35 protein-coding genes are annotated in these 46,334 nt (G+C 70.9%); 10 read left to right on the top strand and 25 right to left on the bottom strand.

What is annotated here, in order from left to right:
* Positions 1–169 precede the first annotated feature (169 nt).
* The 6 genes from KIK09_RS56405 to dnaE all read right to left on the bottom strand — a co-directional run bounded on the left by KIK09_RS56405 (position 170) and on the right by dnaE (position 9,950).
* Positions 170–1,105 (bottom strand): TolB-like translocation protein, encoded by a 936-nt coding sequence (locus KIK09_RS56405; RefSeq protein WP_214327818.1) that lies wholly within the window; start codon positions 1,103–1,105, stop codon positions 170–172.
* On the bottom strand, positions 1,102–2,274 hold the full coding sequence (locus KIK09_RS56400) for an MFS transporter (protein WP_214327817.1): 1,173 nt from the start codon (positions 2,272–2,274) through the stop codon (positions 1,102–1,104). Before KIK09_RS56400 ends, KIK09_RS56405 begins: the two co-directional genes overlap by 4 nt.
* Positions 2,275–3,630: an alkaline phosphatase PhoX gene (locus KIK09_RS56395; RefSeq protein ID WP_214327816.1), complete on the bottom strand. Its 1,356-nt coding sequence runs from the start codon at positions 3,628–3,630 to the stop codon at positions 2,275–2,277.
* 9 nt (positions 3,631–3,639) lie between these two features.
* Positions 3,640–4,968 (bottom strand): discoidin domain-containing protein, encoded by a 1,329-nt coding sequence (locus KIK09_RS56390; RefSeq protein WP_214327815.1) that lies wholly within the window; start codon positions 4,966–4,968, stop codon positions 3,640–3,642.
* A 541-nt stretch (positions 4,969–5,509) separates the two neighbouring features.
* The gene (locus KIK09_RS56385; protein ID WP_214327814.1) at positions 5,510–6,319 is read right to left on the bottom strand and encodes an alpha/beta fold hydrolase; all 810 of its coding nucleotides are present in this window, start codon (positions 6,317–6,319) and stop codon (positions 5,510–5,512) included.
* A gap of 103 nt (positions 6,320–6,422) precedes the next feature.
* A complete protein-coding gene (dnaE, locus tag KIK09_RS56380) occupies positions 6,423–9,950 on the bottom strand; it encodes a DNA polymerase III subunit alpha (protein ID WP_214327813.1) in 3,528 nt (1,175 codons plus the stop codon).
* Positions 9,951–10,115: 165 nt separating this feature from the next.
* Between dnaE and KIK09_RS56375 the strand changes: the two genes are divergently transcribed.
* The 3 genes from KIK09_RS56375 to KIK09_RS56365 all read left to right on the top strand — a co-directional run bounded on the left by KIK09_RS56375 (position 10,116) and on the right by KIK09_RS56365 (position 15,015).
* Positions 10,116–12,707 carry an ATP-binding protein gene (locus tag KIK09_RS56375; RefSeq protein ID WP_214327812.1) on the top strand — a complete coding sequence of 864 codons (2,592 nt, stop codon included), beginning with the start codon at positions 10,116–10,118 and terminating at the stop codon, positions 12,705–12,707.
* Positions 12,704–13,840 carry a hypothetical protein gene (locus KIK09_RS56370; protein ID WP_214327811.1) on the top strand — a complete coding sequence of 379 codons (1,137 nt, stop codon included), beginning with the start codon at positions 12,704–12,706 and terminating at the stop codon, positions 13,838–13,840. Before KIK09_RS56375 ends, KIK09_RS56370 begins: the two co-directional genes overlap by 4 nt.
* Positions 13,841–13,950: 110 nt before the next feature.
* Positions 13,951–15,015, top strand: coding sequence for an SGNH/GDSL hydrolase family protein (locus KIK09_RS56365; RefSeq protein WP_308164879.1), 1,065 nt, complete (start codon positions 13,951–13,953; stop codon positions 15,013–15,015).
* Here KIK09_RS56365 and KIK09_RS60475 read toward each other — a convergent pair.
* Positions 15,012–15,875 (bottom strand): chorismate mutase, encoded by an 864-nt coding sequence (locus KIK09_RS60475; protein WP_214327810.1) that lies wholly within the window; start codon positions 15,873–15,875, stop codon positions 15,012–15,014. The genes KIK09_RS56365 and KIK09_RS60475 overlap by 4 nt on opposite strands.
* 284 nt (positions 15,876–16,159) lie before the next feature.
* On the opposite strand from KIK09_RS60475, the gene KIK09_RS56355 reads away from it, so the two are divergent.
* Genes KIK09_RS56355 through KIK09_RS56335 form a run of 5 tightly spaced genes read left to right on the top strand, consistent with a single transcriptional unit; the run spans position 16,160 to position 21,330 of the window.
* Positions 16,160–18,007 carry a serine/threonine-protein kinase gene (locus KIK09_RS56355; protein WP_214327809.1) on the top strand — a complete coding sequence of 616 codons (1,848 nt, stop codon included), beginning with the start codon at positions 16,160–16,162 and terminating at the stop codon, positions 18,005–18,007.
* A gap of 11 nt (positions 18,008–18,018) precedes the next feature.
* Complete coding sequence (locus KIK09_RS56350) at positions 18,019–19,509, top strand: serine/threonine-protein kinase (RefSeq protein ID WP_214327808.1); 1,491 nt, start codon at positions 18,019–18,021, stop codon at positions 19,507–19,509.
* Complete coding sequence (locus tag KIK09_RS56345; protein WP_214327807.1) at positions 19,506–20,348, top strand: AraC family transcriptional regulator; 843 nt, start codon at positions 19,506–19,508, stop codon at positions 20,346–20,348. Before KIK09_RS56350 ends, KIK09_RS56345 begins: the two co-directional genes overlap by 4 nt.
* An 11-nt stretch (positions 20,349–20,359) precedes the next feature.
* A complete protein-coding gene (locus KIK09_RS56340; protein ID WP_214327806.1) occupies positions 20,360–21,022 on the top strand; it encodes an AzlC family ABC transporter permease in 663 nt (220 codons plus the stop codon).
* Positions 21,019–21,330 carry an AzlD domain-containing protein gene (locus tag KIK09_RS56335; protein WP_214327805.1) on the top strand — a complete coding sequence of 104 codons (312 nt, stop codon included), beginning with the start codon at positions 21,019–21,021 and terminating at the stop codon, positions 21,328–21,330. The genes KIK09_RS56340 and KIK09_RS56335 overlap by 4 nt, the downstream gene beginning before the upstream one ends.
* A 35-nt stretch (positions 21,331–21,365) precedes the next feature.
* Here KIK09_RS56335 and KIK09_RS56330 read toward each other — a convergent pair whose 3' ends face one another.
* The 3 genes from KIK09_RS56330 to KIK09_RS56320 are packed head-to-tail and all read right to left on the bottom strand — an operon-like array spanning position 21,366 to position 23,229.
* Positions 21,366–22,295 (bottom strand): RluA family pseudouridine synthase, encoded by a 930-nt coding sequence (locus tag KIK09_RS56330; RefSeq protein ID WP_214327804.1) that lies wholly within the window; start codon positions 22,293–22,295, stop codon positions 21,366–21,368.
* Entirely contained in the window at positions 22,292–22,864 is a 573-nt protein-coding gene (gene lspA, locus KIK09_RS56325) for a signal peptidase II (RefSeq protein WP_308164878.1), read from the bottom strand. Before lspA ends, KIK09_RS56330 begins: the two co-directional genes overlap by 4 nt.
* Positions 22,828–23,229, bottom strand: a complete 402-nt coding sequence (locus KIK09_RS56320) for a TraR/DksA family transcriptional regulator (RefSeq protein ID WP_214327820.1) — start codon at positions 23,227–23,229, stop codon at positions 22,828–22,830. Before KIK09_RS56320 ends, lspA begins: the two co-directional genes overlap by 37 nt.
* Positions 23,230–23,654: 425 nt before the next feature.
* Here KIK09_RS56320 and ileS point away from each other — a divergent pair, with 425 nt between their 5' ends.
* Together ileS and KIK09_RS56310 are read left to right on the top strand one after the other, a co-directional pair.
* The gene (gene ileS / locus KIK09_RS56315) at positions 23,655–26,798 is read left to right on the top strand and encodes an isoleucine--tRNA ligase (protein ID WP_214327803.1); all 3,144 of its coding nucleotides are present in this window, start codon (positions 23,655–23,657) and stop codon (positions 26,796–26,798) included.
* An 83-nt stretch (positions 26,799–26,881) separates the two neighbouring features.
* On the top strand, positions 26,882–27,775 hold the full coding sequence (locus tag KIK09_RS56310) for a LysR family transcriptional regulator (protein WP_214327802.1): 894 nt from the start codon (positions 26,882–26,884) through the stop codon (positions 27,773–27,775).
* 9 nt (positions 27,776–27,784) lie between these two features.
* Here the strand turns inward: KIK09_RS56310 and KIK09_RS56305 are convergent, their stop codons facing one another.
* From KIK09_RS56305 to KIK09_RS56235, 15 genes are all read right to left on the bottom strand, one after another.
* Entirely contained in the window at positions 27,785–29,530 is a 1,746-nt protein-coding gene (locus tag KIK09_RS56305; protein ID WP_214327801.1) for a hypothetical protein, read from the bottom strand.
* Between the two features lie 40 nt (positions 29,531–29,570).
* Positions 29,571–30,434 (bottom strand): DivIVA domain-containing protein, encoded by an 864-nt coding sequence (locus tag KIK09_RS56300; protein ID WP_214327800.1) that lies wholly within the window; start codon positions 30,432–30,434, stop codon positions 29,571–29,573.
* 109 nt (positions 30,435–30,543) lie between these two features.
* Complete coding sequence (locus KIK09_RS56295) at positions 30,544–30,831, bottom strand: YggT family protein (RefSeq protein ID WP_214327799.1); 288 nt, start codon at positions 30,829–30,831, stop codon at positions 30,544–30,546.
* 80 nt (positions 30,832–30,911) lie between these two features.
* On the bottom strand, positions 30,912–31,415 hold the full coding sequence (locus KIK09_RS56290) for a cell division protein SepF (RefSeq protein ID WP_214327798.1): 504 nt from the start codon (positions 31,413–31,415) through the stop codon (positions 30,912–30,914).
* A 120-nt stretch (positions 31,416–31,535) separates the two neighbouring features.
* On the bottom strand, positions 31,536–32,237 hold the full coding sequence (locus KIK09_RS56285) for a YggS family pyridoxal phosphate-dependent enzyme (RefSeq protein ID WP_214327797.1): 702 nt from the start codon (positions 32,235–32,237) through the stop codon (positions 31,536–31,538).
* 329 nt (positions 32,238–32,566) lie between these two features.
* Positions 32,567–34,045: a cell division protein FtsZ gene (gene ftsZ / locus KIK09_RS56280; RefSeq protein WP_214327796.1), complete on the bottom strand. Its 1,479-nt coding sequence runs from the start codon at positions 34,043–34,045 to the stop codon at positions 32,567–32,569.
* 373 nt (positions 34,046–34,418) lie between these two features.
* Entirely contained in the window at positions 34,419–35,084 is a 666-nt protein-coding gene (locus KIK09_RS56275) for a cell division protein FtsQ/DivIB (protein ID WP_214327795.1), read from the bottom strand.
* Positions 35,085–35,282: 198 nt separating this feature from the next.
* Positions 35,283–36,683: a UDP-N-acetylmuramate--L-alanine ligase gene (gene murC / locus KIK09_RS56270; RefSeq protein WP_214327794.1), complete on the bottom strand. Its 1,401-nt coding sequence runs from the start codon at positions 36,681–36,683 to the stop codon at positions 35,283–35,285.
* Positions 36,680–37,756 (bottom strand): undecaprenyldiphospho-muramoylpentapeptide beta-N-acetylglucosaminyltransferase, encoded by a 1,077-nt coding sequence (gene murG, locus KIK09_RS56265; RefSeq protein ID WP_214327793.1) that lies wholly within the window; start codon positions 37,754–37,756, stop codon positions 36,680–36,682. The genes murC and murG overlap by 4 nt, the downstream gene beginning before the upstream one ends.
* 12 nt (positions 37,757–37,768) lie before the next feature.
* Positions 37,769–39,049: a putative lipid II flippase FtsW gene (ftsW, locus tag KIK09_RS56260; RefSeq protein ID WP_214327792.1), complete on the bottom strand. Its 1,281-nt coding sequence runs from the start codon at positions 39,047–39,049 to the stop codon at positions 37,769–37,771.
* Entirely contained in the window at positions 39,046–40,404 is a 1,359-nt protein-coding gene (gene murD, locus KIK09_RS56255) for a UDP-N-acetylmuramoyl-L-alanine--D-glutamate ligase (protein ID WP_308164877.1), read from the bottom strand. Before murD ends, ftsW begins: the two co-directional genes overlap by 4 nt.
* Positions 40,401–41,459 carry a phospho-N-acetylmuramoyl-pentapeptide-transferase gene (gene mraY / locus KIK09_RS56250; protein WP_214327790.1) on the bottom strand — a complete coding sequence of 353 codons (1,059 nt, stop codon included), beginning with the start codon at positions 41,457–41,459 and terminating at the stop codon, positions 40,401–40,403. The genes murD and mraY overlap by 4 nt, the downstream gene beginning before the upstream one ends.
* A complete protein-coding gene (locus tag KIK09_RS56245; protein ID WP_214327789.1) occupies positions 41,456–42,898 on the bottom strand; it encodes a UDP-N-acetylmuramoyl-tripeptide--D-alanyl-D-alanine ligase in 1,443 nt (480 codons plus the stop codon). Before KIK09_RS56245 ends, mraY begins: the two co-directional genes overlap by 4 nt.
* A complete protein-coding gene (locus KIK09_RS56240) occupies positions 42,895–44,412 on the bottom strand; it encodes a UDP-N-acetylmuramoyl-L-alanyl-D-glutamate--2,6-diaminopimelate ligase (protein WP_214327788.1) in 1,518 nt (505 codons plus the stop codon). Before KIK09_RS56240 ends, KIK09_RS56245 begins: the two co-directional genes overlap by 4 nt.
* A gap of 94 nt (positions 44,413–44,506) precedes the next feature.
* Positions 44,507–46,237, bottom strand: a complete 1,731-nt coding sequence (locus tag KIK09_RS56235; RefSeq protein ID WP_504740309.1) for a peptidoglycan D,D-transpeptidase FtsI family protein — start codon at positions 46,235–46,237, stop codon at positions 44,507–44,509.
* Positions 46,238–46,334: the final 97 nt, after the last annotated feature.

The raw sequence follows: 46,334 nt of genomic DNA, 5'->3' as shown, positions 1-46,334 counted from the left end.
GTGACGGCCAGTCCGGCGGCTGCCGCGAGAACGGATCTGCGTCTCACGCCAGGTCCTTTCGTACGGGGGGATGGCGGCTTGACACTAGATCCGGACTCGCTGAAAGAACATCCGTATCGATATCGGTATACGTACGGAAATATGTCTCTACATACGGCAGGCGCCCGCGTTAACGGACGGCCGCGGGCGAGGAGGCGTTCCCCGCCACGAGCTGGGGTTTCCCGGTCCCGTCTGCCGGGACCTTCCAGATCCCGCCGTCCTTGGCGTACATGACGGTGTTCGCGTCGAGCCAGGCGGCCTGGTCGTCGACACTGGCGGTCTCGGCCAGCGGGGTCTCCTTCATCGAGCGGAGGTCGAGCGCGTGCAGGCGCCACGGGCCTGGCTCGACCCGTTTCTTGAACACCAGGCGGGTGCCGTCGGGCGACAGCGACGGGCATTCCGCGTTCTGCCGCAGCGTCCTGGCCTTCCACGCGGCGAAGTCGCCCTGGACGAGGTAGGTCCTGCCCTTGGTCGAGACCGTGGCGTAGAAGGTGTTGTCGTCGGCGGCGAACGTGACGCCCCAGTAGTTGACGTCGGGCGAGTGGTAGCGCTTGCCGTCCAGGTAGAGCGGGATGTCCTCGATGTTGGTGACCGCGTAGCCGGTCCGGGTGTCGAGGATCCCGGTCCAGGTGGAGAAGCCGCCGCTGCTGTAGGAGTCGCCGGTGACGAAGACCGTCCACGACGCCATCCGGCCGCTGGCCGACACCCTGGCCCGGCTGGGGATCCCGGCCAGCTTGACCCTGCGGGTCTCGCGCAGCCTCCGGTCCAGGACGACCGCGTCGGTCTTGGGCAGCGTGCCGGGCCGGGTGACCAGGCACAGCGTCGTCCCCGCCGCCGTGTAGAAGCGGTCGCACGACGTCCCGCTCACCGCGGGCGCGGCGCCCGGGTCCGTCAGAGGCACCGCCGCGATCCGCCCGCCGCTGCGGAACAGCAGCCGCCCCGGCACCCCGGCGTCGAACCCTGGCACCGCGGCGACCGTCTTCCTGGAGGCCGCCCACGTGGCGTAGCCCACCGCCCCGCCGGCCAGCACGACCACGGCCACGATCAGCACGATCAGTCGCTTCATCGGCGCAGCACCCGCCAGGCCACCACGATCGACAGCGCGAGCCCTGCCGCCATCACCGCCAGGCCAGGCCCCGCCTCCAGCGCGGTCCACAGGGCGCCGAACAGGATGGACGACACCATGCGGGCGGTGGCCTGGCCGGTCTGCAGCAGCGCCAGCCCGCTTGCCCGCACCCCCTCGGGCAGCAGCGGCCCGGCCAGCGCCATCAGCACCCCGTCGGTCGCCGCGTAGAACACGCCGTGCAGCGCCAGCACGGGGACCAGCCAGCCGGGTCCCATCAGCAGCAGGTAGGCGGCCAGCAGGGCGACGTGGCCGCCGGTGAACACCGCGGCCCTGCCGTACCGGTCGGCGAGCTTGCCGAAGGGGACGGCGAGCAGCAGGTAGGCGCCCGCGGTGCCGAGCGGCAACAGCGGGAACAGCTCGGGCGCGAGCGCGAGCCGCTTCTGCAGCAGCAGGTAGACGAACGAGTCGCTGACCGTGACCAGGCCGAGCGTCACCGCGACCAGGCAGATGCGGCGGAAGGCGGCCTCGCGCAGCAGCGCCGCCCGCAGCGAGACGCCCGCGGTCACGGGACCCCGGTGGTCGCGCACGTACAGCACCAGCAGCAGCACGCCGAGCACCGCCACGCAGAAGCTGGTCACGAACACCGCGTCGTAGGCGCCGGCGGTGACCGACAGCACCCCGAAGGCGGCCAGCGGGCCGAGGAACGCGCCGACCGTGTCCATCGCCCTGTGCACGCCGAACGCCCCGCCGAGCCGGTCGGCGGGGGCGCTCAGCGTGATCAGCGCGTCCCTGGGCGCGGTGCGCAGCCCCTTGCCCGTCCTGTCGGCCGCGATCACGGCGCCGAGCAGCGGCACCGAGGTGGTCGCCAGCAGGCCGAGCTTGCACACCGCCGACAGCCCGTAGCCGAGCCCGGCCACCAGCTTGCGCCGCCTGAACCGGTCGGCGGCGTGCCCTCCGGCCAGCCGTACCAGCGCCGTCACGCCGAAGTACAGGCCGTCGAGCACGCCGAACTGCAGCAGGCTCAGCCCCAGCGTGCCGACCAGGTACAGCGGCAGCACCGCGGTGATCATCTCCGACGACACGTCGGTGACCAGGCTGACCGCCCCGAGCGCGAGCACGTTGGCCGGGACGGAGCGGACCAGCCGCGATTCCCGGATGGAGATGTACATCTATCTCCAGCCGGTGATGTCGAGCAGCACGCCGTAGCCGGTGCTGCTCCACTGGACGACGACGTAGAAGTGCCTGCCCGAGGCGTCGAACTCGCCGCCGGTCGGGCTGCCGTCGTTCAGCGTGGCGATGCGGACGCAGCCGTCGGACTGCAGGTCGTCGTCGGGACCGTCGGGCCTGCACGACCACAGGTCGTTGCCGTGGAAGCCCTGCAGGTCGCTGTCGGTGTCGCCATCCTCGTGGACGATCCAGTTACCGCGGCCCGGCTGGTAGGCGATGTTGTCGGGCATGTTGAGCGCCGGGCTGCCCAGGATGAACGGCTGCACCTGCGGGACGCCGGCCGTGGGCTGGTCGACGGTGCCGTCGGCGAGGCAGATCGTGTCGCCCCACGACTGCGCCTCGTCCTCGTTGCCCGTCTCGTCCGAGCAGATCCTGACCTTGCCCTCGGCCAGCGCCTTGCGGTCCAGGTCCATGTCCTCCGGTCGGTAGTAGCCGGTCAGGTGCTGGGTCGCGGTGGCCTTGGTGAGGTCGGGATCCGACCTGTCCTCGACAGGGATCCAGGAGCCCTGGCCCCATTGGGTGCCCTGGCCGTAGTCCCTGCCGCCCTCGTGCTTGCCGATCCGCAGGCCGTACAGCTTGCCGTGGGTCAGCGGCGAGTCCCTGAGGGCGGAGATCTCGCCGTTGGGCGGCTGGGCCGGGACGAACTTGAAGAACGCGCCGCCCGGGTTGCCCTTCTCCGGGCGGCTCTCGTCGGTGTAGTAGACGACGCCGCTGGGCAGCACGACCATGCCCTCCCACGACAGCCGTCCGAGCAGCGGCCTGGTGGTCAGGTTGGCGGCGCCGGTGCCCTGGGAGAAGCGGCCGGTCTTCCTGTCGAGCTTGACACCCGTGGTGTGCAGGGGATCGATCAGCTCGTAGAGCCTGCCTCCCTGCTTGCCGCCGCCGTTCTCCTCGCCGAAGACGATCGTGCCCCAGGGGGTGCGGCGGACCGGGTCGCAGGACTCGGTGCCGGTGACGATCGTCTCGGCCTTGCCGGTCCGCAGGTCAACGCGCAGCAGGCCCGGGTGGTCCTTCTCCCACTCGTTGCAGCTGATGCGCCACTGCGGGTTCTCGTCCGACGGCCAGAACGCGCCCTGGTCCAGGTAGAGCGGCAGCCGGTCGTTGACCACCCTGACCTTGAGGCTGTCGGCGACCTTGATCAGGCGCTCGGGGTGCTTGAGCGCCTCCTCCTTGGCGATGGGCGTCTGCGATGACTTATCCAGATATCCCGAGATGCCGTAGGGGTTGTCGGCATTCGCGGCTTGCACGCCACAGCCGGCGCTCATGGCCAGCAGCACGGCGATGAAGATCTTGCGCATGTCGTGCTCTCAGTGGCAGGTGTAGGTGGGGCTGGTGTCCTTGACCTGGCCGTCGACGCCGATCAACTGCCAGCCGTACGTGCTGTCGGTGAAGGTCAGCTTCAGCACCCCGAAGGTGTCGGTCAGGCGCTTCTGGCTGTTCGGCTGCACGTTCTCGATCTTGTACGGCGAGGCGCCGCCCATCCCGCCCACGACCTCGACCAGGCCGTTGGGGTCCGCCTGAGCACCGGCGCTCTGCGGAGCGAAGCGCTCGTAGATGTGGTCGTGCCCGGTGAGCACCAGGTCGGCGTGCGCGTCCTGGAGCGCCTGCCAGGCGGGCTTGCTGGCCGGGTTGTTGCCGTGCTCACCCGAGCTGAACAGCGGGTGGTGCCAGTAGGCGGCGATGCAGCCCTTGGTGGTGGCCGCCAGGTCCGCCTTGAGCCAGGTGAGCTGGGCCGACTGGTCGAAGCTGTTGGAGTCGAGCGCGATGAAGTGCCAGTTGCCCTGGTCGTAGCTGTAGTAGCTCTTGCCCTGCGGGAAGGCGATGCTGCCGAAGTAGGACTTGTAACCGGCCTCGGATCCGGCCGGGTCATAGGTCTCGTGGTTGCCGGGGGCCGGGTGGGTCTTGGCCTTGAAGGCGCCCCAGCTCTTGGCGTAGTAATTCTGGAAGTCCGACAGGCGGGCGTCGTCGTACTGGTTGTCGCCCATCGTGATGACGAACTGCGGGTTCATGTTCTGGACCAGGGTGGCGGTCTTCGGGTGCATGCATCCGCTGTCACTGCTGGTGCACTGCTCGGCGATGTCGCCCGCCGCGGCCACGGTGAAGCTGCCGCCCGGGGTGGGCGTGGGCGTGGTCGGCGGGTCCGTGGGGGTGGTGCCGCCGCCGAATACCTGCATCTCGTAGAGGGAGTAGCCGTAGCTCGTGCCCCGCTTGCTCCCATACATCCGGACATATCGCCCGGCGCCGGTAATTTGGAGATCGTCGAGGCCGCCGTCACCCGCGGTCGTCGAGTAGACGGTGGCCCAGGTGGAGGCGTCGTCGCTGGTCTGGATCTTGTACGACTTGCCGTACGCGTCCTCCCAGAACAGCTTGACGTGCGTGATCTGCTGCGACGAGCCGAGGTCGACCCTCAGCCACTCGGGGTCGTGGCCCTCCTGCGAGGCCCACCGCGTGCCGGTGGGGTCACCGTCGAACGCCTTGGCGGCGGTGTAGGAGGAGGACTCCTTCGAGGAGGAGGCGGCGGGCTTGCCCTGAGACAGCAGGGTCTCGGCGGCACCCGCGGATGTGGCGACGGCCACTACGAGCAGGGAGGCGACCAGGGACAGACAGGCGGCCAGGGCTAAGCGGGCTCTGGACATGGCAGAACTCCAAGGGGGTGAGAGATCCGGGCACACTGGCTCGGCGCGCGGCGGCTGGCGGCCGTCGCACACCCTTACTGCGGCCGGGACAGCAGATCTCTCGCTGAGCACGTCACCCGCCGGGCTTTCACCCGGGGGCCGCGCCAAGCCGCTTCACCGGCATCGTGGCAAACCCGCCAAACCCATGTCAAGAAAGTTAGGAACCCTTCTTAACAAACATCGAATGAACCCCGGGCATCCCCACACGCCCTGCCCGACGCCGCCCGCTGCACGTCACTGCCACCCGCCTCTTGGCCCAGGGTCACCTCGTCCGCCCGCGATCGCACCCGCCCGGTAGCCCGTCGCGCGCGCACCCCGCACGCTGCCACCCGCGCATGAGGTCACCGCTGTTGCGGGACGCGGGATCGTGGGGCCGCTCCCGTGCTTTCCGTGCGTCGTTACGGCGGGCGACCGTCATCCGGTCAGCGGGCGTCTCCCTGGAGGTCGGCGACCGAAGTGCGGCGGGTGGCGGTGGGGTGGCCTGCCGTACAGGAAAGGAGCGTTAGGAGAGGACGGACCTGAGGGTGGTGGCGAAGTCCTTGGCCTGGTGGAGGAAGCCGCCGTGGTCGCCGGGGAAGTCGGCCAGCGGGGTGCCGAGGCGCTCGGCGAGGGCGGCGGCGGTGCGCTGGGCGAACTCGCCCTTGGAGGTCGTGCCGCCGGCGGGGACGACGCGGACCGGGCCCGAGCGGAGGGCTTCGACGTCGGGCTCGTAGAGGGTGATGGGCAGCACGCTGTGGCCGAAGAAGCGTTCGCTGGTCGCCAGCATCTCGGCCGCCGGCGGCCGGGGTGCGGCGTCCTCGCCCTGGGGCGGCATGCTGATGCCGGTGAAGGTGAAGAACTTCTGCCACGCGGCGCCGATGCCGGCGGTGCGGTAGGTGTCGTAGATCTCGGTGACCCCGGCGCGCGCCTGGTCGGGATCGGGCAGGAGCAGGGCGAGGGGCGGTTCGTGGGCGACCAGGGTGCGCACGTGGCCGGGGAACAGGGTGGCCAGCGCAAGCCCGCTGACGGCGCCGCCGCTGCTGCCGAACACGTCCGCCGGTCCCCCGCCGACCGCCTCGAGCACCCGGCGGACGTCGTCGGCCAGCATGTCGGGCTCGGCGTCCTGACCGCGGTCGTCGATCGTGCTGCGGCCGAAGCCCCGGGGGTCGTACGTCACGACCGTGTGATCCTCGGCCATCACCTCACCGAGGGGAGCGAACCCGTCGGCGGCCATCGGATGGCCGATCAGCATCAGCACCGGCCCCGAGCCCCGCACGTCGTACTGCAGACGCGCGCCCGGAACGTCCAGCGTGTGACTCGTGAATGATGACATGTCCAGTTCACCCTCCATCGGGGGTCAGTGATCCAACGCCCCGAGGCTAACTCCCCGATCTCCGGTACGGCGGGCGAGCGGCCCGCCGTACCGGAACAGGACGCTAGCCGCCCAGGCAGGCCGGGCCGAGGAGTTGCTTCAGGTCGCCCATGAGGGCAGGTGACGGCGTGACGCGGTAGCGGTCCTCGACGCGCATGACGGTGGTCTTCGGCCCGCTGTGCACCTGCAGGTGGACCTCGGACGTGCCGGGATGGGTGGTGAGGATCTCCTTGAGGCGGGTGACCACCGGCGGCGTGCACCGCGTCATCGGGAGGCTGACGACGAGCGGACCGCCCGCCTCCTGGGAGAGGTCGGGCGCGGTCACCTCCATCGCGATGATCTTCCCCACGTCCTCCCGCTTGTCGATGCGGCCCTTGACGAAGACGATCGCGTCCTCGGCCAGGATCGTCGAGCACAGCTGGTAGGCCGACGGGAAGATCATCACCTCGATGGAGCCTTCGAGGTCCTCCAGCTGGGTGAGCACCCAGGTGTCGCCCTTCTTGGTGACCTTGCGCTGCACGCCCGACAGGATGCCGCCGACCGTGACGATCTGCCCGTCGGTGCGGCTGTCGTCCTGCAGCGCGGCGATGGAGCAGTCGGCCCCGGCGGACAGGATGTGCTCCACGCCGAACAGCGGGTGGTCGGAGACGTACAGGCCGAGCATCTCCCGCTCGAACTGGAGCAGGGTGTTCTTGTCCCACTCGCCGACCGGGATCTGCACGTCGAAGGTCTGGTCCTCCTCGCCCTCGACAGCGCCGAACAGCGAGTCCTGCCCGATGGCCTCGTTCTTCTTGATGTCGATGATCGCGTCGACGGCCTGCTCGTGCACCATGACCAGGCCCTTGCGGACGTGACCCAGCGAGTCGAAGCCGCCGGCCTTGATCAGCGACTCGATGACGCGCTTGTTGCAGACGATGGCGGGCACCTTGCGCAGGAAGTCCTTGAAGTCGACGAAGCGACCCTTCTCCTTGCGCGCCTTGAGGATCCCGTCGACGACGTTGCCGCCCACGTTGCGGACGGCCGACAGCCCGAAGCGGATGTCGGTGCCGCGCGGGGTGAAGTCGAAGTCGGAGTCGTTGACGTCCGGCGGGTAGACCTTGATGCCCATCCGGCGGCACTCGTTCAGGTAGAGGGCCGACTTGTCCTTGTCGTCCTTCACGCTGGACAGCAGCGCGGCCATGTAGGCGGCGGGGTGGTTGGCCTTCAGGTAGGCGGTCCAGTAAGCGATCAGGCCGTAGGCCGCGGTGTGCGCCTTGTTGAAGGCGTAGTCGGAGAACGGCAGCAGGATGTCCCACAGGGCCTTGATCGACGCGGCGGAGAAGCCGTTGTCCTGCATGCCCTTCTCGTAGAACTCGTACTGCTTGTCCAGCTCGGACTTCTTCTTCTTGCCCATCGCGCGGCGCAGCAGGTCGGCGCTGCCGAGCGAGAACCCGGCCACCTTCTGCGCGATGGCCATGACCTGCTCCTGATAGACGATCAGGCCGTAGGTCGTGTCGAGGATGTCCCTGAGCGGCTCCTCCAGCTCGGGGTGGATCGGCGTGATCTCCTGCTGGGCGTTCTTGCGCAGCGCGTAGTTGGTGTGGGAGTTGGCGCCCATCGGGCCGGGACGGTACAGCGCGAGAGCGGCGGAGATGTCCTCGAAGTTGTCGGGGCGCATGAGGCGCAGCAGCGAGCGCATGCCGCCGCCGTCGAGCTGGAAGACGCCGAGCGTGTCACCGCGGCTGAGCAGCTCGTAGGACTTGCGGTCGTCGAGCGGCAGCTTCAGCAGGTCGATCTTCTCGCCGGAACTGGCCTCGATCATCTTGAGGCAGTCGTCCATGATGGTGAGGTTGCGCAGGCCCAGGAAGTCCATCTTCAGCAGGCCGAGCGTCTCGCAGGTCGGGTAGTCGAACTGCGTGATGATCGCGCCGTCGGAGTCGCGGCGCATGACCGGGATGTGGTCGGTGATCACCTCGCTGGACATGATCACGCCGGCGGCGTGCACGCCGGTCTGCCTGATCAGGCCCTCCAGGCCGCGCCCGAGGTCCATCGTCGACTTGACGTCGACGTCCTCCTCGTAGAGCTTGCGCAGCTCGCCCGCCTCGTTGTAGCGGGGGTGGTCCTTGTCGAAGATGCCCGACAGCGGGATGTCCTTGCCCATCACGGCGGGCGGGAACGCCTTGGAGACCCGGTCGCCGAGCGCGTAGGGATAGCCCAGGACGCGGCCGGCGTCCTTGATGGCGGCCTTGGCCTTGATGGTGCCGAACGTGGCGATCATGGCGACCTTGTCGGCGCCCCACTTCTCGGTCACGTAGCGGATCACGTCGGCCCGCCTGCGCTCGTCGAAGTCGATGTCGACGTCGGGCATGGACACGCGCTCGGGGTTGAGGAACCGCTCGAAGATCAGGCCGTGGGGCAGCGGGTCGAGGTCGGTGATGCCCATCGCGTAGGCCACCAGCGAGCCCGCGGCCGAGCCTCGGCCGGGGCCGACGGGGATGCCGTTCTCCTTGGCCCACATGATGAAGTCGGCGACCACGAGGAAGTAGCTCGGGAAGCCCATCTGCTCGATGATCCCGATCTCGTACTCGCACTGCTTGCGGTGCTGCTCGTCGAAGCCCTCCGGCCAGCGGCGGTCCATGCCCTCCCAGACGACCTTGCGGAAGTAGTCCAGCTCGGTCATGCCATCGGGGATGGGGTAGGTCGGCATCAAGTTCTTGAACTGGAAGAACCCGCTCGTGTCGACCTTCTCGGCCACCAGCAGCGTGTTGCGGCAGCCCTCGGCCCACAGGTCGGAGGAGTCGACCGCGCGCATCTCGTCGGCGGTCTTGATGTAGTAGCCGGACCCGTCGAAGCGGAAGCGGTCGGGGTCGGACAGCTGCTTGCCGGTCTGGATGCACAGCAGGGCGTCGTGGGAGGAGGCGTCGGACTCGTAGGTGTAGTGCGAGTCGTTGGTGACCAGCGGCGGGATGGCCAGCTCCTTGCTGATCCTGGTCAGCCCGTCGCGGACGCGGCGCTCGATGTCGAGCCCGTGGTCCATGATCTCCAGGTAGAAGTTGTCCTTGCCGAAGATCTCCTGGAACTTCGCCGCGGCCTTGAGCGCCTCGTCGTACTGCCCGAGCCGCAGCCGGGTCTGCACCTCGCCCGACGGGCAGCCGGTGGTGGCCATCAGCCCGTCGGCGTGCTCGGCGAGGATCTCGGCGTCCATCCGGGCCCACTTGCGCACGAAGCCCTCGGTGTAGGCGCGCGAGGACAGCTTCATCAGGTTGTGCAGGCCGGTCTTGTTGCGCGCCCAGATCGTCATGTGGGTGTAGTAGCCACCCGCGGAGACGTCGTCCCTCTTCTGGTGGGGCTCGCCCCACAGCACGGGCTTCTTGTTGTGGCGCAGCTCCGGCGCCACGTACGCCTCGATGCCGATGATCGGCGTGATGTCGGCGGCGGTGGCCTGCTTGTAGAAGTCGTAGGCGCCGTGCATGTTGCCGTGGTCGGTGATCGCGATCGCCGGCATGCCCAGGTCGCCGACCTGTTTGAACATCTGCTTGAGTCGCGCCGCGCCGTCCAGCATGGAGTACTCCGTGTGGACGTGCAGATGAACGAACGAGTCAGTGGACGACATGGAGCGGCGCCTCCTCGATCTGCTGTTGGGTGCAGGCAAGAGCCTAGTGGGCCGCACCGACAGTGCGGGGCGGCCGACACCACCCCGTCAGCTTCCAGGGCGAAACCCGGTCCCTCACGGTTAGCCTGTCACGAGCGGCAATCCTTCCTTCCCGGAGGCTCCCCCATGCCGGAAATGCAGCTCGACTTCGACGGCCTCATCCAGTTGGTGGCGAAGAACCTCTACGCGGAGAAGAAGGTCTTCATCCGCGAGCTGATCCAGAACGCGCACGACTCGATCAAACGGCGCGCGCACGCGGATCCGGGGGTCGGCCGCATCGACATCGAGACCCGGCCGCAGGAGCTGGTCATCACGGTCCGCGACAACGGCATCGGCATGGACCGCGACGACCTGGTCGACTACCTGTCGAACGTGGGCAGCTCGCTCACCAAGATCGAGGGCGCCGAGATCGAGGGCCTGATCGGCCAGTTCGGCATCGGCTTCCTGTCGGCGTTCGTGGTGGCCAGGAAGGTCGAGGTGCGCACCAGGAAGCAGGGCGCGGAGGAGGGCTGGCTCTGGGAGAACGAGGGCAGCAAGGAGTACCGCCTTGAGCGTGGCGAGGTGCCCTCGGCGGGCACGACGGTGACGGTCTTCCTGCGGGACGAGACCGACCGCGGGCTGATCCAGGAGAGCGAGGTCCGCGACCTGATCAGGAAGTACGCCGACATGCTGGCGGTGCCCATCCACCTCAACGGCGCGCCGCACGCCGAGAACCAGATGAACATGCCGTGGGAGAAGACCGGGCTCACCCGTCAGGAGCTCCAGATCGACTGCCACACCTACGTGCAGCGCACGTTCAACGACCTGGTGCTGGAGGCGATCCCGGTCCGCCTGGAGGCGCCCGTCAGGGCCAACGGCGTGCTGTACATCAGCAAGACCCGGGTGATCGACGTCGACCAGCCGCGCACGGTCCGCGTGTTCCAGAACCGGATGTTCCTGTGCGAGAACGCCTCCGACGTGCTGCCCCAGTGGGCCAGGTTCGTCAACGGCATCATCGACACCCCCGACCTGACGCCCACCGCGGCCCGCGACAACTTCATCCGCGACGACACCACCCGCATGCTCCAGGAGGCGCTGGGCGACCTGGTCATCGAGCACCTGCAGCGGCTGCGGGAGGAGGAGCCGTCCCGCTTCTCCGACATCGCGCTCTACCACCGCCTGGGCTTCGCCGCCGCCTGCTACTACTACCCCGCCTTCTTCGAGAAGTTCGCCGACCTGCTGCTCTGGCGCACCAACCTGGGCCAGGAGAAGGAGGAGCTCAAGCGCCTGGTGCCCACGCCCGAGCTGCTGCACCGGCTGCGCACGCTCCCTGAGATCCTGGCCGGGCTGCCCGAGGACGACGGCCGCAAGCGGCTGGCCTGCTTCACCACGCTCAACACCGCCGCGCAGTACTTCGAGATCGCCAACGCCGCCGGCACCACAGTGGTCGACGCCAGCCACTTCTACGAGGAGCAGCTGCTCGAGGCCTACACGCGGCTGCCCGGCGTGGCGGTCGACCTGGTGCACGTCGACCGCCAGGAGGACAGGGACATCTTCCGTCCGCTGGAGCAGGACGACCGCGACGTGCTACGGCTGGCCGAGACGATGTCGCTCACGCTGCGCACCCCGTTCGGCGGGAAGATCAGCGCCGAGGCCAGGCGGTTCAAGCCCGCCGAGATCCACGCGATCCTGCGCGCCGACGCCCGCACCACCGCGCAGCAGAAGGCCGACGAGGTGCGCCGCGACCCGAACGCCGCCTCCTACGTGCGCGAGATCGCCGAGGAGCTGGCCAGGCTCACCGAGACCGCCTCGCCGCAGCGCCTGACCGTCAACGCCGACAACCCGCTGGTGCGCAGGATGGCCCAGCAGGACCTCAACGACCCGGTCGTCAGGCAGCTGATGAACGGCCTGTACAACAGCGCGGTGATCGCCCACGGCGAGCTGATCACCTCGAGCACGCTCAGCGCCTTCCAGGCCCAGTTCCACGACCTGATGTCGCGCAGCCTGGACTTCCTCGAGGGCCAGGCCGAGCTGCGCGAGGCCCAGGCGCGGCTGCGGATCGAGGAGGAGCGCCGCAGGGCGACGACGGGCCCGCAGCCCCGCCACCGCATCGTCTTCCTGATCACCCCGTTCGCGGCCAGGTACCAGCCGCTGATCGAGGCGTGCAGGCAGACGGTCGAGGAGCACTGGGGCTGCCAGCTCATCGTGGGCGGCGACGTCCACGACGACCCGCGCCTGCTGGAGAACCTGCGCCTGCACATGGGCAAGGCGCACGCCTTCCTGGCCGAGATCACCGACGCCAACCCCAACGTGATGTACGAGCTGGGCGTCGCGCACGGCACGCACAGCGGCCGCCCGGTGGTCCTGCTGCGCGAGGGCGACGGTAAGGACGGCGACGCCGACATCCCCAGCGACCTGAAGGGCATGCTCTACATCCCCTACTCCCTCGGCGCGGGCAACGGGCTGGCCTCGTACCTGGACCGCGAGATCCGCAAGTCCACGGCCCTGCGCGAGCTCGTGGAGGGCGACGGGTGGGCCACCTACCTGTCGCCGGGCCGGCTGCAGGAGAAGATCAGGCCGCTGGCGCTGTCGCCCGAGATCGTCAAGCGCCTGGCCAACCGCTATCCCACGGTCGAGGACTGGCAGCAGGCGGGCGCGGAGGAGGTGGCCGCCTTCCTCGGCCCCGAGGAGTCGGAGTTCGCCCAGATCCTCATCGGCAAGGCCGGTAGGCCCCGGTGATCGAGGACCTCGATCAGCTCGTCACCGAGGCCAACCAGGCGAGCGGGGAGAACCGCTGGCTGGAGGCCGCCTTTCTGTACGAACGCGCGCGTGAGCGCGAGGGGGATCCGCTGCGGGCGGCGGAGTTGGCCATGGACGCCGCCTACGCCTGGTACCACGCCAACAAGAGCTATCGCGCGCTGGCGCTGGTGCTGGAGATCCTGCGGGGCCCGCCCGCCGCGGTCAACGCGTGGGTCCGCTACGAGGCGGACAGGCTGCGCTACTACGTGGTCCTCGACGACCCGCGGCCCGATCGCCTCGAGTCGCTGCTGGAGGAGGCGTGCAGGAGCGCCGACGCCCTGTACGACGGCGCGTCGTCCGACTCCGCCGCGTTGCGCGGCGGCCTGGCGCGGGTCATGGGCGACTGGCGGACCGCGCTCGAGCACTTCGAGGTGGCCTGGTCGCGCGGCGACCGTGGCCGCATCCACCGGGCCTGGCATGCCGAGGTCGCCGCCGAGTCCTGCCTCCTGCTCGGCAGGCAACGGGACGCGCGCCGGTGGGTGACGCGCATCGAGGAGGTCGCCGACCGCCACTGGATCCAGTGTGCCGCGGCCGAGATGTGGTTGCACATCGAGGTCGCGGAGAACCAGGCGCAGACCGCGAGGTCGGCGCTGCTGCGCGTGGACGAACTGATCGCCAACGAGCAGGCGCCGTGGGCCCGCCTCCGTATCGAGGTTATGGGAGTCCGCGCCCTGCTGCTCGATCCCGGCAACGGCGATCCAGGCGATCCCTCGCACCTCGCCCGGCATCGCCTGGAGCAGAGCCGCTCGTTCGACACCACGCGCTACGGCGAGCTCCTCGTGGCCTACCGGCGCCTGAACGCCGAGGCGACGGTCGAGCTGGCCGCGCTGCGCCATGCCGCGGGCGTGCCGCCGGTGGACGACCTCTACTACCTGCGCCCGCAGACGGTGCCCGCGCCGTCCACTCCCCCGCCGGGCCTGGCGGATCGGGTACGGCGGGCCAGGGCGGCGGCCGTGGCCGCGGTCGAGGCGGGCACCGTGGCCGATGAGCCGCTGCGGTGCACGTGGCGAACCGATCTGGCTCAGGAGCTGCTGCGCCGTACCGACGAGCTGGCGGCCGTCTTCGGGCTCTGACCGCCGGCGTTCTCCGTGTGGCGATCGCGATCGGCTGGAAAGCCTGTCAGCGCTGAGCCTCAGGGCGGTTTAGGCTCTTGGCTGCGGATGATCGCCGGCCGGGGGAGGGCGTGCTGGACGGGGCAATCGGAGCCGCGCTGTCACGGCACCGGCGGCAGATCGCGCGGGTGGGGGTCGCGGCGGCGCTCGGCGTGCTGCTCGCCGTGGGCGTGGTCGCGCTCGGCGTCCCCCGGCTCGTCGCCTGCGCGGCGTTACGCGCGGGATGCGCGACGGACGGGCCGCCGCGGGGCGGGCTGCCCTCGCAGGCCCGGCTGACGCCCAGCCAGGTGGCCGTGAGCGGGACCTACGTGGCGCTCGGCGACTCCTACTCCTCAGGGGAGGGCGTCTACCGGACGGGCGAGCGCCCGCTCAACGGCGGCGCCGACCGCTGCCACCGCGCCCAGGGCTCCTACGCGCCGCAGATCGCCGGCGCCCTCGGCTTCGGCAGCGGGATCTCCTTCTGGGCCTGCAGCGGCGCCACCACCACGCAACTGCTGCACGGCCAGTACGGCATGCAGCCCCAGATCGACCGGGTCACCAGGCAGGCGAGCCTGGTGACGGTCAGCATCGGCGGGAACGACGCGGGTTTCACCGGCGTGCTGCGGGCGTGCATCGTCAAGGTGCCGTGGTCGAGCGCCTGCACCGACCAGGACGCCGAGGTGGGCGGCCGGATCGACCAGCTGCGCTCCAGCGTGCGCACGGTGCTGCGGGAGATCAGGACCCGCGCGCCGTTCGCCAGGATCGTCGTCGTCGGCTACCCGCGGCCGTTCCCCGCCGAACCCACGGCCGGGGTCAACAACCTCAGCGTCGACGACCAGCGCTGGCTCAACGGCGTCAGCAGGAAGCTGGACGACGTGCTGGGGGCGGCGGCCAAGGAGTTCGACCGGGCCGTCGCGGCCTTCGGCGGCCCCGGCAGCGTGGAGTTCGTCGACGCCTACGACGCCTTCGCCGGGCACGAGGTGGGCACGCCCGACCCGTACGTCAACGGGCTGGATGTGAACCTGGACGACCTGACGGTGGAGAGCCGCAGCTTCCACCCCACGGCCGGCGGCTACAAGCGGTACGCCGAGCTGGTCGACAGGCAGATCGCCACCGGTCCTGGAAGGCCGATGAACAACTTCGCGCCGCCCGCCTAGCCTTCCTCGGCGAGCAGGAGACCGGCCTCGATCACCGCGTTCATGATCGGCGCCAGCCGCTCCTCCCCCAGCGTGGGCGCCCACCCGGCCATCCTGGCGACCAGCGCCCGCTCCCGCTCGGGGTCGCGGCCGGCGAAGCCGCCGACGGGCTTGAGCCCCTGCACGATCCCGGCGATCGCCGCGCGCCGCTCGAGCAGGGTGGCCAGCGCGGCGTCCACCCGGTCGATGGCCTGGCGGCACTCGGCCAGCGTGGCCGGAGTCTCGGGCCTGACGAGCGCGCCGATGAGCGCCGCCTCCTCCAGCGCCGCGGCCGCCCCGTCACCGGATCCGTCCAGCGCGGCGCCGACGATCAGGCCGTCGGCCCCGGCGGCGACCGCGGCCCCGGCGAGCGCCACGTTCCCTGACACGTCGGCGATCACCGGACGGCCGGAACTCGCCCTGGCCCGCTGCAGCAGTGCCAGGTCCAGGCCGGTCTCGCACAGGATGACATGATCGTTGCCCTGGGCCGCGCAGTAGTCGGCGACGCCGAGCCACTCCTCAAGCGACGCCCCCGGCCTGCGCTCCACCACGATCGGCAATCTCGTGGCCGCCGCCTCGCGGACCAGCGGGAAGTCACGCGTCCACGAGGCGCCCACGACCACGCCGGCGGCCCTGGCGGCGATGGCGGGCAGGTCGGCCGCGGACGCGGGCTCGACCAGAGCACCCTCCGCGAACCAGTGGTCCACCTCGCCCTCGCCGGAGCGGCTCTGCGGCACGCCGGCGGTGCGCAGGCTCACCCGGTTGCTGATCACGACGGCGGGTCCATCGCCCACGCGCAGCCCGCCCACAGTGACCACGCGGCGTTCCAAGGTCGACGACATCTTCGGCTCCCCACTCGGGCCGACTCTCCAGGAGTCGGCTGACAACCAAAAAGGCAGAGACGGGTGTCTCTGCCTTCGTGCCGACTCCAGGTGGTCGCTACCTGACGACCGGCCCTCCCGGAGCCGGCTCGGTAAACGCGTAGCGACAAGTCATGTCAAGAACCCTACACGAGCCGTCCACCTGCCGAAGCACCCTTCCCACATAGCGGACTGACCTTCAAGCGAGTCGCCGTAGATCCCTGCCTATGGGAGTATTTCTTGGCCTAGAGGAGGGTTTGAGGCCGTTGACGTCGGATCGAAAGCGGGACGAGCGCCGCATCGCCGGTCGGTACCAGCTGCAGGAACCCATCGGCAAGGGCGGCATGGGGATCGTGTGGCGGGCCCACGACGAGCTCCTTGACCGCACGGTCGCCGTCAAGGAGGTCAGGTACGCCGCGGCCCTGGGCGACGAGGTCCAGCTGCTGAACCGGCGGACCATGCGTGAGGCGCGGGCGGCGGCCAGGTTCGAGCACCCGAACGTCATCGTCGTGCACGACGTGATCGAGGAGGACGGCCGCCCCTGGATCGTCATGCAGCTGGTGGCCTCCCGCTCCCTGGGCGCGGTCATCAAGCAGGACGGCCCGCTGCCGCCCAAGCGGGTGGCCGAGATCGGCCTGGCCGTGCTCGACGCGCTGCACTCGGCGCACGAGGCCGGCGTGATGCACCGCGACGTCAAACCCGAGAACGTGCTGCTTGCCGACGACGGCCGGGTGGTGCTGACCGACTTCGGCATCGCCACGCTGGAGACCGAGACCCAGCTCACGGTCACCGGCCTGGCGGGCACGCCGGCGTTCATCGCGCCGGAGCGGCTGAAAGGGCTGCCCGCGCGCCGCGAGTCGGACCTGTGGTCGCTGGGTGCCACGCTCTACACCGCGCTGGAGGGCCGCTCTCCGCACGAGCGCGGGATGGCGCTGGCGACGATGCACGCCGTACTCACCGACCCGCCGGACCCGGCCGAGCAGGAGGGGCCGCTCGGCGAGGTCATCCAGGGGCTGCTGGCCAAGGAGCCGGTGCAGCGCCTGACCTATGAGGAGACGGCGCGGCTGCTACGGCGGGCCATCGCGCGGGCCAGGATGGCGCGGACCCGGGTCGAGCCCGAGTCCGACGAGGACGACATGCCCACCGACCCCACGCTGCGCGCCATCCGGCTGCCGCAGACGGGGACCCGCCTGGCCCCGGCCGTGAACCTGGAACCGCCCGAGCCCGACGTCACCCGCAGGGCGCCCCGCACCCCGTCGCTCGGCTCGCCCGGCGAGGACGCCCTGGGCTCGCTCAGGGAGGCGCCGCGGGACCTGGCCCGCGAGGCCGCCTGGTTCAGCGCCCGCCAGCCCGAGCCGCACGAGGCGTTCCACGACGCCCAGGACGTCGACTCCGTCGACCTGCCTCCGGCCGAGCCCACGGTCCGCTCGCGCGGCGGCGGAGGCCGCAGGTTCGGGCCGATCGCGGCGGTGGGCGCGGCCGTCGTGCTGGTCGCCGGCGTGGGCGGCTATCTAGGCCTGCGCTCAGGCTCGTCGACGACCCCGCCGCCGCCCAAGAAGGAGCACGTCTCCCTGGCGCCGGCCACGCCCACCGCCAGGCACGGCTCGCCGAGCACGACCCCCAGCCAGCCCTCGCAGACGCCCACGCCCACGGCCTCGGCCGACGCGCTGCCGGACGGCTGGAAGATGTACAAGGACAAGAAGATGGGCTTTTCCGTGGCCCTGCCGAAGGGCTGGGACGAGTACAACCGCAACGGCAACCAGGTCTTCTTCCGCGGCCCTGGCGCAGCCTCCAACGCCTTCCTCATGATCGAGGAGGCGTCCAGGCCCGGCGACGACCCGTACAAGGACTGGAAGCAGCAGGAGAAGGGCGCCGACGGCAGGTTCGGCGGCTACCAGCTGATCGGCATCAAGCGGGTGGACTACATGAAGTCCGCGGCCGACTGGGACTTCACCTGGAACACCAACACGGGCAAGACCCACGTGCGCAACCGCGGTTTCCTCACCGACAACGGCCGCGGCTACGCGCTGTACTGGCACAACCTGGCCGCAAGGTGGAAGAAGGATCTCCACTTCTTCGAGACGTTCGCCACCACCTTCAAACCGGCCAAGTAGGCTTTCTCTCCGTGGAAAGGCAGGTCAGCAACCGTTACCGCCTCATCGAGCCGCTCGGCGAGGGCGGGATGGGGGTGGTCTGGCGCGCCTACGACGAGCTCCTCGACCGCACGGTGGCCATCAAGGAGGTCCGTTACACGGGGATAGGCGACGCCAAGCGCTCCGAGCTCAACTCCCGCACGATCAGGGAGGCCAGGGCCGCGGGCCGGCTCGACCATCCGTCCGTGGTGGTCATCCACGACGTGATCGAGGAGGACGGCAGGCCCTGGATCGTCATGCAGCTGGTGCGCTCGCGCTCACTGGCCGAGGTCATCCGCGAGCAGGGGCCGCTGCCGGTCGGGCAGGCCGCGCTGATCGGCTCGCGCGTGCTCGACGCGCTGCGCGCCGCGCACGCCACCGGGGTGCTGCACCGCGACGTCAAACCGGAGAACGTGCTGCTGGCCGATGACGGGCGGGTGGTGCTGACCGACTTCGGCATCGCCGCGCTCGAGGCCGAGGCGGGGCTGACGGCCACCGGCGGGCTGGTCGGCACGCCCGCGTACATGCCGCCCGAGCGGCTCAACGGCGAGCCCGCGCGGCCCGAGTCCGACCTGTGGTCGCTGGGCGCGACGCTGTACACCGCGGTGGAGGGCGAGCCGCCGTTCCGCCGTGACAGCTGGGCGGCGACGGTGGCCGCGGTGCTGCGCGACGAGCCCAGGCCGCCGGCGCGGGCGGGCGCGCTCAAGCCGCTGATCATGGGCCTGCTGCGCCGCGACCCTGCCGCCAGGATCCCCGCCGAGCAGGCGGCCGAGGTGCTGCGGGCCGTGGCGGCCGAGCCGAGCCGCACGGTCCCGCTCCAGGCGCCGCGACCAGCCAGAAGGCGTTCAGGCAAGTGGCCGGCGGTCGTGGGCGGCCTGGCCGTGGTGGCCGCGCTCGGCGCGGGCGGGGTCGCCCTGGTCAACCAGCAGCGGCACACCACCCCGACTCCGACTCCGACTCCGACTGCGACTGCGACGACGTCCGCGACGAGGACGCCCACGAAGTCGCCCAAGCCGACGGCCACCCCGCTGCCGGCGGGCTGGCGGCTGCTCACCAACGACGAGGGCCGCTTCTCGATCGGCATCCCGCAGGGCTGGCAGGCCACGAAGAACCCCAGACGCGCCCAGATTTCCGTGAAGGGGTCAGGCTCGCCCGGGACGCTGATCGTGGAGTGGACCGCCCCTGAGAACGGGTGGACCAACGCCGTCGACCACTGGCGCGACGTCGAGCGGCAGATCAAGGCTCAGGGGACGGTCGACTACACCCGGCTCGGGATCACCCCGGTCAGATACCTTGGAATGCAGGCCGCCGACTGGGAGTTCACCAGAAGGAACTCCACGGGCACGCTGATCCACGTGCTCAACCGGGGCTTCCGCACCGGTGACGGCCGCACGTACGCGGTGTACTGGGAGACGCCCGACAGCGACTGGGACGCCAACCAGCACTACTTCGACACCTTCACGGAGACGTTCAGACCGCGATGAAAGAGCAGGCCCACTTCTGGCGGCACCCGGCGGTGCCCGAAGTCGACCTGCTCAAGGCCCGCTACGTGACCCACCGCTTCGCCAGGCACGTGCACGACTCCTACGCGATCGGGGTCATCCTGACCGGCGTGGAGGAGTTCCACCACCGCGGCAGCCTGCTGCGGGCGGCCGAGGGCGAGATCGTGCTGGTCAACCCCGACACCCCGCACACCGGCCAGGCGGGCGTGCCCGGCGGCTGGGCCTACCGCATGCTCTACCCGTCCACGGACTCGATGGCCGCGCTGGCGGAGGAGCTCGGCCTGCCGTACGGCACGCCGTACTTCCCCGAGCAGGTGGTGCGTGATCCCGCGGTGGCGGCGCTGCTCGGCAGGGCGCATCTGGCGGCCGAGCTCGGCGACGACCTGGCCGCCTCCACGCTGGTGCGCACCTCGTTCGCCCGGCTGCTGACCTCGCACGGCGCGCCCAGGCCGACGGCGCCGCAGGCGGCGGCGGGCGCGCAGGCGGTGCGCGAGGCGCTGGACGTGCTGCGCGAGCGCCTGGTCGACCCGCCGACGCTGGAGGACCTGGCGGCGGAGGTGCGGGCCAGGCCGTTCCCGCTGCTACGCGCGTTCAAGGCCGCCACGGGCCTGCCGCCGCACGCCTACCTCACGCAACTGCGGGTACGGCAGGCCCGCCGCCTGCTCGATTCGGGCGTACGGCCGGCGGACGTGGCCGCCGAGGTGGGCTTCACCGACCAGGCCCACCTGAACCGGCACTTCAAGCGCATCGTGGGCGTCCCTCCCGCCGCCTACCAACGGGCCGCAGGAACGTACAAGACTGGACATTCCCCCACCACCTAGCCTCGGGCGTCATGGAACAGACGACACACCGTTCCTCGGCCATCCGGGACGGTTTGGGGGTGGGCCTGGCGGTCGGCCTCTCGGGGGTGGCCTTCGGGGCGGCAGCGATAACCTCCGGGCTGAGCGTGGCGCAGGCGTGCGCGATGAGCCTGCTGACCTTCACCGGCGCCTCCCAGTTCGCCTTCGCCGGCGCCGTGGGCGCGGGCGGCGACCTGGTGGCGGCCGCCGCCGGCGCGCTGCTGCTCGGCGGCAGGAACACGCTGTACGGCCTGCGGATGGCCGACATCCTGGGCTTCCGCGGCCCGCGCAGGCTGCTGGCGGCGCACGGCGTGATCGACGAGACGACCGCGGTGAGCCTGGCCCAGCCGACCCCGGAGGCGGCCAGGGCGGGCTTCGTGACCACGTTCGCCTCGCTGTACATCGTGTGGAACCTGACCACGCTGGTAGGCGCGCTGGGCACCTCGGCGCTGGGCGACCCGGGCGTGCTCGGGCTCGACGCGGTGGGTCCCGCGACGTTCCTGGCGATCCTGTGGCCGCGCCTGGCCGGCGACAGGCGGCTGCGCGTGCTGGCCGCCATCGGGGCGGCGATCGCGCTGTGCGCGACCCCGTTCTTCCCGCCGGGCGTGCCCGTGCTGCTGTCGGCAGCGGCCGTGCTGGTGGTGATGTTCCGATGAGCCTGTGGTGGGCCCTGATGGCCGTGTGCCTGGGCTGCTACGTGCTGAAGCTGGCGGGGCTCGCCGCGCCGCGCCGGGTGCTCGACCACCCGGTGGTGCGCCGCTTCGCCGAACTGGTGCCGGTGGCGCTGCTGTCGGCGCTGATCGCGGTGCAGATGTTCACCCAGCAGGGCAGCCTGCACGTGGACGCCGCCAGGACCGCCGGGCTGGGCGCCGCGGTGGTGGCGCTGCTGCTGCGCGCGCCGTTCCTGGTGGTGCTGGCCGCCGCCGCGGTGGTCACCGCCCTCGTCCGGATGGTCTTCGGCTGACCCGGCGCCCGCCCCAGTCCACCCGGCCCAGGGGGTCAGGACTCGGCGGTGACGATGTCGAGCGCCTTGCGCAGGTCGTCCGGGTAGTCGGAGGTGAAGGTCATCCACTCGCCCGTCGCGGGGTGCTCGAAGCCCAGCGACACCGCGTGCAGCCACTGCCTGGTCAGGCCCAGGCGGGCGGCGAGCGTGGGGTCGGCGCCGTAGAGCAGGTCGCCCACGCAGGGGTGGCGCAGCGCGGCCATGTGCACCCTGATCTGGTGGGTGCGGCCGGTCTCCAGCTTGATGTCCAGCAGCGAGGCCGCGCGGAACGCCTCGATCGTGTCGTAGTGGGTGACCGACGGCTTGCCGCCCGCGACCACCGCGAAGCGGCCGTCGCCGGAGGGGTGGCGGTCGATGGGCGCGTCCACCGTGCCCCTGAACGGGTCGGGGTGGCCCTGGACCAGCGCGTGGTAGCGCTTGTCGACCGTACGCTCCTTGAAGGCCCGCTTCAGCACGGAATAGGCGTGCTCGCTCTTGGCCACCACCATCGCGCCGGTGGTGTTGGCGTCCAGGCGGTGCACGATGCCCTGGCGCTCGGCGGCGCCGCTGGTGGCGATCGTGTGCCCGGCGCCCAGCAGGCCGCCGATCACGGTCGGGCCCGTCCAGCCGACCGTCGGGTGGGCGGCCACCCCGATGGGCTTGTTGACGACCACGATGTCGTCGTCCTCGTAGACGACGCTCATGCCCGGCACCGGCTCGGCCACCGGCATCGGCGTGGCGACCGGCGGGGGGATGACGACCTCGAGCCAGGCGCCGGCGTGCACCCGGTCGGACTTGGCGGGAGCCCTGCCGTCGACCGTGACGTCACCCTCGGCGATCAGCTCGGCGGCCCTGGTACGGGAGAACCCGAACAGCCGCGACAGCGCCGCGTCCAGGCGCTCGCCCTCGAGCCCGTCGGGTACGGGGAGGCTGCGGTGCTCGCTCATTTCATGTCCCTGGTGCCGTCGATCTGGTAGCCCCGCCAGGCCAGGAACACCGCCAGGATCCCGCCGCACACGATCGACGAGTCGGCGACGTTGAACACCGGGAAGTAGTCGATCACAGGGAAGTGGCCGGGCAGCACCTCGATGAAGTCGACCACGTGCCCCTGGAACTGGACGGACCTGCCGAATCCCGACGGGTAGCGCAGCAGCCTGTCGGTGAGGTTGCCCAGCGCCCCGCCCAGCAGCAGGCCCAGCGTGATCGCCCAGGGCAGGCTGCGCAGCTTGCGTGCCGTCCGCACGATCGCCACCACCACGCCGACGGCGATGAAGGTGAAGACGATCGTCATCCCTGTGCCGATGCTGAACGCCGCGCCGGAGTTGAAGATCACCCGGAACTGCAGCACGTCCTGGATGACGACCAGGGGCGCCTTGCCTTCCAGCGACTTCAGCACCAGCGTCTTGGTGATCAGGTCGGCCGCGTAGACGACGATCGCCAGAGCGATGAGGACGGCGAGAACCCGCCCGCGCCTCCTGCCTACCGGCGCTCCTCCTTCTGCTTGCAGGCCACGCACAGCGTCGCCCTCGGGAACGCCTGAAGACGTTCCTTGCCGATCGGCTTGTGGCACGATTCGCACACTCCATAGGTCCCTGCGTCGATCCTGGCGATCGCACGTTCGTTCTGCGCGACCAGATCGCGCGCATTCAGGGTAAGGGCGATCTCGCGTTCCCGCTCGTAGGTCTTCGCGCCGGCGTCCGCCTGGTCGTCACCCGCGCCCTGCGTGACGTCGCCGGAGGCGATCTCCGACTCGTGGCGCAGGATGTCCACGGTGAGTTCGTCGATCTCCTTCTGCAGGGCACCGCGTACCTCGGCCAGCTCCTCTTCCGACCACATCGACTCTGTAGCGGTCTGCGTGACTGCCGCCATGGCTGCCTCCATGCTGATCAAGGCCGTAAATGGTGCGGGCAGCTTAGGTGCCCGATAACGGATCGGCAAACGACCCGCCGATGGGTTTACCCCTCCCGTACTATCCCGCCCCGCTGATTGAACTCCTCCCCCGGGGCGTCCATTCCCTCAGCTTTGTAGGGATTTGCGGCTTACCCGACCACGCGGCGGGGAAACCTGGAAGCCTTTCGCTCCACTCTGCGTTATCGTTTGAACCTGCAAGGCGTTGATGGGGCCCGAATGTGAGGGATATCACCCCGGAGCCGCCGGAAGAACGGTCCCACGGGGCTCACTAGAACCGGCAGCAGCACAAATGAAGTGGGCCTCCCGAGGAGGCCAAGAAGGGTGGTACCGCGGAGCCGTACGGCTTCGTCCCTTCACGCCAGTTGCCGGCAACCGTCGTGGAGGTCCCGCCCGAGATGTCTTCCCCATATTTCCGCTCTCTTCCCGCGCAGGTGGACCTGCCCGCGCTCGAGCGCGAGGTCCTAGACCGCTGGCGGGACGGGAAGATCTTCGAGCGCTCGATCGAGCAGAACGCGGGCAACCCCTCCTGGGTGTTCTACGAGGGCCCGCCCACGGCCAACGGCCTGCCCGGCGTGCACCACGTCGAGGCGCGCGTCTTCAAGGACCTGTTCCCCCGCTACAAGACCATGAACGGCTTCACCGTCCCGCGCAAGGCCGGCTGGGACTGCCACGGGCTGCCGGTCGAGGTCGGCATCGAGAAGGAACTCGGCCTGTCCGGCAAGAAGGACATCGAGGAATACGGCATCGCCGAGTTCAACGCCAAGTGCCGTGAATCGGTCCTGCGCCACGTCGACGCCTTCGAAGAGCTCACCGAGCGGATGGGTTACTGGATCAACCTGTCCGACGCCTACCGCACGATGGACCCCGACTACGTGCAGTCGGTGTGGTGGTCGCTGAAGGTCATCTTCGACAAGGGGCTGCTCTTCCGCGACTTCCGGATCACGCCGTACTGCCCGCGCTGCGGCACCGGCCTGTCCGACCACGAGCTGGGCCAGCCCGGCGGATACGAGACCGTGTCCTCGCCGTCGGTCTACGTGCGCATGCCCGCCACCTCCGGCCCGCTGGCCGAGCTCGGCGCCAACCTGCTCATCTGGACCACGACCCCGTGGACCCTGGTCTCCAACACCGCGGTGGCCGTGCACCCCGACGTCACCTACGTCGCCGCCCGTACGGCCGGCGGCGAGGTGCTCGTGGTCGCCGAGCCGCTGCTGACCCAGGTCCTCGGCGAGGACGTGACCGAGGTGGCGCGCTTCACCGGGCGGGACCTGGAGCACACCAGCTATACCCGGCCCTTCGAGCTGGTCGACATCCCCGGCGCGCACTACGTGGTGCTCGGCGACTACGTCACCGTCGAGGACGGCACCGGTCTGGTGCACCAGGCGCCCGCCTTCGGCGCCGACGACCTGACCGTGACCCGGAAGTACGGCATGCCGGTCGTCAACCCGATCGGCCCCGACGGGCGCTTCCTCGACGACGTGCCGATGGTCGGCGGCAAGTTCTTCAAGGACGCCGACGAGCCGCTGACGCAGGACCTGCGGGGGCGCGGGCTGCTGTTCCGCGGCGGCCACTTCGACCACAGCTACCCGCACTGCTGGCGCTGCCACACCCCGCTGCTGTACTACGCGCTGCCGTCCTGGTACATCAGGACCACCGCGGTCAAGGACCAGCTGCTGACGGAGAACGGCAAGACCAACTGGTTCCCCGAGACGATCAAGTGGGGCCGCTACGGCGAGTGGCTGCGCAACAACGTCGACTGGTCGCTGTCGCGCTCGCGCTACTGGGGCACGCCGCTGCCGCTGTGGGTCTGCTCCGAGGACGACGCGCACGTGACCTGCGTGGGGTCACTGGAGGAGCTCGGTTCGCTGGCGGGTCAGGACCTGTCGGCGCTCGACCCGCACCGTCCCTACGTCGACGACGTCACCTTCGACTGCCCCTCCTGCGGTGCCGTGGCGCACCGGGTACCGGACGTCATCGACGCCTGGTACGACTCCGGGTCGATGCCGTTCGCCCAGTGGGGCGCCCGCGGCAAGCCCGAGGGCGTCTACCCGGCCGACTTCATCTGCGAGGCCACCGACCAGACGCGCGGCTGGTTCTACTCGCTGATGGCCGTGGGCACGCTGGTGTTCGGCCAGTCGTCCTACGAGAACGTCCTGTGCCTGGGGCTCATCCTGGCCGAGGACGGCCGCAAGATGAGCAAGCACCTGGGCAACGTGCTCGAGCCCATCCCGCTGATGGACCAGCACGGGGCCGACGCGCTGCGCTGGTTCATGGCCTGCTCGGGCTCGCCGTGGGCGGCCAGGCGGGTCGGCCACGTCGCGCTGGAGGAGATCGTCAGGAAGGTCCTGCTGACCTACTGGAACACGGCCTCCTTCTTCACGCTGTACGCCAACGCCGAGTCGTGGACCCCGGCCTCGCCCGCCACACCGGTCTCCGAGCGGCCGCTGCTCGACCGGTGGGCGCTGGCCGAGCTGAACCGCACGGTGGCCGACGTCACCGCGGCGCTCGACGCCTACGACACGCAGCGGGCCGGGCGGCTGCTGGCCGACTTCCTCGACGACCTGTCCAACTGGTACGTGCGGCGGTCGCGGCGGCGGTTCTGGCAGGGCTCGACCGACGCCTTCGCCACGCTGTACGAGTGCCTGGAGACCGTCACCCGGCTCATGGCGCCCATCACGCCGTTCGTCACCGACTACCTGTGGGACGTGCTGCGGGGGGTCGACGCGCCCGCCTCGGTGCACCTGGCCTCCTGGCCCGCCGTACAGGAGAATCTGCTCGACCCGCAGCTGTCGGCGCAGATGGCGCTGGTGCGGCGACTGGTGGAGCTCGGCCGGTCGGCGCGGGCCTCCTCCGGGGTCAAGACGCGGCAGCCGCTCGGGCGGGCGCTCGTGGGCGCGCACGACTGGCCGTCGATGCCGCAGGAGCTGCGCGACCTCATCGCGGACGAGCTCAACGTGCAGGCGATCGAGGACATGTCCGGATTCAGCGCGGACCTGGTCTCCTACACCGTCAAGCCGAACTTCCGGGCTCTCGGCAAGCGGTTCGGATCGCAGACCAAGCTCGTGGCCGAGGCCGTGGGCGCGGCCGACGCGACGTCGCTGGCGCGCACGCTGCGCTCGGGCGGCACGGTGACGGTAGCCGCCGGTTCTCTCGGCGAGGTGTCGCTCGGCCCCGACGAGGTGATCGTCACCGAGCAGCCCAAGTCGGGCTGGGCCGTCGAGACGGGCGCCGTCGACACGGGCACGGGCGAGACGGTCGCGCTCGACCTCACGCTCACCGACTCGCTGCGCCAGGCCGGGCTGCTGCGCGAGGTCATCAGGCTCGTGCAGGATGCCCGCAAGTCCAGCGGGCTGTCGATCACGGACCGGATCTCGCTGTGGTGGACGGCCACCTCGCCCGACCTCGCCGCGGCCCTGCGCACGTCGGGCCAGGTCGTCGCGGACGAGGTCCTGGCCACCACCCTCACGGAGGGCACGGCCGGCGACGTCCCCGCGTACACGGACGACGACCTCGGCCTCAGCTTCCAGCTCAGCCGCGTCTGACTCCTCACGGCGGGCCGCCCTCCCCAGGCGGCCCGCCGGCGTCGTGGGAGGATCGTGAATCGTGGCTTGACGATGGGGGCGGGATGCTGGAGCGGTACGAGGTCGAGGCGTTCCTGACCCTGGCCGAGGAACTCCACTTCGGCCGCACCGCCGAGCGGCTGCGCGTCTCGACCGCCCGCATCAGCCAGACGATCGCCAAGCTCGAGCGCCGCGTCGGCGTCCCGCTGTTCAACCGCACCAGCCGCCGCGTCGAGCTGTCACCCATGGGCCGGCGCCTCTACGACGAGATGTCCCCCGCCTGGGCCGAGCTCAACGCCGCCTTCACCCGGGCGGTCGAGGCCGGTCAGGGCGTCACTGGCACGCTCAGGGTGGCGTTCACCGACGTGGCGGCCGGGCAGCTGCTCGTGGGCATCGCGCAGCTGTTCCGCGCCAGGGAGCCGGGCTGCGAGGTCCAGATCCGCGAGGCGCAGATCGCGAACGTCGTCCCCTGGCTGCGGGACGGCGAGGTCGACGTGGCGCTCACCGACCTGCCGATGCGCGACCCCACGCTCGTCACAGGGCAGGTCGTGGTGCGGGAGGCCAGGATGCTCGCCGTACCCTCGGGGCATCCCTTCGCCCGCCGTACCTCCATCACCCTGGAGGACCTGGCGCGCGTCAAGCTGGTGCGGCTGCCCGACTCGCTGCCGGTGTCCTACCGCGACGACCGCACGCCCGCGCGGACGCCGTCGGGCCGCCCGATCGAGCACGGGCCCTCAGCCGAGACGTTCAACGAGATCCTCACGCTGGTGAGCGCCGGCCAGGGCGCCTTCCTCGTCGGCGCGCACGCGCGCCGCTACCACGCGCGACCCGATCTGGCCTTCGTCCCCGTCGAGGACGCGCCCGCCCTGGAGTGGGGGCTGCTCTGGCGCTCCGACAACGCCACGGCCCGTACGCTCGCCTTCGACCTGGCCGCGCACGACCTGCTCCAGCACCCGTGACCCCGGGTCTCAGGCGACGGTCTCCCTGTCGTGCTGGCAGACCGAGCAGCTCGTCAGGCCCGCCGCCTCGGCCTGGGCCAGCGTCATCGTCTCGACGCCCGTGTCGCCGGCGCCGCGGATCAGCGGGCAGGCGGTGCTGTGGTAGCGGCGGGTCCCCACGATGACCTTCACCGTGCCCGTCTTCTTACCGGGGGCGCGCACGTCGGGCCGCGTCTCCTCGCCGTCGGGCTCGGGCTCCTCGGCGGCCTCCGGCTTCTTGGCCTCGGGCTTCTTGGTCTCCGCGGGCGTCGCGGGCTTGCCACCGGTTGCCGGCTTCTCGGTACGGCCCGCCGACGGCTTCTCCGGCGTACGGCCCGCTCCCGCGGAGGGCTTGTCCGTCGTGCCCTGGGAGCCAGGGGTGGGCGGGCGCTGGGCTGAGGTGCCGCCGGTGGGCAGCGGGCCCTTGGGCTTGGCCACGGACTCCGCGGACGAGGCCGGGCGCTCCGAAGGCGGGCGCTGAGCGCTCTGGGAGGGCGCAGCAGGCCCCTGCGCGGACGCAGCGGGTCGCTGGGGGCTCGTTCCCTGGGCGGGTGGGCCTGGACGCCGGGGGTCGCTCTCCTGAGGCCGTGCGGGGCGCTGGGGGCCGCTCTCCTGCGACGGGGCGGGGCGCTGGGCGGGCTTCGGCGACGAGGCGCTCTCCTGGGAGGCCTTGGTCACGTAGGGAGCCAGGCGCGGGCCGGTCGCAGCGGATTCGTCGGCCGGGTCCTGCCGGGAGGCGCCGGGCTTGCTCTCAGAAGCGCCGGGCTTGCTCTCAGAAGCGCCGGGCTTCGTCTCGGCAGTGCCGGGCTTCTGGCCAGAGGAGCCGGGCTTCGTCTCCGAGGCGCCGGGCTTCCGGTCTGAGGAGCCGGGCTGACGTTCAGTGGCGCCGGGCTTCCGGTCAGAGGAGCCGGGCTGACGCTCGGAGGCGGCCGGGGTGGGGCCGGAGGCGGAGCCGGGCTTGGAGGTGCCCGCGGGCTGCTGGGAGGCGGCGGGGGCCGTGCCGGGCTTGGCCGTGCCGGGCTTGGCGGGGTCGCCGGTCTTGGCGGCGGGCTTGGCGTCGAACCAGCCGCCGGAGGGCGAGGCCTGAGGCGCCTGCTCGCCGGCGATGACCGGGGGACGGAGGTTCTGGGTCACCTCGGAGGGCGACTCCTGGGGGGAGACCGTCTCGGGGGATGCGACCGCGCCTTCTGGGTCCACGGGGACGGCGGGGCCGGACTGGGGGGTGACGGCCGGCTCGGGGTCGGCGGCAGGCGGCAGCTGCCGTCCGCCGAGCGCTGCGTCGGGCAGGCACGTCGTGCAGGGCGTGAAGCCCTCCTCGCGCGCCTCCTCGTAAGTGAGCTCCTCGTGATCACGCCCGGCCAGCTGACGGCAGCCGGGGACGTGGTAGCGCTTGCGGCCGGGGATGACCAGCACGATGGCGTCCGGGGAGATCCCGCGCGTCGTGGGGCGGCGCGGGGTGGGAGCCGGGATGGTCGCGCTCTGAGCACGCGACGCTCCCACCGGACCCTGCTGGACTGCCGGAGGCACGAGACCCGCGGGCGGCGCGGGCGGCGTGGCTGCCCGCTCCCCGCTGGGGAACAACTCATGTCGCCGCAGGAACGCCCCGATCACCAGGAACAGCGCGGACAGCACGCTGACCACGATGGACCACATGATCAGGTACGGCGCTCCCAGCACGAAGCCCGCGATCAGCAGGACGACCGCCGCGAGCACCAAACCAGCGCTGATAAAGATCACAGGGGGCTCTCTCGAGAGACGGGCCTAACGACCCGCTACCTTACCGGCGATCGTTGTGCGGTCCGTCTCCGCCGGGGAAAGCGCCCTGGGGAGCCTCGCCGCCGAAGGGGCTCGGACCACCCGGCAGAGGCTGCTGACCACCCTGCGGCACGGCGTGCGACATGGCGGGAGCGGCCGCGGGGCCACCCGGCATGACCGGGAACCCGCCACTGCCTTCGGCGGACACGTTCAGCTCCGCGAGCTGGTTCTCCAGGTAGAGCTTGAGGCGGCTGCGGTACTCGCGCTCGAAGCTGCGCAGCTCCTCGACCTTGCGCTCGAGCTCGTCACGGGTCTGGACGAGGGAGCCCATGGCCTGACGGTGGCGCTCCTGAGCGTCGCGCTCGAGCGTCTCGGCGCGGGCGCGGGCGTCGCCGATGACCTGCTCGGCCTGGCGGCGAGCCTTGGTGAGGATCTCGTCGGCCTCGCGGCGGGCGCGGGTCACGGTCTCGTCGGCCTCGCGGCGGGCGTCGGCGATCGCCTGGTCGGCGGTCTGCTGCGCCAGGGCGAGCACGCGGGCGGCGGTGTCCATGTTGTCCTCGGCGGGAGGCATGCTCATGGCCACGGGCTGCGGCTGCTGCATCGGCTGCGGCTCGGGGGCCCGCATGGGCTCCGGCGGCTGCATCATTTCAGGCTTGGGCTGCTCCTGCACGGGGGCGGAGGCCATGGGCATCTGCATGCCGCCCGGCACCTTCCCACGCAGGCACTCGGCGAGCTTGGCGCGGAGCTCCTCGTTCTCTTGGATCAGGCGGTCAAGCTCAGCCTCCACCTCGTCGAGGAAGGCGTCGACCTCTTCCTCGTCGTAGCCCGGTCGCAGCCGGGTGGTACTGAACTGCTTGTTCCGCACATCAGCGGGCGTCAGCGGCATCTTTTGGTCTCCTTGGCGCGCTTGGAGTCTGTCCGGAGGGACGGTACCCGAATCACTTCAGCGCGGACACGAGTTGGATCTTGACCGATATCTCACGGCCCCCCGTCCGCTAGCCCAGTGTCCCCGCGAGTTCGAGCAGGATCAGGACCACGATGAACAGGACCGTGAAGCTTAGGTCAAAGGCCACCGTACCCAACCGGAGAGGAGGAATGAAACGGCGGAGGAACTTGAGGGGTGGGTCGGTTGCGGTGTATGTGGCCTCTGCCAGCACCAGTACAACACCCGAAGGGCGCCACTGACGGGCAAACGCCTGTACCACATCAAAGATCATCCTGCCGATGAGCAACACCAGATAAAGAGACAGGACGACGACCAAGATCTGACTTACGATCCCCACGGCCTGGCCGCGCCTCCACTTCCGATGTGCCCTCCCGGCCTCGGCGAGACCTGGTTGGGGCCGATAGACATACAGAGACTCTAACTCTGGTTGAAGAACCCGCGTTCCGCGATTCGAGCCTTGTCCTCGGCGGTCACCTCGACATTGGCAGGGGACAACAGGAACACCTTGTTGGTAACACGTTCGATGCTGCCGTGTAGGCCAAAGACCAGACCTGCCGCGAAATCCACCAGTCGCTTGGCGTCGGAGTCGACCATCTCGGTCAGGTTCATGATGACGGGGGTGCCGTCGCGGAAGTGTTCTCCAATGGTCCGCGCCTCGTTGTACGTGCGCGGGTGCAGCGTGGTGATGCGCGCCAGATCGGTCGTACGCCGCTCCAGGACGGTCGTGGCGGGTCTCGGCGCCGGCACGCCCGCCTCCACCTCCTCCTCGCGGTCCTGGACCGCCACGGCCCGTTCCTCGCCGCTTCTGGGTGGTGGCTCGTCGTCGTAGGCGTACTCGTCGGTGTAGGTCTCGTATCTCTCGTAGCGGTCGTCCTCCACGAGACCGAGGTAGACCGCCATCTTGCGCATCGCGCCGGCCATCGCTACGTCGTCCTCCTGCTCATGGTCTCACTAGCGCGCGGTCGCCGTACCCCCCTGGACTCACCGCTGATGATCGACCTCTACTGGATACGCGGGCTTCAAGACCCACTTGAGGGGACATTACCTGACGAAGGGCTTGCGGCGGCCGAGCAACGCCGTACCGACCCGCACATGTGTCGCGCCGTGGGCGATGGCCTGTACCAGATCATCGCTCATACCCGCAGAAACCATGACGGCTTCCGGGTGCCGCTCGCGTAGTGCCCGCGCCACCTCGCGCAGCCTCGCGAACGCTTTGCCCGGGTCCTCCCCCAGCGGCGCCACGGCCATCACGCCGCCCAGCCACAGCCCCTCGGCCGCGGCGATCTCGTCGGCGAGCTCCGGCACGCCCGCGGGCAGCACGCCACCGCGGCCCGGGTCGTCGTCGAGCGACACCTGAACCAGGCAGCCGACCCGCCTGCCGGCCTTCACGGCCTCCTTGCTGAGCGCGTGCGCCAGCCGGGCGCGGTCCACGGAGTGCACCAGGTCGGCGTAGCGGACGACCGAGTGCGCCTTGTTGGTCTGCAGCTGGCCGACGAAGTGCCAGGTCAGGCCGAGATCCGCGCACTCGAGGGCCTTGGGCGCGGCCTCCTGGTCCCGGTTCTCCCCCACGTCGGTGACCCCGAGCTCGGCCAGGATCCGCACGTCAGAGGCCGGATACGTCTTGGTCACCGCGATGAGTGTGACCTCGGACCGCTCACGTCCCGCCGCCTCACACGCCTGCGCGATCCTGTCCTCCACAGCGGCCAGGTTCCCCGCGATCTCTTCCTTGCGCACGCCACTCATCGTGTCATTCACCACGATTGGTACGGCAAGCGGTGTCACCCGGGCAGGCAGTCCAGGGCTGTGAGGTCGCGTTTTGTGTGAAATCCCACATTTCCCACGACTCCCAACGACACCACCCACCCACGCCCCCGTGGGCGTCGTGACGGCGCCCGGCCACGCATCACCGGAGGAGCGTCTCCCTGGACGGAGCCCGGCCGGAGTACGGCGCTCGGCGGTCCCACGGCCTGCCGTAAAGCCTCGACGTCCCGCACGACCGGCACAACTGGACACCCCTGGAAATGCCGACGCCCAGCCGGGAGAGACGCGGCTGGGCTGCGGGGCGGGTGTGGCTACTTCAGGAAGTCCGGGACGTCGAGCTCCTCTTCCTGCTCCTCGAACACCACCGGGCGCCGCTTGGCGGGCTCCTGCATACGCGAGGTGATGGGCGTGGGCGGGTTGGTGGGCTCGGGCGTGGGCCGCGGGATCGAGACGGGACCGGGGTCCTCCTCGATGGCCTCGACCGGGCGCACCGGCTCGACGCGCGGCTCGGGCGCCAGCTCGGGGCGCACAGGCTCGGGACGGATCTCGGCCTGCGGCTCCGCGCGCACCGGTTCCGGACGCACGGGCTCAGGACGGACCGGCTCGGGCGCCGGCGGCTCGGCCCTGACCTCGGGCCGCGGCTCGGCACGGAAGTCCGTGCGCGGGGGCTCCGAGCGGAAGGGCTCGGGACGCAGCTCGGCCCGCGAGGGCTCGGGGCGCGGTGGCTCGGCCTTGACACTGGGCGCGGTGACCCCGGAGGGGCGCACCGGCGCCGACACCGGCGCGGCCGGCGGCGTGGCGGCGGGACGGCTCTGCGGCCGCGGCACCGCTACGTCCACCGGCGCCACGTCGTCGAACCCGGCGGCGATCACCGTGACGCGGACCTCGTCGCCGAGCGCGTCGTCGATGACCGTGCCGAAGATGATGTTGGCGTCCACCGCGGCCGCCATGGACACCAGCTGCGCCGCCTCGTTGATCTCGAAGAGGCCGAGGTCGGAGCCGCCCGCGATGGACAGCAGCACACCGTGCGCGCCGTCGATGCTGGCCTCGAGCAGCGGACTGGAGACCGCCATCTCGGCCGCGGCCACGGAGCGGTCGTCGCCGCGGGCGTGACCGATGCCCATGAGCGCGGAACCCGCGCCGGACATGACCGACTTCACGTCGGCGAAGTCCAGGTTGATCAGACCGGGCGTGGTGATGAGGTCGGTGATGCCCTGCACACCGGACAGCAGCACCTGGTCGGCCGCCTTGAAGGCGTCCAGGACGCTGACCTGCCGGTCGGAGATCGACAGCAGCCGGTCGTTCGGGATCACGATCAGGGTGTCGACCTCGTCGCGCAGCGTCTCGATGCCCGCCTCGGCCTGCGAGGCTCTGCGGCGGCCCTCGAAGCTGAACGGCCTGGTGACAACACCGATGGTGAGCGCGCCCAGCGAGCGCGCGATGTTGGCCACGACCGGCGCGCCGCCGGTGCCCGTGCCGCCGCCCTCGCCCGCCGTGACGAAGACCATGTCGGCCCCCTTGAGGACCTCCTCGATCTCCTCACGATGATCCTCGGCCGCCTTGCGCCCCACGTCGGGGTTGGCGCCCGCTCCAAGACCGCGCGTGAGCTCGCGGCCCACGTCCAGTTTGACGTCGGCGTCACTCATCAGCAGCGCCTGGGCGTCGGTGTTGATGGCGATGAATTCGACGCCCTTGAGTCCCTCCTCGATCATCCGGTTGACGGCGTTGACTCCGCCGCCGCCAATGCCGACGACCTTGATGACCGCGAGGTAGTTCTGCGGTGCTGCCACGACGAGGGGCCTTTCCGCTCGTTAGACTTGCCATTTCGGTGCGGATGATCTCCGCGCTTTCACACTTCGGTTTAACTCTCAACCTCAAGTTGAGATTCAGATTTATGTCAACCTGAGATTGATACGGACAGTAGGAGTTACGCTCCGCGCGGGTCAACTAACCGCGCCGCAAGCACGTCCGGCGTGTCGCGGGCTGTCCGATTCGCTCTACTGTCACGCCTGGTCGGACACTCCCTGCCCGGGATAAAGGTTCTCACGCCCGGACACCGGCGCCGGCCAGGCCGGGCGTTTCCTCCCGCACAGGCTTGGCAAGGACACCTTGACGTGAAGGTCATTCGCGACTGGCTGCCCACCCTGGGTAGACGCGCGAGCCTCACTTGAGGGTGACCACGTCGGGCGAGCTCACGTCATAGACGTCGGCCTTGCGCCGCAGGAGCGTGGTCAGGACGCGTGCCTTGTCGGCTCCCCTGTCGGGTCCGCCCCAGACGACCGTGCGCCTGTCGTTCAGGTCGAGCGAGACGCCCTCGGCGCTGGTCGCCCGCACCTGGCGGACCTTGCCCTGCAGCACGTCGGGCAGCGACCCGATCACCTGCAGCGCGGCCCTGGTCGCGGGGTCGTCGGCGCCGGGCCTGTCGACCTTGAGCACGGGCAGCCTGGGCGGCCCGACGTCCCTGATCTCGATGACCACCGCGTCCTTGTCTATCAGAGCGACCTTGCCCGACACGGGGACGACCGCCACGGGCTCCCGCTCGGCCACCTCGATCCGCAGCGTGCCCGGCCAGACCCGGTCGACCTTGGCCGAGGCCAGCTGCCTGATAGCCAGGACCCGGCTCTCCACTCCCGCCAGGTCCACGGTGGCCAGCGGGTGCAATCGATCAACCGCCGCCTGTTGCTGGATGCGTTCACTGGGGACTGTGAGATTTCCCACGATCTCCACGTTCCTGACCCCCAGCACGGGCGAGAAGAACACCAGCCAGGCCGCACAGCCCACGACTCCGGCCGCCAGCAGTCCGATGAAAGCCTTCCGCCCCCTGCTCACCCAGCGACCCTATGGCCGTTCGTAGCTGGGGCGTCGCACATACACGCGCTTTTCAGATTCTGTACGGCGAGCCACTCCACCGGCCGCCCGCCGCACTTCGGCCCAGGGCCCGCGACCGGCGGATCCGGCGAGTCGATGACCGCCGCCCGCCGTCACGGCGCACGGGATCCACCTGGGTGGATCGCCGTACTCGGGCCCCTACTGGGAGAGCTCGGCGACGATCATCGGGCCCAGTTCCGTCACGTCGCCTGCGCCCATGGTCAGGACGATGTCGCCGGGGCGGGCGCGGGAGGCGACCAGGCCGGGGACGGCGTTGCGGTCGGGGGCGTAGGCGACCTCGGTGGCCCCGCGGGGGACGCGGCTGGCCACCATGGCGCCGGAGACGCCGGGCTCGGGGTCCTCCCTGGCGCCGTAGACGTCCAGGACGATCGCCTCGTCGGCGAGTGCGAGCGCGGCGCCGAACTCGTCGGCGAAGAAGCGGGTGCGCGAGTACAGGTGCGGCTGGAAGATCGCGATGACCCGCCCGTCGCCCGAGTAGGAGGCCACCACGTCCCGCGCGGCCCGCAGGTCGGCCGCCAGCTCGGTCGGGTGGTGGGCGTAGCTGTCGAAGACGGCCACGCCGCCCGCCTCGCCCTTGGCCTCGAAGCGCCGCTTGGCCCCGGTGAAGGTGGCCAGCCCGTCGCGCACGTCCTCGAAGGGCAGCCCCAGCTCCACCGCGGCGGCGATGGCGGACGTGGCGTTGAGCGCGTTGTGCGCCCCGGGGACGGCCAGCCGTACCTCGCCGAGCCCCTCGATGGTGAACGTGGTGCCGAACCCGTCGGGCCGCACGTCCGCGAGCCGGTAGTCGCCGCCGGAGACGCCGTAGGTGATCACGCGCAGCCCGCGGGCGCGCGCCGCGGCGGCGACCTGGGCGGCCCCGGGGTCGTCGGCGCAGGCGATCAGCACGGACCCGATGCGCTCGACGAAGCGGGCGAAGCTGTCGTGCACCGCCCGCGGGTCGCCGTAGTTGTCCAGATGGTCGGCCTCGACGTTGGTGACGACCGCGATGTCGGGCGCCAGCATGAGGAACGAGCCGTCGCTCTCGTCGGCCTCGGCCACGAACACCTCGCCGGTGCCCTCATCGGCGCCCAGGCCGGTGGTGACGAGCTGCCCGCCCACGCAGTAGGAGGGGTCGGCCCCGCACTTCTGCAGCGCCACGGTCAGCATCGAGGTGGTGGTGGTCTTGCCGTGCGTGCCCGCCACCGCGACAGCCGTACGGCCGGCCATGACGGAGGCCAGCGCGGCGGCCCGCGGGATGACCCGCAGCCCCTGCCTGAGCGCCTCACCCAGCTCGGGGTTGGAGTCGCGGATCGCGGTGGAGACCACCACGGTGTCGACGTCGCGGATGTTGGAGGCGGCGTGGCCGATGTGGATCGTGGCGCCCAGCTCGCGCAGTTCGGTGACCAGGTCGGAGCTGCGGGCGTCGCTGCCGGTCACGCGGACGCCGCGCTTGAGCAGGATGCGGGCGATGCCCGACATGCCGGCGCCGCCGATGCCGATGAAGTGGACCCTGCCCAGCTCCTCGGCGGCCACGGGGTCCACGAGCTTGACGAGACTCATCGGGCGATCTCCAACACTTTCCTGGCCAGCACGAGGTCGGCGTCCTTGCGACCCAGCTTGGCGGCGGCCTCGGACATGGCGGCGACCCGCTCGGGGTCGCGCAGGATGGGCAGCACGTTCTGAATGATCCAATCGGCTGACAGCTCGGAGTCGTCGACGACCAGGGCGCCCCCTCCGGCTGCGATGCGTTCTGCGTTGATCCGCTGCTCGCCGTTGCCGTGCGGCAGCGGCACGTAGGCGGCGGGCAGGCCCACGGCGGTCAGCTCGGCGCAGGTGAGCGCTCCGCTGCGGCACAGGGCCAGGTCGGCGGCGGCGTAGGCGAGGTCCATCCGGTCGACGTAGGGCAGCAGCACGTACTGCGGGTCGCCGGGCGGCGGCTCCACCTCGACGGTGTTCTTCGGGCCGATCACGTGCAGCACCTGCACGCCCGCGGCCCGCAGCGCGGGGGCGGCGGCCAGCGCGGCCTCGTTGATCGAGCGGGCGCCCTGGGAGCCGCCGAACACCAGCAGCGTGGGCCGCTCGGTCTGCAGCCCGAACCAGGAGCGGGCCTTGTCGCCCATGGAGAAACGCTCCAACGAGACGATCTCGCGGCGCAGCGGCGTGCCGATGTAGTCGGCCTTGGCCAGCGCCGAGTCGGGATGTCCCGAGTAGACGTGGTCGGTGAGCCGGGCGCCGAGCCTGTTGGCCAGCCCGGGCCGCGGGTTGGCCTCGTGCACCACGATCGGCAGCCCGCGCCGCTTGGCCGCCAGGTACACCGGCGTGGCCACGTAGCCGCCGAAACCGACCACGACGTCGGCCTTGACCTTGTCGAGGATGCCGACGGCCGCGTTGATCGCCACGGCCAGCCGCCCCGGCACGGTGAGCAGCCTGGTGGACAGCGCCCTGGGCAGCGGCACGGCGGGAACGAGCTCCAGCTCATAGCCCCTGGCGGGCACCAGGCGGGTCTCCAGGCCGCGCTCGGTGCCCATGCAGGTGATGCCGATGCTCGGATCCAGCTGGCGCAACGCATCCGCAAGGGCCAGTGCCGGCTCGATGTGCCCGGCCGTCCCGCCACCGGCGAGGACCACCCTCATGTCGGTCACTCCCTAACGTCTCACTCGGCCTCTGCTCGTTCCCCCCAGGCCAAGCCAGCTTAGGGCCCGGGCGGCCGGTCCGGGGCCACGAGCGGCCAGAGCCTCGCGCGCCCCCGGCTCGCGTTTGGCGAACGACAACAACATGCCAAGCGCCGCCAGCGTAGGCAACAGGGCCGAACCGCCGTAGGAGACCAGGGGCAGCGGGATGCCGGTGATGGGCACGACGCCGAGCACCGCGCCCATGTTGACCACGGCCTGCCCGACGATCCAGGCGGTGATGGCCGCGGCGGCCAGCCGTATGAAGGGGTCGTTGACCCGGGCGGCGACGCGCAGGCCCGCGTAGCCGAGCAGCCCGAACAGCGCGACGACCACCAGCGTGCCCATCAGGCCGAGCTCCTCGCCGAGGATGGCGAAGATGAAGTCGTTCTCGCCGTGCGGCAGCCAGCTCCACTTGGCGCGGCTGCTGCCGAGCCCCAGGCCGAACCAGCCGCCGGAGCCCATCGCGATCTGCCCCTGCACAGCCTGGTAGCCCGCGCCCTGGGCGTCGGCCCACGGATCGAGGAACGCGCCGATGCGTGCCATCCGGTAGGGCTCGATCTTGATCATGATGATCGCGGCGAGCACGGCGAGCGCCAGGATCCCGCCGAACAGCTTGACCGGCGCCCCCACCACCCACAGCAGGGCCAGGAAGATCATGAACAGGACCAGGGTGGTGCCCAGGTCGCGGCCGAGCATGACCATGACGGCCAGGATCGCGGTGCCGGGCATGAGCGGGAGCAGCATCTGGCGCCACTCGATGCGGCCGTGCCTGGCCCTGCGCGCGAGCAGGTCGGCCCCCCACAGCGCCAGGCCCAGCTTGGCGGGCTCGGACGGCTGGATGGTGAAGGGGCCCACGTAGATCCAGCGCTGCGCGCCCAGCTCCGAGGAGCCGATGAACAGCACCATGACCAGCGCGATGATCGACAGCGCCATCAGCGGGTAGCCGGCCCAGCGGAAGAACTTGTGCGGCAGCCGCGAGCACACCCACATGATCGGCACGCCCACGGCGGCCGACAGCGACTGCTTGACGAACCAGGAGAACGGGCTGCCGGTCTTGATCAGCGCCTCGATGCTGGAGGCCGACAGCACCATCATGAGCCCGAGCGCCAGCAGCAGCGCGCTGCAGCCGATGATCAGGTAGTAGGTGGTCAGCGGCTTGCCAAGCAGTTCCCTGAAGGTGCCGAGCTGCTCGGTGAACCAGCCCGTGTCGGTCGCGCGGCGCTTGGGGGTGCGCTCCTCGGTGGCGGTGCTCACCGCTTCAGGTTCCGTACGGCGTGCGAGAAGGCCTCCCCCCGCGCCGGGTAGTTGGCGAACATGTCCAGCGAGGCGCCCGCCGGGGACAGCAGCACGGTGTCTCCCGCGGAGGCGAGCCTGGCGGCTTCGGTGACGACACGGTCCATGACCCCAGTGTCTTGGTCGGCGATGTCGACCACGGGGACATTCGGCGCGTGTCGCGCGAGCGCTTCGGCGATCCTGGCCCGATCGACCCCGATCAGCACCGCGCCCCTGAGCCTGGGTGCCGCGTCGCGGACGAGGTCGTCCACGTCCGCGCCCTTGAGCTGACCGCCCGCCACCCACACGATAGAGCGGTAGGCCGACAGCCCGGCGGCGGCCGCGTGCGGGTTGGTGGCCTTGGAGTCGTCGACGTAGTCCACCTCGTCCACGCGCGCTACGTGGCTCAGCCGGTGCGGGTCGGGCACGAAGTCCCGCAGCCCCTGCCTGACGGCTCCAGCGGGCACGCCGTACGCCCTGGCCAGGGCGGCGGCGGCGAGCGCGTTGGCCACGTTGTGCGGGGCGAAGGGATGCACGTCGTCGAGCGTCGCCAGCTCCTCGGCCGCCTCGACGGGATCGTCCACGAAGGCCCGGTCGACCAGCAGGTCCTCCACGACGCCGATCTGCCCGGCCCTGGGCACCCTCAGCGTGAAGCCGACCTTGCGCGGGTACGGTGCGGCCAGCTCGGCGCAGACCGGGTCGTCGGCGTTGTACACCACGACGCCCGCCCGCTCGTAGATCCGCCCCTTGGCCTCGGTGTAGGCCTCGAGCGAACCGTGCCAGTCGAGGTGGTCGGGAGCCACGTTCAGCACGGCCGCGGCGGCCGGGGCAAGCGACGAGGACCAGTGGAGCTGGAAGGACGACAGCTCGACGGCCAGCACGTCGTAGGGCTCGGCCACCGCCTCGACCACGGGCACGCCCACATTCCCCACCGCCAGGGCCTTGTGCCCGGCGGCCAGCAGGATCGAGGTGAGCATCCGCACCGCGGTGGTCTTGCCGTTGGTGCCCGTGAGCGCCAGCCAGGGCGCGGCCTGGACGGGCCGCAGCCGCCAGGCGAGCTCCACCTCCCCCACGACCTCCACGCCCGCCTCGAGCGCGGCGGCGATCAGCGGGTGGTGCGGCGCCCAGCCCGTGGTGACCAGCCGGGTCACGCCCTCGGGAAGCTCCATGGCGCCGAGGCGCACCTCGACGCCCAGGCGCTCCAGCTCGGCGGCGACCAGCCGCTTGCGCTCGTCCTCGACGGCCTCCACCACCACGACGCGCTCGCCGCGCCCGGCCAGCGCCCTGGCGGCGGCCGTACCGGAGACCCCGAGTCCCGCCACGCAGGTGCGGGTCACGGCTTGGGCATCCACTCGACGTAGAACAGCCCGAGACCGATGGCGGCGCACAGCCCCGCGATCAGCCAGAAGCGGACCACGATCGTGGTCTCCGCCCAGCCCTTCAGCTCGAAATGATGTTGCAAGGGCGCCATCCGGAACACACGTTTACCGGTCATCTTGTAGAACCCGACCTGGATGATCACTGACATCGTGATGATGACGCAGAGCCCTGCCAGGATGATGAGCAGCAGCTGCGTCCGGGTGGCGATGGCCAGCCCGGCCAGCACGCCGCCGAGCGCCAGCGACCCGGTGTCACCCATGAAGATCTTGGCGGGCGGGGCGTTCCACCACAGGAACCCGATCAACGCGCCCAGCACCGAGGCCGCGACCACCGCCAGGTCGAGCGGGTCGCGCACCCAGTAGCAGTTGGGCCCGAGCTGATCGATGCAGTTGTTGCGCAGCTGCCAGTTGCCGATCAGGACGTACGCGCCGAGCACCACCGCGGTCGCGCCGCTGGCCAGCCCGTCGAGGCCGTCGGTGAGGTTCACCGCGTTGGAGAACCCGACGATCATGACCAGGACCCAGATCGTGAACCCGACGATGCCGATCGAGGGACCGAAGTCGCGCAGGAACGACAGCCGCGTCTCCGCGGGGGTGATGCCGTAGACGTTGGCCTGCTGGGTCACCAGCACCGCGAAGATGGCGCCCACGACCAACTGGCCGAGCGCCTTGGCGCCGCTGCGCAGGCCCAGGCTGCGCTGCTTGTAGATCTTGATGAAGTCGTCGAGGAAGCCGACCGCGCCCAGCCCGGTCATCAAGAACAGCACCAGCAACCCGGAGACGGTCGGCGTCTCCAGCGTCGCCAGGTGGGATCCGCCGTAGGCCAGCAGCGAAGCCAGCACGATGACGGTGCCGCCCATGGTGGGCGTGCCCTTCTTGCTGAGGTGCGCCTGCACGCCGTCCTCGCGGACCTCCTGTCCGTATCCGCGCCGCGCGAACAGCCGGATCGCCAGCGGGGTCCCCAGCATGGAGATGATCAACCCCACCGCACCGGCGATGATGATATTGGTCACCGCGAGGCCCCCCCGAGCAGCAGCTCGGCCGTGCGCTCCAGCCCCATCGCGCGGGGTCCCTTCACCAGCACGGTGTCGCCGGGCCGCAGCCAGCCGCCCAGCTCTGCCGCGGCCGCCTCGGCGTCGGGCACGTGCACGATCCGCGTCACCCCGCTGCCGTCGTACGGCAGGCCACCGCCCGGCCCGTCGGGCCCTGACGCGGTGCGCTGGGCGGCGTCGAAGGCGCCCTCGAGCACCGGGCCCGCCTCGGGACCCGCGACGACCAGGCCGGTCAGCCCCGCGCCGCCCGCCAGGCGGCCCAGCTCCTCGTTCAGCGCGACGCTGTCCTCGCCGAGCTCGCGCAGCGCGGCGATGACGGCGAAGCGACGCCGGTCCTTGCCGAGCGTGCCGAGCGCGGCGAAGGCGGCCCGCATCGAGTCGGGATTGGCGTTGTAGGCGTCGTTGACCACGGTCACGCCGTCGGGGCGCTCGGTGACCTCCATCCGCCAGCGGCTGCGGGGCGTGGCCTCCGACAGCTCCTCGGCGATGGTGGCCACGGGCAGGCCGAGCTCGTATCCGGCCGCGGCGGCGGCCAGCGCGTTGTCGACCGCGTGCTCGCCGTACAGCTTGAGCTTGACGTGCGCGGCGCCCGAGGGGGTGCGCAGCGTGAAGCCCGCGCGGCCGCGCTCGTCGAGCACCACGCCCTCGGCGCGGATCGCGGCCTCCTCGGAGCGGCCGAAGTAGGTGACGCGGGCGTTCGTGCGGGAGGCCATCTCGCGCACGAGCGGGTCGTCGGCGTTGAGCACGGCGACGCCGCCGGCGGGCAGCGCCTCGACCAGCTCGCCCTTGGCCCTGGCGATGCCCTCCTTGCCGCCGAACACGCCCAGGTGGGCGGTGCCGACGTTGAGCACGACGCCGATCGAGGGCGGCGCGATGCGCGCCAGGTAGCCGATGTGGCCGATCTCGCGGGCGCTCAGCTCCAGCACCATGAAGCGGGTGTCGTGATCGGCCTTGAGCACGGTCAGCGGGTGGCCGATCTCGTTGTTGAAGGAGTTGACGGGGGCGATCGTCGGGCCGATCCTGCCGGTGATCCTGGCGAGCAGGTCCTTGGTCGTGGTCTTGCCCGCCGAGCCGGTGATGCCGATCACGGTGGCCTGGGGCAGCGAGTGCGCCGCGGCGGAGGCCAGCGCGGCCAGCGCGGCGGCCGCGTCGGGAACGATGACCGTGGGCGACTCGAGCGGCCTGGTGGCCAGCACCGCGACGGCGCCGGCGCGGACCGCGTCGGCCGCGTAGTCGTGACCGTCGACCCGGGCGCCCTTGAAGGCGACGAAGAGGGAGCCCGGCTCCACCTCGCGCGAGTCGATCACGACGGGACCGCGCACCACGGCGCGGGGATCGGCCATCCCCGACAGGGCGCCCGAGGTTATCTCGGCGATCCTGGCCAGTGGCAACGGGATCATTTGACCTTCCTATCGATCGCTTCGGCGACCACTTCGCAGTCGTCGAAGGGGATCACCTCACCTGCAACGTACTGGCCTTGTTCGTGGCCCTTGCCTGCCACGACGACCACGTCTCCCGGACCGGCCCGGCCGATCGCCAGCTCGATGGCGGCCGCCCGGTCGGGCTCAATGATCACATGACCGCGGTCGTGCTGCGGAACGCGGAGCGCTCCCTCCATCATCGCGGCCAGAATGCCCAGGGGGTCTTCGGATCGCGGATTGTCGCTGGTGAATATTGCCACATCCGCCAGCCGCGCCGCCGCTTCGCCCATGAGCGGCCGCTTTCCTGCGTCGCGGTCGCCGCCGCAGCCGAGCACGATCGTCAGCCGGCCGGCGGTCACCTGGCGCAGCGAGCGGAGCACCGACTCGACCGCGCCCGGCTTGTGCGAATAGTCCACGACGGCCTGGAAGTCGTGCTCAGGGCCCGTGACGCGCTGCATGCGTCCCGGTACACCGGCGAGCGTGCCCACGCCGTGCACGGCCGCCTGCAGCGGCACGCCGGCCTCGACGAGCGTGACGACGGCGCCGAGCGCGTTGGAGACGTTGAACGGCCCCGGCAGCGAGATCCGCGCGTCGGCCTCGACGCCGCCGGGCCCGACCACGCGGAAGGTGCTGCCGTCGGCGCCCAGCCGGACGTCGGCGGCCCGCCATTGCGCGGCGGGGTCGCCCAGCGCCGAGAACGTGGTCATCGGCACCTTGGCCAGCGTCAGCAGCTCGCGCCCGTAGGGGTCGTCGATGTTGGTGACGCCCGCGCGGCTGAGCTCCGGCTGGAACAGCCGCACCTTGGTCGCGAAGTAGTCGTCGAAGTCCTTGTGGAAGTCGAGGTGGTCCTGCGACAGGTTGGTGAACAGGGCCACGTCGTAGAAGAGCCCCTCGACCCTGCCGAGCGCCAGCGCGTGGCTGGAGACCTCCATGGCGGCGGCGGTGACGCCCTGCTCGCGCATCAGCGCGAACAGCGCGTGCAGCTCGGTGGCCTCCGGCGTGGTCAGGCGCGGCTCGAACCGCAGCCCGCCCGCGTGGATCTCCACGCCGCCGACCAGGCCGGTGGTGTGACCCGCCGCGCGCAGCCCCGCCTCGAGCAGGAACGTGGTGGTGGACTTGCCGCTGGTGCCGGTGACGCCGAGGATCGTCAGGTCGTGGGCCGGCTGGCCGTACACCCAGGCGGCGATCTGCCCGAGCAGCAGGCGCGGCTCGGGCACCACCAGCACCGGCAGGCCGGTCGCGGCGGCCTCGGCGCGCCCGTCGGGGTCGGTCAGGATGGCCACCGCTCCGCCGGCCATCGCCTGGGCGGCGAAGCTCGCGCCGTGCCTGGTCTCGCCGCGCAGCGCGACGTACAGGTCGCCGCGCCGGACGGCGCGCGAGTCGATGGTGACGCCGGTCAGCGCGGCGTGCGGCGAGCGCGCGGTGCCCGAGTCGGCGTCGAGCATGCTCGCCAGCCCGGTCAGCGGGCGGGGCGGATTGGTCGTGGGACGCATGATCGCGGACTCGGCGACTACGGGTGTTGTCGCGGACGCGGCGACAATGGGTTTCGACGACGGGGGACGCACGGCGAGAGCGTACCTTCCCTGGTCACTGTCCGGTGCCCATCCGCACCGGCGGTGCGGTCGAGCCCGTGGGAGGAATCTTCCTGCTCTTGATCGCGAATGTCATCACGTCCTTGAAGACCGGCGCGGCCACCTGACCGCCGAAATGCCCCTCGGTCGGGTTCTGCACGACCGACAGCACCACCACGCGTGGCGCGTCCGCGGGGGCGAAACCGACGAATGAGGCAGTGTACCCGTCGTAGCGACCCAGCTTCTGGTCGTAGCGGTTGGCCGTGCCCGTCTTGCCCGCCACCCGGTAGCCGGGGATTGCGGCCAGGGTACCCGTGCCCTCGGCGCTCACGGCGGCCTCGAGCATCGTGGTGATCTCCCTGGCCGTCTCGGCGCTGACCACCCTGGTCTGCTTGCCCGCGGGCGCCGCGACGTACTTGCCCGAGGCGTCGGTGGTGCCCGCCACGATCTGCGGCTGGATCCTGACGCCGCCGTTGGCGATGGTCTGGTAGACGCTGGCCATCTGCAGCGCGGTCACCGACACGCCCTGCCCGTAGGCGACCGTGCAGCTCTGGCTGCCCGACCAGGTCTTGTAGTCGGGAAGCAGTCCCGCCTCCTCGCCGGGCACGCCGCCGCCGGGCACGGAGCCGAAGCCGAAGGCCTTGAGCATCTGGTACAGCCTCGCCGAGCCCACCTTGCGGGCCGCCATGATCGTGGCCACGTTGCTGGACTTGGCGACCGCCTCGCGGTAGGTCATGTTCTCCGGCGGGTGCGGGTGCGCGTCGTGCAGCACCCGGTCGGCGCACCTGATGTTGTCCTTGACCTTGAACACCGTGTCGGGGTTGACCAGCTTGGCCTCCATGGCCGCGGCCGCGGTGATCACCTTGTTGGTGCTGCCCGGCTCGAACACGTCGGCCGCCGCCCGGTTGACGTAGTCGGCGGGCGGCGCCTTGCGCCAGTTGTTCAGGTCGAGCTCCGGCGCGTTGGCCATGGCCAGGATCTGGCCCGTGGGCACGTCCATGACAACGACCGTGCCGCTGGTCGCGCCCGACTTGCGCACCTGGTCGCCGATGGCCTGCTGAGCGGCCCACTGGATGTCGCGGTCGATGGTGAGCCGCACGTCGCGGCCCTCCACCGGAGTCTGCTTCGCGCGGCTGGTCATCGGGATGGGCTGGCCGTCGCGGCCGATCTCGACGCGCTGCGTGCCGTCGCGCCCGGCCAGCAGCGTGTTCCTGGCCTGCTCCATGCCGCCGAGGCCGGTGCCGTCGTCGCCGACGAACCCGACCAGGCTGCCCGCCAGGTCGTCGGCCGGGTAGAGCCGCTTGTAGGTCTTCTTGGCCGTCAGGGCGGGGATGCCCACCTTGAGCAGCTTGCCGGCGACGAGCGGGTCGACGTCCCTGGCCAGCAGCTGGTACTGGGTGTCGACCCTGGCCAGCTTGGCGGCCATGTCCTGGACCGGCTTGCCCAGCTCGGTCGCCAGCAGCTGCGCGATCTTGGCGCGGGCCGCGGCGGGGACCTTGGACGGGTCGATGGCCAGCTCCCGCGCCTCGGCGGTCGTGGCCAGCGTGTGGCCGTTCACGTCGGTGATCTTGCCGCGCTTGGCCGGGATGTTCTCCGTGCGGACGCGGTAGTGGGCGGCAGCGGCCTCGTAGACCTTGGAGTCCAGGCCCTGCATCTGGATGAGCCGGCCCGCGAAGATCGACAGGATGAACGCCATCCCGATCAGGCCGACGTTGATGCGCCTGCGCGGGTTGCCCAGCCGCAGGATCAGCGGCGGCCTGGGCGGCCGCGGCGGCCCTGGCGGCCTGCGGAAAGGCCGGGGCGGCAGCGTGTCGGCGCCGCGCGCGGGGCCCTGTCGCGGCGCT

The organism is Nonomuraea sediminis, assembly GCF_018531495.1.
In the GTDB taxonomy this organism is placed as follows: Bacteria; Actinomycetota; Actinomycetes; order Streptosporangiales; family Streptosporangiaceae; genus Nonomuraea; species Nonomuraea sediminis.
The sequence above is the reverse complement of the archived record's forward strand: the minus strand, read 5'-3'. Positions and strand labels throughout refer to the sequence as shown.

Excerpts from the sequence above, each read along its gene's own strand:
- KIK09_RS56405 (WP_214327818.1), bottom strand. The coding sequence starts at position 1,105 with ATGAAGCGACTGATCGTGCTGATCGTGGCCGTGGTCGTGCTGGCCGGC.
- KIK09_RS56400 (WP_214327817.1), bottom strand. The coding sequence starts at position 2,274 with ATGTACATCTCCATCCGGGAATCGCGGCTGGTCCGCTCCGTCCCGGCC.
- KIK09_RS56395 (WP_214327816.1), bottom strand. The coding sequence starts at position 3,630 with ATGCGCAAGATCTTCATCGCCGTGCTGCTGGCCATGAGCGCCGGCTGT.
- KIK09_RS56390 (WP_214327815.1), bottom strand. The coding sequence starts at position 4,968 with ATGTCCAGAGCCCGCTTAGCCCTGGCCGCCTGTCTGTCCCTGGTCGCC.
- KIK09_RS56385 (WP_214327814.1), bottom strand. The coding sequence starts at position 6,319 with ATGTCATCATTCACGAGTCACACGCTGGACGTTCCGGGCGCGCGTCTG.
- dnaE (WP_214327813.1), bottom strand. The coding sequence starts at position 9,950 with ATGTCGTCCACTGACTCGTTCGTTCATCTGCACGTCCACACGGAGTAC.
- KIK09_RS56375 (WP_214327812.1), top strand. The coding sequence starts at position 10,116 with ATGCCGGAAATGCAGCTCGACTTCGACGGCCTCATCCAGTTGGTGGCG.
- KIK09_RS60475 (WP_214327810.1), bottom strand. The coding sequence starts at position 15,875 with ATGTCGTCGACCTTGGAACGCCGCGTGGTCACTGTGGGCGGGCTGCGC.
- KIK09_RS56345 (WP_214327807.1), top strand. The coding sequence starts at position 19,506 with ATGAAAGAGCAGGCCCACTTCTGGCGGCACCCGGCGGTGCCCGAAGTC.
- KIK09_RS56340 (WP_214327806.1), top strand. The coding sequence starts at position 20,360 with ATGGAACAGACGACACACCGTTCCTCGGCCATCCGGGACGGTTTGGGG.
- KIK09_RS56335 (WP_214327805.1), top strand. The coding sequence starts at position 21,019 with ATGAGCCTGTGGTGGGCCCTGATGGCCGTGTGCCTGGGCTGCTACGTG.
- KIK09_RS56330 (WP_214327804.1), bottom strand. The coding sequence starts at position 22,295 with ATGAGCGAGCACCGCAGCCTCCCCGTACCCGACGGGCTCGAGGGCGAG.
- KIK09_RS56320 (WP_214327820.1), bottom strand. The coding sequence starts at position 23,229 with ATGGAGGCAGCCATGGCGGCAGTCACGCAGACCGCTACAGAGTCGATG.
- ileS (WP_214327803.1), top strand. The coding sequence starts at position 23,655 with ATGTCTTCCCCATATTTCCGCTCTCTTCCCGCGCAGGTGGACCTGCCC.
- KIK09_RS56310 (WP_214327802.1), top strand. The coding sequence starts at position 26,882 with ATGCTGGAGCGGTACGAGGTCGAGGCGTTCCTGACCCTGGCCGAGGAA.
- KIK09_RS56300 (WP_214327800.1), bottom strand. The coding sequence starts at position 30,434 with ATGCCGCTGACGCCCGCTGATGTGCGGAACAAGCAGTTCAGTACCACC.
- KIK09_RS56290 (WP_214327798.1), bottom strand. The coding sequence starts at position 31,415 with ATGGCCGGCGCGATGCGCAAGATGGCGGTCTACCTCGGTCTCGTGGAG.
- KIK09_RS56285 (WP_214327797.1), bottom strand. The coding sequence starts at position 32,237 with ATGAGTGGCGTGCGCAAGGAAGAGATCGCGGGGAACCTGGCCGCTGTG.
- murC (WP_214327794.1), bottom strand. The coding sequence starts at position 36,683 with ATGAGTCTCGTCAAGCTCGTGGACCCCGTGGCCGCCGAGGAGCTGGGC.
- murG (WP_214327793.1), bottom strand. The coding sequence starts at position 37,756 with ATGAGGGTGGTCCTCGCCGGTGGCGGGACGGCCGGGCACATCGAGCCG.
- KIK09_RS56245 (WP_214327789.1), bottom strand. The coding sequence starts at position 42,898 with ATGATCCCGTTGCCACTGGCCAGGATCGCCGAGATAACCTCGGGCGCC.
- KIK09_RS56240 (WP_214327788.1), bottom strand. The coding sequence starts at position 44,412 with ATGCGTCCCACGACCAATCCGCCCCGCCCGCTGACCGGGCTGGCGAGC.